The 55,983-nt window shown below is 48.1% G+C and carries 57 protein-coding genes, 1 pseudogene and 2 riboswitches; of the genes and pseudogenes, 18 read left to right on the top strand and 40 right to left on the bottom strand.

Features of this window, described 5'->3' with window-relative positions; translation table 11 throughout:
• Positions 1-15 precede the first annotated feature (15 nt).
• From ACQ5DJ_RS14425 to ACQ5DJ_RS14400, 6 genes and pseudogenes are all read right to left on the bottom strand, one after another.
• Positions 16-465 carry an NUDIX domain-containing protein gene (locus tag ACQ5DJ_RS14425; protein ID WP_429843070.1) on the bottom strand — a complete coding sequence of 150 codons (450 nt, stop codon included), beginning with the start codon at positions 463-465 and terminating at the stop codon, positions 16-18.
• Between the two features lie 96 nt (positions 466-561).
• Complete coding sequence (locus ACQ5DJ_RS14420) at positions 562-960, bottom strand: YugN-like family protein (protein ID WP_429843069.1); 399 nt, start codon at positions 958-960, stop codon at positions 562-564.
• Between the two features lie 151 nt (positions 961-1,111).
• Positions 1,112-1,927 (bottom strand): hypothetical protein, encoded by an 816-nt coding sequence (locus ACQ5DJ_RS14415; RefSeq protein ID WP_429843068.1) that lies wholly within the window; start codon positions 1,925-1,927, stop codon positions 1,112-1,114.
• 88 nt (positions 1,928-2,015) lie between these two features.
• Complete coding sequence (gene thiO, locus ACQ5DJ_RS14410; RefSeq protein WP_429843067.1) at positions 2,016-3,119, bottom strand: glycine oxidase ThiO; 1,104 nt, start codon at positions 3,117-3,119, stop codon at positions 2,016-2,018.
• A gap of 648 nt (positions 3,120-3,767) precedes the next feature.
• A riboswitch (TPP riboswitch) is annotated at positions 3,768-3,884 on the bottom strand.
• 64 nt (positions 3,885-3,948) lie between these two features.
• Positions 3,949-4,173 (bottom strand): excisionase family DNA-binding protein, encoded by a 225-nt coding sequence (locus tag ACQ5DJ_RS14405; RefSeq protein ID WP_429843170.1) that lies wholly within the window; start codon positions 4,171-4,173, stop codon positions 3,949-3,951.
• Between the two features lie 15 nt (positions 4,174-4,188).
• Positions 4,189-5,538 (bottom strand): annotated as a pseudogene (locus tag ACQ5DJ_RS14400) (glucose-6-phosphate isomerase); the annotation flags it as partial.
• A gap of 210 nt (positions 5,539-5,748) precedes the next feature.
• Between ACQ5DJ_RS14400 and ACQ5DJ_RS14395 the strand changes: the two are divergent.
• From ACQ5DJ_RS14395 to ACQ5DJ_RS14385, 3 genes are read left to right on the top strand one after another with little or no spacing between them, the layout of a single operon-like run.
• Complete coding sequence (locus ACQ5DJ_RS14395; protein ID WP_429843066.1) at positions 5,749-7,026, top strand: efflux RND transporter periplasmic adaptor subunit; 1,278 nt, start codon at positions 5,749-5,751, stop codon at positions 7,024-7,026.
• Positions 7,027-7,052: 26 nt separating this feature from the next.
• Complete coding sequence (locus tag ACQ5DJ_RS14390) at positions 7,053-7,772, top strand: ABC transporter ATP-binding protein (protein WP_007724719.1); 720 nt, start codon at positions 7,053-7,055, stop codon at positions 7,770-7,772.
• On the top strand, positions 7,769-8,956 hold the full coding sequence (locus tag ACQ5DJ_RS14385; protein WP_429843065.1) for an ABC transporter permease: 1,188 nt from the start codon (positions 7,769-7,771) through the stop codon (positions 8,954-8,956). Before ACQ5DJ_RS14390 ends, ACQ5DJ_RS14385 begins: the two co-directional genes overlap by 4 nt.
• A 59-nt stretch (positions 8,957-9,015) precedes the next feature.
• Here the strand turns inward: ACQ5DJ_RS14385 and ACQ5DJ_RS14380 are convergent, their stop codons facing one another.
• The 3 genes from ACQ5DJ_RS14380 to ACQ5DJ_RS14370 are packed head-to-tail and all read right to left on the bottom strand — an operon-like array spanning position 9,016 to position 9,659.
• Positions 9,016-9,192, bottom strand: a complete 177-nt coding sequence (locus ACQ5DJ_RS14380; protein ID WP_007724726.1) for a hypothetical protein — start codon at positions 9,190-9,192, stop codon at positions 9,016-9,018.
• A 48-nt stretch (positions 9,193-9,240) separates the two neighbouring features.
• Entirely contained in the window at positions 9,241-9,387 is a 147-nt protein-coding gene (locus ACQ5DJ_RS14375; protein ID WP_007724729.1) for a hypothetical protein, read from the bottom strand.
• Positions 9,387-9,659, bottom strand: a complete 273-nt coding sequence (locus ACQ5DJ_RS14370; RefSeq protein WP_429843064.1) for a DUF3886 domain-containing protein — start codon at positions 9,657-9,659, stop codon at positions 9,387-9,389. Before ACQ5DJ_RS14370 ends, ACQ5DJ_RS14375 begins: the two co-directional genes overlap by 1 nt.
• A 97-nt stretch (positions 9,660-9,756) precedes the next feature.
• Between ACQ5DJ_RS14370 and sspK the strand changes: the two genes are divergently transcribed.
• Positions 9,757-9,888 carry a small acid-soluble spore protein K gene (sspK, locus tag ACQ5DJ_RS14365; RefSeq protein WP_007724732.1) on the top strand — a complete coding sequence of 44 codons (132 nt, stop codon included), beginning with the start codon at positions 9,757-9,759 and terminating at the stop codon, positions 9,886-9,888.
• Positions 9,889-9,910: 22 nt separating this feature from the next.
• On the opposite strand, the gene ACQ5DJ_RS14360 is transcribed toward sspK, so the two are convergent.
• A complete protein-coding gene (locus tag ACQ5DJ_RS14360; protein ID WP_429843063.1) occupies positions 9,911-10,747 on the bottom strand; it encodes a glycosyltransferase family 2 protein in 837 nt (278 codons plus the stop codon).
• Positions 10,748-10,873: 126 nt separating this feature from the next.
• Between ACQ5DJ_RS14360 and ACQ5DJ_RS14355 the strand changes: the two genes are divergently transcribed.
• The 4 genes from ACQ5DJ_RS14355 (at position 10,874) to ACQ5DJ_RS14340 (ending at position 14,410) form a co-directional block, all read left to right on the top strand.
• Positions 10,874-11,230 (top strand): DUF3905 domain-containing protein, encoded by a 357-nt coding sequence (locus ACQ5DJ_RS14355; RefSeq protein WP_429843169.1) that lies wholly within the window; start codon positions 10,874-10,876, stop codon positions 11,228-11,230.
• A gap of 142 nt (positions 11,231-11,372) precedes the next feature.
• Positions 11,373-11,675, top strand: a complete 303-nt coding sequence (locus tag ACQ5DJ_RS14350) for an iron-sulfur cluster biosynthesis family protein (protein ID WP_429843062.1) — start codon at positions 11,373-11,375, stop codon at positions 11,673-11,675.
• Positions 11,676-11,743: 68 nt separating this feature from the next.
• Positions 11,744-12,856 (top strand): site-2 protease family protein, encoded by a 1,113-nt coding sequence (locus ACQ5DJ_RS14345; protein WP_429843061.1) that lies wholly within the window; start codon positions 11,744-11,746, stop codon positions 12,854-12,856.
• Positions 12,857-13,072: 216 nt separating this feature from the next.
• A complete protein-coding gene (locus tag ACQ5DJ_RS14340) occupies positions 13,073-14,410 on the top strand; it encodes a hemolysin family protein (protein ID WP_429843060.1) in 1,338 nt (445 codons plus the stop codon).
• Positions 14,411-14,508: 98 nt separating this feature from the next.
• Here the strand turns inward: ACQ5DJ_RS14340 and ACQ5DJ_RS14335 are convergent, their stop codons facing one another.
• From ACQ5DJ_RS14335 to ACQ5DJ_RS14325, 3 genes are all read right to left on the bottom strand, one after another.
• Positions 14,509-15,486, bottom strand: a complete 978-nt coding sequence (locus tag ACQ5DJ_RS14335) for a cation diffusion facilitator family transporter (RefSeq protein WP_429843059.1) — start codon at positions 15,484-15,486, stop codon at positions 14,509-14,511.
• A gap of 146 nt (positions 15,487-15,632) precedes the next feature.
• Complete coding sequence (locus ACQ5DJ_RS14330; RefSeq protein WP_144617646.1) at positions 15,633-15,947, bottom strand: DMT family transporter; 315 nt, start codon at positions 15,945-15,947, stop codon at positions 15,633-15,635.
• Positions 15,944-16,297 (bottom strand): DMT family transporter, encoded by a 354-nt coding sequence (locus ACQ5DJ_RS14325; RefSeq protein ID WP_144617647.1) that lies wholly within the window; start codon positions 16,295-16,297, stop codon positions 15,944-15,946. Before ACQ5DJ_RS14325 ends, ACQ5DJ_RS14330 begins: the two co-directional genes overlap by 4 nt.
• Positions 16,298-16,440: 143 nt before the next feature.
• A riboswitch (guanidine-I (ykkC/yxkD leader) is annotated at positions 16,441-16,544 on the bottom strand.
• A 147-nt stretch (positions 16,545-16,691) separates the two neighbouring features.
• On the opposite strand from ACQ5DJ_RS14325, the gene ACQ5DJ_RS14320 reads away from it, so the two are divergent.
• A complete protein-coding gene (locus tag ACQ5DJ_RS14320; RefSeq protein WP_429843058.1) occupies positions 16,692-17,162 on the top strand; it encodes a low molecular weight protein-tyrosine-phosphatase in 471 nt (156 codons plus the stop codon).
• 26 nt (positions 17,163-17,188) lie between these two features.
• Here the strand turns inward: ACQ5DJ_RS14320 and ACQ5DJ_RS14315 are convergent, their stop codons facing one another.
• Positions 17,189-18,007 carry an alpha/beta hydrolase family protein gene (locus ACQ5DJ_RS14315; RefSeq protein WP_429843057.1) on the bottom strand — a complete coding sequence of 273 codons (819 nt, stop codon included), beginning with the start codon at positions 18,005-18,007 and terminating at the stop codon, positions 17,189-17,191.
• Between the two features lie 203 nt (positions 18,008-18,210).
• Here ACQ5DJ_RS14315 and ACQ5DJ_RS14310 point away from each other — a divergent pair, with 203 nt between their 5' ends.
• On the top strand, positions 18,211-18,591 hold the full coding sequence (locus ACQ5DJ_RS14310) for a winged helix-turn-helix transcriptional regulator (RefSeq protein ID WP_429843056.1): 381 nt from the start codon (positions 18,211-18,213) through the stop codon (positions 18,589-18,591).
• 564 nt (positions 18,592-19,155) lie between these two features.
• Here the strand turns inward: ACQ5DJ_RS14310 and motB are convergent.
• The 9 genes from motB to ACQ5DJ_RS14265 all read right to left on the bottom strand — a co-directional run bounded on the left by motB (position 19,156) and on the right by ACQ5DJ_RS14265 (position 28,106).
• Positions 19,156-19,965: a flagellar motor protein MotB gene (gene motB / locus ACQ5DJ_RS14305; protein WP_017249990.1), complete on the bottom strand. Its 810-nt coding sequence runs from the start codon at positions 19,963-19,965 to the stop codon at positions 19,156-19,158.
• Complete coding sequence (gene motA, locus ACQ5DJ_RS14300; RefSeq protein WP_144617652.1) at positions 19,958-20,773, bottom strand: flagellar motor stator protein MotA; 816 nt, start codon at positions 20,771-20,773, stop codon at positions 19,958-19,960. Before motA ends, motB begins: the two co-directional genes overlap by 8 nt.
• 91 nt (positions 20,774-20,864) lie before the next feature.
• Positions 20,865-21,596: a ZIP family metal transporter gene (locus tag ACQ5DJ_RS14295; RefSeq protein ID WP_017249988.1), complete on the bottom strand. Its 732-nt coding sequence runs from the start codon at positions 21,594-21,596 to the stop codon at positions 20,865-20,867.
• Between the two features lie 124 nt (positions 21,597-21,720).
• A complete protein-coding gene (gene def / locus ACQ5DJ_RS14290) occupies positions 21,721-22,236 on the bottom strand; it encodes a peptide deformylase (RefSeq protein WP_392428467.1) in 516 nt (171 codons plus the stop codon).
• 4 nt (positions 22,237-22,240) lie between these two features.
• Positions 22,241-22,483, bottom strand: a complete 243-nt coding sequence (locus tag ACQ5DJ_RS14285; protein ID WP_007722000.1) for a helix-turn-helix domain-containing protein — start codon at positions 22,481-22,483, stop codon at positions 22,241-22,243.
• A 112-nt stretch (positions 22,484-22,595) separates the two neighbouring features.
• A complete protein-coding gene (locus ACQ5DJ_RS14280; RefSeq protein WP_429843055.1) occupies positions 22,596-23,198 on the bottom strand; it encodes a flavin reductase family protein in 603 nt (200 codons plus the stop codon).
• Between the two features lie 103 nt (positions 23,199-23,301).
• Entirely contained in the window at positions 23,302-24,093 is a 792-nt protein-coding gene (locus ACQ5DJ_RS14275) for an ankyrin repeat domain-containing protein (RefSeq protein WP_429843054.1), read from the bottom strand.
• 93 nt (positions 24,094-24,186) lie between these two features.
• Entirely contained in the window at positions 24,187-26,205 is a 2,019-nt protein-coding gene (locus ACQ5DJ_RS14270; protein WP_429843053.1) for a hypothetical protein, read from the bottom strand.
• Between the two features lie 173 nt (positions 26,206-26,378).
• Positions 26,379-28,106: a methyl-accepting chemotaxis protein gene (locus ACQ5DJ_RS14265; RefSeq protein WP_429843052.1), complete on the bottom strand. Its 1,728-nt coding sequence runs from the start codon at positions 28,104-28,106 to the stop codon at positions 26,379-26,381.
• 177 nt (positions 28,107-28,283) lie between these two features.
• Here ACQ5DJ_RS14265 and solA point away from each other — a divergent pair, with 177 nt between their 5' ends.
• A complete protein-coding gene (solA, locus tag ACQ5DJ_RS14260) occupies positions 28,284-29,417 on the top strand; it encodes an N-methyl-L-tryptophan oxidase (RefSeq protein ID WP_429843051.1) in 1,134 nt (377 codons plus the stop codon).
• 63 nt (positions 29,418-29,480) lie between these two features.
• On the opposite strand, the gene ACQ5DJ_RS14255 is transcribed toward solA, so the two are convergent.
• The 10 genes from ACQ5DJ_RS14255 to ACQ5DJ_RS14210 form a co-directional block, all read right to left on the bottom strand.
• Positions 29,481-30,311 (bottom strand): protein-glutamine gamma-glutamyltransferase, encoded by an 831-nt coding sequence (locus ACQ5DJ_RS14255; RefSeq protein WP_429843050.1) that lies wholly within the window; start codon positions 30,309-30,311, stop codon positions 29,481-29,483.
• Positions 30,312-30,703: 392 nt separating this feature from the next.
• Complete coding sequence (locus ACQ5DJ_RS14250) at positions 30,704-31,615, bottom strand: DMT family transporter (protein WP_429843049.1); 912 nt, start codon at positions 31,613-31,615, stop codon at positions 30,704-30,706.
• A 131-nt stretch (positions 31,616-31,746) separates the two neighbouring features.
• Positions 31,747-32,445, bottom strand: coding sequence for an LrgB family protein (locus ACQ5DJ_RS14245; protein WP_429843048.1), 699 nt, complete (start codon positions 32,443-32,445; stop codon positions 31,747-31,749).
• Positions 32,423-32,812, bottom strand: coding sequence for a CidA/LrgA family protein (locus ACQ5DJ_RS14240; protein WP_392428670.1), 390 nt, complete (start codon positions 32,810-32,812; stop codon positions 32,423-32,425). The genes ACQ5DJ_RS14245 and ACQ5DJ_RS14240 overlap by 23 nt, the downstream gene beginning before the upstream one ends.
• 114 nt (positions 32,813-32,926) lie before the next feature.
• Entirely contained in the window at positions 32,927-33,823 is an 897-nt protein-coding gene (locus ACQ5DJ_RS14235; protein ID WP_429843047.1) for a LysR family transcriptional regulator, read from the bottom strand.
• Between the two features lie 111 nt (positions 33,824-33,934).
• Positions 33,935-35,047 carry an Ig-like domain-containing protein gene (locus tag ACQ5DJ_RS14230; protein WP_429843046.1) on the bottom strand — a complete coding sequence of 371 codons (1,113 nt, stop codon included), beginning with the start codon at positions 35,045-35,047 and terminating at the stop codon, positions 33,935-33,937.
• A gap of 93 nt (positions 35,048-35,140) precedes the next feature.
• Positions 35,141-36,331 carry an ROK family protein gene (locus tag ACQ5DJ_RS14225; protein ID WP_429843045.1) on the bottom strand — a complete coding sequence of 397 codons (1,191 nt, stop codon included), beginning with the start codon at positions 36,329-36,331 and terminating at the stop codon, positions 35,141-35,143.
• A 132-nt stretch (positions 36,332-36,463) separates the two neighbouring features.
• Positions 36,464-37,384 (bottom strand): homoserine O-acetyltransferase MetA, encoded by a 921-nt coding sequence (gene metA / locus ACQ5DJ_RS14220; protein ID WP_429843044.1) that lies wholly within the window; start codon positions 37,382-37,384, stop codon positions 36,464-36,466.
• 201 nt (positions 37,385-37,585) lie between these two features.
• Positions 37,586-38,845 (bottom strand): Glu/Leu/Phe/Val family dehydrogenase, encoded by a 1,260-nt coding sequence (locus ACQ5DJ_RS14215; RefSeq protein ID WP_429843043.1) that lies wholly within the window; start codon positions 38,843-38,845, stop codon positions 37,586-37,588.
• 197 nt (positions 38,846-39,042) lie between these two features.
• The gene (locus ACQ5DJ_RS14210; protein ID WP_429843042.1) at positions 39,043-40,491 is read right to left on the bottom strand and encodes a nicotinate phosphoribosyltransferase; all 1,449 of its coding nucleotides are present in this window, start codon (positions 40,489-40,491) and stop codon (positions 39,043-39,045) included.
• Between the two features lie 145 nt (positions 40,492-40,636).
• On the opposite strand from ACQ5DJ_RS14210, the gene ACQ5DJ_RS14205 reads away from it, so the two are divergent.
• The 4 genes from ACQ5DJ_RS14205 (at position 40,637) to ACQ5DJ_RS14190 (ending at position 43,833) form a co-directional block, all read left to right on the top strand.
• On the top strand, positions 40,637-41,287 hold the full coding sequence (locus ACQ5DJ_RS14205; protein ID WP_429843168.1) for an MOSC domain-containing protein: 651 nt from the start codon (positions 40,637-40,639) through the stop codon (positions 41,285-41,287).
• Between the two features lie 15 nt (positions 41,288-41,302).
• Positions 41,303-41,989, top strand: coding sequence for a 23S rRNA pseudouridine(2604) synthase RluF (rluF, locus tag ACQ5DJ_RS14200; protein ID WP_429843041.1), 687 nt, complete (start codon positions 41,303-41,305; stop codon positions 41,987-41,989).
• Between the two features lie 187 nt (positions 41,990-42,176).
• Complete coding sequence (thrC, locus tag ACQ5DJ_RS14195; RefSeq protein ID WP_429843040.1) at positions 42,177-43,445, top strand: threonine synthase; 1,269 nt, start codon at positions 42,177-42,179, stop codon at positions 43,443-43,445.
• A 187-nt stretch (positions 43,446-43,632) separates the two neighbouring features.
• Positions 43,633-43,833, top strand: coding sequence for a cold-shock protein (locus ACQ5DJ_RS14190; protein WP_106840543.1), 201 nt, complete (start codon positions 43,633-43,635; stop codon positions 43,831-43,833).
• 180 nt (positions 43,834-44,013) lie between these two features.
• On the opposite strand, the gene ACQ5DJ_RS14185 is transcribed toward ACQ5DJ_RS14190, so the two are convergent.
• On the bottom strand, positions 44,014-44,673 hold the full coding sequence (locus ACQ5DJ_RS14185) for a Crp/Fnr family transcriptional regulator (RefSeq protein WP_429843039.1): 660 nt from the start codon (positions 44,671-44,673) through the stop codon (positions 44,014-44,016).
• A 178-nt stretch (positions 44,674-44,851) separates the two neighbouring features.
• Between ACQ5DJ_RS14185 and ACQ5DJ_RS14180 the strand changes: the two genes are divergently transcribed.
• Positions 44,852-45,565: an alpha/beta fold hydrolase gene (locus ACQ5DJ_RS14180; RefSeq protein ID WP_429843038.1), complete on the top strand. Its 714-nt coding sequence runs from the start codon at positions 44,852-44,854 to the stop codon at positions 45,563-45,565.
• A 45-nt stretch (positions 45,566-45,610) separates the two neighbouring features.
• Here ACQ5DJ_RS14180 and ACQ5DJ_RS14175 read toward each other — a convergent pair whose 3' ends face one another.
• Positions 45,611-47,038 carry a PLP-dependent aminotransferase family protein gene (locus ACQ5DJ_RS14175; RefSeq protein WP_429843037.1) on the bottom strand — a complete coding sequence of 476 codons (1,428 nt, stop codon included), beginning with the start codon at positions 47,036-47,038 and terminating at the stop codon, positions 45,611-45,613.
• Between the two features lie 111 nt (positions 47,039-47,149).
• On the opposite strand from ACQ5DJ_RS14175, the gene ACQ5DJ_RS14170 reads away from it, so the two are divergent.
• Entirely contained in the window at positions 47,150-48,076 is a 927-nt protein-coding gene (locus tag ACQ5DJ_RS14170) for a DMT family transporter (protein ID WP_429843036.1), read from the top strand.
• A gap of 61 nt (positions 48,077-48,137) precedes the next feature.
• Here the strand turns inward: ACQ5DJ_RS14170 and ACQ5DJ_RS14165 are convergent, their stop codons facing one another.
• The 5 genes from ACQ5DJ_RS14165 to ACQ5DJ_RS14145 form a co-directional block, all read right to left on the bottom strand.
• A complete protein-coding gene (locus ACQ5DJ_RS14165; protein WP_429843035.1) occupies positions 48,138-49,130 on the bottom strand; it encodes a hypothetical protein in 993 nt (330 codons plus the stop codon).
• Entirely contained in the window at positions 49,111-49,683 is a 573-nt protein-coding gene (locus ACQ5DJ_RS14160; protein ID WP_429843034.1) for an RNA polymerase sigma factor, read from the bottom strand. The genes ACQ5DJ_RS14165 and ACQ5DJ_RS14160 overlap by 20 nt, the downstream gene beginning before the upstream one ends.
• Before the next feature lie 249 nt (positions 49,684-49,932).
• On the bottom strand, positions 49,933-50,259 hold the full coding sequence (locus ACQ5DJ_RS14155) for a DUF1904 family protein (RefSeq protein ID WP_016740630.1): 327 nt from the start codon (positions 50,257-50,259) through the stop codon (positions 49,933-49,935).
• 73 nt (positions 50,260-50,332) lie between these two features.
• Entirely contained in the window at positions 50,333-52,390 is a 2,058-nt protein-coding gene (locus tag ACQ5DJ_RS14150; RefSeq protein ID WP_429843033.1) for an ABC transporter ATP-binding protein, read from the bottom strand.
• 4 nt (positions 52,391-52,394) lie between these two features.
• On the bottom strand, positions 52,395-54,146 hold the full coding sequence (locus ACQ5DJ_RS14145) for an ABC transporter ATP-binding protein (RefSeq protein ID WP_429843032.1): 1,752 nt from the start codon (positions 54,144-54,146) through the stop codon (positions 52,395-52,397).
• A 400-nt stretch (positions 54,147-54,546) separates the two neighbouring features.
• Between ACQ5DJ_RS14145 and ACQ5DJ_RS14140 the strand changes: the two genes are divergently transcribed.
• Positions 54,547-55,905, top strand: a complete 1,359-nt coding sequence (locus ACQ5DJ_RS14140) for a TrkH family potassium uptake protein (RefSeq protein ID WP_429843031.1) — start codon at positions 54,547-54,549, stop codon at positions 55,903-55,905.
• Positions 55,906-55,983: the final 78 nt, after the last annotated feature.

Raw genomic sequence — 55,983 nt, 5'->3', positions numbered from 1 at the left:
ATAAAATCCCACTTGTCACCAGCGGTCACTCTGAAAAGACTGCTTGCGAAATTGAGATAAACGCCTCTCTGTAGCTGGTGATATTTCCCGAGGAAGCTCATCCCAAGCGAAAAAGCGTATTTCCGCTACTTCTTTGTCATCTTTATGCAATTCTTGACCGGGTGTGAGGTCGACATGATACAAGGCAATGTGGTCTCGTTTCCCTTCCCGCTCACTGTAAAAAAGATGGCAGAGGGTAAGTCCGTCCGCTCGTATTCCGCATTCCTCCCACAACTCCCTGCGAGCAGCATCCCCAAATGACTCTCCTCGCTCTACTCCTCCTCCCGGCAAATACCAGCCATGGACATACGTATGCCGGATCAACAAGACTCCCTTTTCTTCATCCGTTACAATGACACGGACACCTAAGGTGAGAGGCTTGCGGATTTTCCAATACCATTTCGCCACTGCATGGTACCAGGCCATATTTCCACCTCGCTTTTTCCATGTGCTACCATTCTTTAGGCATCGATATTTTCCCTGCCATGGTCAAGAAAAAAACAGGCCTTTCGACGGCCTGTCTCACGCGAGGCGATTCTCCAGCTCTTTGACAATTGCCTCTGCTTTTCGAATCCATCTCGAATCAATCTGTGCGTCCTTATCTATCGGCTCCTGAAACTGATTCATCAAACCCGAAGCGAGCGGCTCCATGTAGCCGATATCTTCCTCTACCCCAGTCTGGTACACATGCCGGATCACAAACGGCCGTCCGAGTTCCAGCCATGCATCCGGGCTGTCGAGCTCGCCTTGCAATACTTTTACAGGCAAGCGCAAAAAGACCATGTTCTTGTCATCCAGCGCCCGGTCGAAGTACCCTTGCTCATAATCCCAGTTGGATAGTGTAAAGTGCGGCTGAAGAGCTTCACGAAAATAGCCAAATGTCGCCCGCGTGCCTGGCAAGCTACTGTTTATTTGTTTCATCGTCTATCCCTGCCTTTATTTATTCTGTGAGAAACGTCCACCGTTTTGTTCGTAGTGTGTGACAAAAGACGAGGTTGTACTCCCACATCTACAAAAAGCAGCAAGCCTCCTAAGCCGTGATGGCCTTGAGAGGCTTGTAAGTTCCCCACTATTAAATCAAGACAATTGTCAGGAGCGTAAAGAGTGCCAATGGAATGATTTTACGTCCGTTCCGGCATCTTTTCCGTCTTCTCCCTTGAACTTTTGGCAAAACATAGGGCGGTGGAGGTGGCGGCGGCGGACAAAAAAATGGCGGATACGGCGGGAATGGTGGAAATGGCGAAATATTTTGCTCCCAAGGACTCACCTGTGGCTTCTGTTGGCTATATGGACTGACTTGCGGTGGACGATTGCTGCTGCTATACGGGCTGACTCGGGGGGCCGGGCGATTGCTGCTGCTAAACGGGCTGACCCGTGAGTTGTTGGAGCTGCCGAAAGGACTGACCTGACCGTATGGATTGTACTCATCGCCGTAGGGACTTGCCTGCGAAAAGTATGGATTGCCTCCATAAGGACTGAGATCGCCATAGGGAGGATAACCTGCATAAGGGTTATAGCTCACATACTGAAAGTAATAATCAGGATATTGCTCCCATCCTCCATACGGCTGCCGATTGGCCACTTCCATTACTTGATAAGGATTGTAGTCCTCATAGTCCTCATAGTTCTCATAATTCTCATATTCATACTCGTCGAAAACTTCTTCTTCTTCTTCCCCCGCATCCTGGTCTACAACTTCTACGTATACGTTCTGATCATCATAATCGACAATGACGCCTTCAAACACTTGCCCGTCAATTGCTTCGATGCGCACTTTTTTCTCCACGTGCTCCTTGCAGATGTTGTGCACATTTTCTCGCATATCCTTTAACAGGCTGACAAACTGAATGTCAGCCTGATACAGGTTTTTATCAGAATCAGACTGCATCGAAACTCCTCCCCTTCTGGTGTTTCTTTATTACCATATACAAGTGCCTATGGGGAGGTTACCAGAATCTAGGCGAGACTAGCCCAATTTACAGAAAGCGGGCAGGTAAAAATGGCAAAAGGTGCTCTGTCTCCCCTTTTTCCACAAAGTCCGCCATCCATTTACCCGTGACGGGGGAAAGCAGGATACCATTGCGAAAATGTCCACCTGCGATCGACAAACCTTCCCAGCCAGGAACGGGGCCCAAGAGCGGCTTGCCATCTTGTGTCGCAGGTCGAAGTCCACCCCAAGCCTCCAAAAAGGTAGCGGAGTGTAGCGCGGGAACATATGGCATGGTCCCTTGTAGGATACTGGCTAATCCCGCCATTGTAACGTCCCGCTGGAAGCCACTCTCATCCTCAGTCGCACCAATGACAATTTTTCCATCCTTTTTCGGAGTGATGTAGCCTGTCGTTCCGAAAATCACCGTTCGTAATGGAATACCCACGGATGAGACGGCCGCAATCTGTCCGCGTACAGGGCGAATCGGCACGGAAATGCCCAGCATCGCAAGCATCATTCCAACCCACGCTCCCGAGGAAATCACCGTCTGTGCGGCACGTAGTGACCCTGTAGAGGTCTCTATCCCGATCACTTTTCCGCCTTTTACCGCAATGCCGCTCACCACGCAGCCAGATAACAGCTTTACTCCTTGCAATTGGCAAGCAGTAGCCAAGGCGCGAAGAAGCATTCGATTGTTGATATGTCCTTCGTACGGTGAATAGATTGCCGCTTGCACTTGATCGGTCAGAAGTGGCTCTACCTCTTTCACTTGCGCTGTATTCGATAGCCAATGCACAGCATGTCCCGCTTCTTTTTGCCAACGGTACTTGTCGGCGAGCTGTTGGACTTCCTCCTCATTTAACGCGACGGTCAGCAACCCCTCCAAGCTTAGCTGTACGTCACCACCAGTCAATTCCTCCAGCTCTGCTGCCCATTCCGGGTATAGCGCAAGTGATTCCATGCCCAAATCGAGCATCGGGCCGGGGGCCGTGAATTCCTTCAAAGGAGCAAGCATTCCGGCCGCAGCAGAAGACGCCTGACCTCCCCATTCGCCCTGCTCGACCAAGGTAACGCTCACCCCACGCCGTGACAGCTCATATGCCAAGCTCAAACCGATAATTCCTCCACCCACTACCAGACAATCACTCATCTTTTTCTCTCCTCACCATGATGTACTTATGTCTAATAAAAAGATTTAAAAACTTCTTGTACGTTGCTGTTGTGGTGTGGAGGAAACAGGAGAAAACGCTCAGCTTCTAGGGCCACCCCCTGCGGGATTGACTGCACGACTCCATGCAAAAAACGAAACCGCGTCCAAAGTGGTATCTTCAGGATGCCTTTTCAGAGGTGGACGCTTAAGAGCGTGTTTCGTTTTTTGCATTGCGTCTCGGTCGGTGTCCCTAAGATCTTCGCTTATTTCTCCTGTTTCCTCTACGGGCTTACGTTGTTTTCCGATAGTTTAAAGCTTTAAAAATTAGGAAGAATGCCCTCAGTTACGCTAGAGAAGAATATTTCCAGACATAGCGACTTGTGGAGTCCTACCGAGCGGAGAAGGGATTCGCGGGCAAAAGAAACGCAACCGTGCCCGGTCTACGAAGCGGCTACCACTTTTGCGTTTCCCCGCGAATCCCTTCGGAGCGGGCAGTCTTAGCTCTCAGCAGGACGGAGCCTGGAGCCTAGACTGGAAATATTCTTCTCTCCACTACAGCCACGAATAACCTCCATAACAAAAAAGCCCACCCGTTCCTGAGCAGGAAAAGGTGGGCTACATACGCATAGGTAAATCAAGAAAAAAAGCGCTGTCTGCCGGCAACCGTATCCCTGCGCCGGCATGATCCGGATCAGGTGCAATGGGTCGATGGTCGATTGCTTCCATCCTCTCAGCCCCGCATGAAGGACTCCCCAAGTTGCTTGTTTATTATGATATTCCTTTGTAAGTATAGTCCTGTTTGCAACCATCTGACAAGCACGTCCGCTGGTTAATCCTCATCCTTCACATCATAGCTCTCTGGAATCGGGTCATGACGTGCGGCATCCTCGAACTCCCGAAGCTTGCGAATTTCCTCCAGATGATGATTGAATTGCTCTTTGTTGATGATATACTCATTGCCGTCATGGACAGCACGGATGCGCCCCTGCTTAATTTTTTCCATAATAAATATCTCGGGAAGCTCCAAATAGGCGGCTGTCTCCTCGACGGTCAAATACGTCTTATTCTCGCGCAATCTAGCCTCCAGTTCCGCTTTCTGCCGCTCGTAGCCCGGCTTGCCCAGTAAGGCAAACATATTAGCTTTATACGCCTCCACCCCTGGCTGATCAAACGGATTTACGCCCAGCAAATAGCCGCTGATTCCGCATGCCTTTTCAAAAAAGTAAATCAGTCCACCGAGATAGTAAGCTGACGCCTCCGGTATTTCCACAAGCAGATTCGGTACGCCGCCGTCCACATGGGCCAGCACCGTTCCCTCGAAAGCTTTTTTATTGACATATCCCATTCGTTTGCCAGTCAAAAAATTCAACCCATCGACGTCAGCGGGGTCCTCCTGGACAGTCAAATCCACAGCGGGCTTCGTCACAGACACAACGGTCTCAAACAAATGCCTCATGCCGTCCTGTATGTATTGGCCCAACGAATGCAAGTCCGTTGAAAACTCGGCAGAAGCCGGAAAAATTCCTTTACCATCTTTGCCCTCCGATTCCCCGAAGAGCTGCTTCCACCACTCCGCAAAGTAGCGAAACTGCGGCTCATAGCTAACCAACAGCTCTACTGTCTTGCCTTTTCGGTAGAGTGCATTGCGGATCGCCGCATACTGATAGCATGGATTATCACGCAAATCCATGACCATGTAGCGTTCGCGTGCATCCTTCGCCCCTTGCATGAGTGCATCCATGTTCGCCCCGCTTACAGCGATCGGCAACAATCCAACCGCGGTCAGGACAGAATATCGCCCACCGATATCATCCGGAATGACAAAGCACTCATAGCCCTCGTCATCCGCCAGCTTTTTCAGGGCTCCCCGCTGTTTATCGGTCGTAATGTAAATTCGTTTTTTGGCCTCTTCACGTCCGTATTTCTTTTCCAGCCATTCCCGAAAAAGTCGAAACGCGATAGCTGGCTCTGTCGTCGTGCCCGATTTTGAGATGACGTTGATAGACACATTTTTTCCTTCTAATACGTCCATCAGATGAGAGATATAAATCGGACTAATATTGTTGCCCACAAAATAGATCTCTGGGGAACGTCGCTTGGACTTCGGCAGCAAATTGTAGAAGCTGTGGCCCAAAATGTCAAGCACCGCTTTTGCCCCTAGATACGAGCCTCCGATGCCAATCACCAGAAGCACATCCGAATCCGATTGAATCCGGGCTGACGCTTGGCGGATTCGTTCATACTCGTCCCGGTCGTATTGATCCGGCCAATCGACCCAACCAAGATAATCCTTGCCAGGTCCCGTCCTTGAATGAAGCATTTGATGCGCAATTTCGATCACTGGAGAAAGCTGCTCCCACTCATGCTGTTTGACAAAGGCTAGAGCGTTGACGTAATCAAAACGAATCGTTTTGTTCATAGCTCCCCTCCGAGGAACGTCATCTCATCTTTATCTATGATATCACGGCAATTGGCAGCAAAGAACCTTCCGACAAAACGTATCAAAATGCACTTAAATATGTCCAAATTGTGAACACTTGGCATTTCATGTTACCTTTTTCCAGTACTACCGTAAAAACCTTTCGAGCAATGAAATAATATGGTTCTTACCAAAGCAAGGAGAATGAACATGAAAAAACGATGGTGGATCATCGGTTCCGTCGTAGTCCTCCTGGGCATCGGGGGCGTTGCGTTTTCCATGATGGGATCGCAACAAGCTATGGGAATGCCTGTCAACATCGGCGCACCAACGAAATCAGCTTTGGAAAGCAAGGTTTTGACATCAGGGCTCGTCACCGTAGAAGACAAGCTCAAACAGTACGCCAACGTCACTGGAACCTTACGCGAGTTTGTCGTCAAAGAAGGCGACAAGGTGAAAAAGGGACAAGTGATCGCGAAAATCGACACGTCCGATGTCGATAGCCGAATCCTCGAGCTGGAAGCGCAAATGGACTTGGCCAAAGCCAACCTCGCTAAGGCACAAATCGGCAACGAGCCAGAAGAAGTCGCACAAGACCAAGAACGTGTCTCCCAAGCCCAGCGTGAATACGATGCGGCAAAGCGAGAATATGATCGGATGAATCAATTATTCACTTCTGGTGCTTCTACCCAGCAAGAGCTGGACAAGTTGAAATCACAAATGGATAGCGCTCTATCTACGCTGAATGTCGCCAAGCAACAGCTCGCTCTCAAACAAAAGGGGCCACGCAAGGAAGACGTTGCCGCTCAGCAAGCCCAAATCAACAAGCTGAATGTAGATAAAGCACAGCTGAATAAAGAACGAGTCCAAAGCGTCGTCGTAGCACCTATGGATGGAACCGTCATTGGCGTTGCAGCTGATAACGGTCAATACGTCAACAAGGGAACGGAAATCTTGACCCTTGCCAATCTAAACAATCTGTTGATTGAAGCAGACATCAACGAATCCGATGTCAACAAGCTCAAAATCGGTCAAACTGCCACGATTGAAGGCGTGACACTTGGCAAGAAAAAGCTGAATGCGGAAGTAGTTCGCATCTCTCCAACCGCGACCACTACTGCCACCAAGTCGGGGCAAGGTGAAAAAACACGCGTCAAAATCACCCTCAAACCATCTGGAGCTCTATCTGCTTTGAAGCCTGGCTTCCATGTGGACATCAACATCTCCGTCGAAAAAATCGATAATGCCATGCAAGTGCCAATCGAAGCTGTACAGCAAGATGCTGACGGCAGTACCTTTGTCTGGGTATCTGCTAACGGTGTTGCGAAAAAGCAGAAGGTAGAAACCGGCATGGAAAATGAGTTGTTCACTCACGTCAAGTCTGGACTTAACGGTGATGAGCAAGTGATTTTAGGCCCTGTCGAATCCCTGACTGAAGGAGCTCCTATCATGCCAATGAGTGGCGGCGGCGCACCAATGGGTATGTAAGACGTAAAGAAGGAGGTCAGCCGACGATGCTTCATGTAGAAGGCTTGACGAAAGCATACAAGACGGGTGATACCGTACTGCCCATCTTAAAAGGTGTCTCCCTGCTGGTGGAACAAGGCGAATTCGTTGCCATCATGGGGCCATCAGGATCAGGGAAATCGACGTTTATGAACATGCTGGGCTGCCTGGATCGTCCAGATTCGGGTTCGTACATGCTAGACGGCATTGAGGTTAGCAGCCTGAAGGATACGGAGCTCGCCGTTGTTCGCAACCAAAAGATCGGCTTTGTGTTCCAATCGTTTAATCTACTCGCCCGCTCTAGCTCCTTGCACAATGTAGAGTTGCCGATGATGTACGCGAATGTCAGCCGCTCAGAACGACGTAAACGGGCTACAGAAGCACTCAAACGAGTGGGGTTGGCTGAACGCATGGACCATAAACCAACCCAGCTATCCGGTGGTCAAAAACAGCGTGTAGCGATTGCCAGAGCACTGGTCAATAAACCAGCCATCCTGCTGGCAGACGAACCAACGGGAAATCTGGACAGCCGCTCCGGGGTCGAAATCATGGCCATGTTTCAGGAACTGCATGCGCAGGGCGTTACGATCATTCTCGTTACCCACGAATTGGATATCGCCCAGCACGCTGAGCGGATTGTGACTTTCAAGGATGGCGTGATCATTCGCGATGAAAAGGTTACGGAGCGGATATTCTCCAAGCCGTCTGACGAGGTGATTGTCACATGAATTTTATGGAAAGCTTTAACACCGCCGTGGAGGGTATCTGGGCGAATAAAATGCGCTCGATCTTGACCATGCTCGGGATCATCATCGGGATTACCTCCGTCATTGTCGTCACGGCACTCGGTGAAGGTGGACAGAGAGCCATCAACGAAGAGATGGAAAAGTTCGGGCAGAACACGTTTAACGTCTTCATCGATTGGGAGACAAAAGAAGAAATAGCCTCAGAAGACATGACCGTAGAAGATACCGAGGTGCTCGGCAGGATTAGTCCTGCCATCGAATACATCGTGCCTTCCAACTCCAGTACGATTGATTTGAAGGGTCCGAAAAAAGAAGAGCGAGTCTCCCTCACTGCCTCCACTGCTGATTATTTTTCGATGCAGTCAACATTGAAAGTGGCAAAAGGGCGACTTTTCAACGAGGTAGATGACAAAGAGCAACGTGCTGTCATCGTCCTTGAAGAAGCTCTTGCTCAAAAACTGTTCGGTCAAATGAACCCGATTGGTCAGCGTGTTCGCTGGGGGAATCAATCTCTCGTCGTAATCGGGACGTACACGGAAGAGAAGTTCAAGTTCGATATGGCAACGAGTTATGGAGCGATTATTCCCATTCGTTACGAAATGAGCCTGCAGGAAGAGCCTTCTGTCCAAATGATCATGGGAAAAGCGATCGACAAAGCCTCTGTCGAACCAGCCATGCAGCAGGTCAAACAGTACTTGAGCCGCAAGCATCAAAAGGAAGACCATTACAGAGTTCGCAGCATGCAAGAATCAATGGATCAGTTTAATCAAATGACGGGCACCTTGACGCTGATCTTCAGTATCATCGCAGGTATCTCCCTCGTGGTTGGCGGCGTCGGCGTTATGAACATCATGCTCGTATCCGTGACAGAGCGTACTCGCGAAATCGGGATTCGCAAAGCATTAGGAGCACGCCGACGAGATATTTTGATTCAGTTTTTGATTGAATCGGTTATCGTCTGCTTGATCGGTGGACTGATCGGGGTGTTGTTTGGCCTTGGTATTGCTTCAATCATCGCCTATTTTGCACAGTTGCCGCCGCTTATGTCCTGGAACAGCGTATTTATCGCATTCGGCTTCTCCAGTGCCATCGGTATTTTCTTCGGCCTCTATCCGGCCAATAAGGCAGCCAAGCTCGATCCAATCGAAGCACTGCGTTACGAATAAGGAAAAATGGTTTTTCCAAAAAACAAGCACCTGTAAGCTCTCTGGCTACAGGTGCTTGTTTATGTTGGCAACGTATCAGTTACCAGCTTCAAAAGAAAAAAAAGCGCAATCCCCACGCTCGCGACTGTCCACCAGAGCGGCTTGCTGTCAGCCTTTTCTGCCTTGTAGATCCCGATTAACTTCCAGGTACCCACCGCCACACACAAGAGGCTAAACAGGAGCAGGATTGTCCCCATGACTTCCCTCCCCTCACTCCTAGCTATATGGGGATGAGAGAGAAAAAATCACTTCTTCGGGTCCTTTTTGCCCAATCGACCGAGGACCATCCGGCCCCGTTCCTTGATGGATTCGTCCTTGATATCTTGTTGACGCTTTTTCATCAAACCATTTTTGGAAGTATCCGGTCGGTCCGTTTGCCGTCCATCTCGCATTAGCTGTACTTGCCTCCGCTTTTTTTCTCATAATCGTCCAAAAGCTCACCAAAGCTCTTGTTGCGCTCGCGTTCTTCCTGCTCCCGGCGCTTTTGTTCGGCTGCTTCCTTCGCTTGGCGCTCGCCTTCTGTCTTCATGTCTTTTTCAAGCTGCTTGAGTGCTCCGAGCGCATCTGCATTCAGCATATCCTTCAAACTGTTCAATCCGCTTTTCGCGTCTGTTGTAGTTGTTGTCACTTCTTGACGCTGTGGTTTTCGTTGTTTTTTCGCCATTGAAATTGCCACCCTTTCCCTATCCTCATTCTGTCCTCATTCTCTGGTCCCATCCGGGTCATACTATCTTCATCTTTCACAAAGAGGAGGACATCACATGGTTCGTAACAAAGAAAAAGATTTTGGAAAAACTGCTGAAATCCGAGGACCCAAAGCCCAATCCGAGGCTGTCCGCTCTGACGGCTCCATTAATAGTGAACCACAAGAAAGGCTAAAAGAAAACCGCTAACAAAAAAACCGCCGGGCAGCCATTATGCTCGGCGATTTTTACTGGGCGGCGGGTTTTGTTGGCTTACTTTTCGAATAGCGCGTTCCTGCTTCAGCAAGGTGAGCTTCTCGTCAAATTGGAAAGAACATCCGACTTTTAACAATCGTTTGGCAAAGTCCCGCTCCATTTCGATCCGTGGCAATACTCGAAAAGCTCCTGCCCTCCTGGCATCCTCACGCAGCAGGGAAACATGCTGTGTGGAAAACATCGTCCAGGGCGAACGATATCGCTCGAGCTTTGCCCCGTATTTTTCCCTGATGCTCATCCGCTTCAGGGAGACGGGACAGGGCAAGCCAATTGGCGCGAACTGTCCGTTTGCAATTTGATTTTCTTCCAGTAACGGTATCGTTTTGACCAACGTATGCGGTCGCTTAATATGTGGATTTTGTTCCAGCCATTTTTGACATTCGGCATGCTGACTGGCGCTAAACTGAGGTTCGTATACGGAGTAAATCCTCCTCGTACAAAGCCCCAGCAAAATCATATCCTGTACCCGCTCGTGAGCCTGCTGATGTACGCCGATAAACTCGCGGGGAACCATCATATTACACGCTACAAATACGAGCAGTTCACCTTTCGCCTGCTGGATTCCCGTGTTAAACAGGCGGGAGAGCGAAACACGTCTGCGAAAACGCACCACTTGCAAAGAATAATATGCGGTAAAGCCAGCCAGCTTCTCTGCCAGCCCATCTGTGGAGCCGTTATCCAGCACGATCACTTCATATTTTTCAAAATCGGCAAACTGCAAGTTCAGGCTAAATAAGGTATACAGAAGCTGATGGGCTGCATCTCTGACGGGAATGATCACACTCGTTAACATCAGATCTTCCCCCTTTTTTTAGCATATGCGGCTGGGTCTCATTTGGGCTGGGCGCGAGCTGCCCTCCGAAACCGAATAAGGGGTCAGTGACTGATGCATGCTATGGGATAAAAGGAGGTCCAGATGATGGATAACGATAAGCAAAAGAACGACAAGACGAAGGATATTTCCCTCGATGGGACGCTGCCGCATCAAATCAGTGCTCCTGACTTCAAAAACTCGTCCCGTACAATTCAAACGCCATTCGTCAATGAGTTCGGAGTCGTCATCGGTGACAGCTTGTACGAGTCCAAGGAATCTCCCTTACACAACTGGAGCACTGAAACCGATCCCTCCATCATGGCAGGGGACCAGTGGGTACATCCGACCAACGACATTGGCTGGAACTCGATAGAAAATCGTGAGCTCCTCGAGGATCAAGAAGAACAAGATGGAGCGCGTTTTATGCACCCGACCTTTGATGTGAGCAAAGGCAAGGACTAACGCTAGCTTTTTCATGCAGCCCGTTCGGCAGAGACACCTCTGACCGGACGGGTGTTTTTGGATTGCGCTTGCACCTTGAGCTTCGGGACACTACTCTGACTTGTGTTACAATGGAAGACAAGTAGCAGAAAGGAGCTAGTCCATGAGTATCACACTTGCGATAGAGCCTGCGTTTTCGCTTGCCTATCAACGTTATGCCGACTTTGTACCTGGAGATACGCTTCGATTGTATGTACGAACAAGCGGCCCTAGGACCGGTGGTATGTTTTATGCGATTGAAAAAGATGAGGCCCTCACCGACGATGCTGTGTTTGAAGTAGAGGGGTTGCGATTTGTCATTCGTCCAACTGATTTCTGGTATTTCGACGGTGGACATCTGAGCTACAATCCGCTCTATGGCGAGTACGGCTTTCACTTCACTAACCCTCGTCTGGATGAGAACTAGAATAGAAACTTCTCTTGGTGTGATTCGTAAGAAGGAATATCTGCCTATATCTTCTGGGAGGAAAAACGATGAAAAAAAGCCGTTCAGTCCTTTTGGCGATCGGTGCTTTCTTACTTGCCAATTTAAAATGGATACTTAGCATACTGAAGTTTTCGAAATTCGGGACCACCATTATATCCATGGGGATTACCTTGTGGGCGTATGCCATTTTTTACGGATGGAAATTCGCTGTGGCTCTCGTCTATCTGATCTTCGTCCACGAAATGGGCCATGTGATTGCCGCCAAGCGAAAAGGAATCGCGACCTCACCCGCTGTCTTTATTCCTTTTGCCGGAGCCTTCATTGCCATGAAAGACATGCCGCGAGATGCAAAAACAGAGGCGTACTTAGCCTACGGCGGACCCTTGGCGGGGATGATTGCATTCTTGCCTGCCCTTCCGCTGTATTGGTATACGCAGGACCCTTTCTGGGGGTTGGTTATCTACTTGGGTGCTATGCTTAATTTATTTAACCTACTGCCCATCTCCCCGCTGGATGGCGGACGCATCGTTTCGGTATTGTCGACGAAAATTTGGTTTATCGGGTTAGTCGGGCTGGGCGTTATGCTGTTTGCCAACCCAGGACCGATTACCGTGTTCATTTTCATCATCGGCTTGATTACGTGGTACAACCGCCTACGTGGTAGCTATCAACAAAAGCTCCTGCACTACGAGCGCGAAAGGATTGCAGACTTTCAGCAAAGCATAGCCAAATGGCCCACATTGGAATCGACATGGGATATCCGCATGCAAATGAATGCCGAGGTAAATGCGATCAATCAGGAAGATTTGAAGAAATTTTATGTTCCGTTTTTGCAGGACAAGCAACGCCTTCAGCGTGACTTCAAGCGACTCGATAAAGTGTATCTGAACAGAAAATGGGAACTGTTCAGACTGTGGGAACGAGAGCCTGTTTTGTATTACGATTCGGACCCGAACCGACCGATCCCATCGGATGCACTTCGTGATGGGGAACGTGCAGCGCAAGAGAGATTAGCCGAACTGGATGAGCAAATGCACCAGCTCACTACGTATTACGATGCGCCTGCCTCTACGAAGTGGAAAGTGTTAGTGGCCTATCTCGGTCTAGCTGCTGTGCTGTCAGCGTTTTTCGTATACGCCCAACAAATTCTGCACAGGTAACCGCTTGCACTTTGCATTGCTTGACAGAAACGGATGCCTATCTGCGGCCTTCTCCGAGCGCAAAAACGTGCGCTACGGTTATCTGAGGGTCGCTCTTCCCGACCAAAAGGGCAGAAACGCCCCCTACGGTGGTATATCGCTTTTGTGCGTTCCACCCAATCAGAGTAAAATAGAAAATAGTACTTTCATAAAATTCCAGAGAGGATGACTTTTTACTTGGACACCGTCCCGATAGTGCTCAACCTACTGCTTGTTATATTTCTTGTTTTTCTTAACGGCTTTTTCGTAGCCGCAGAGTTCTCACTCGTGAAGGTGCGGCAAACGCGCCTGACACAGATGGTGAATGAGGGTAACAGACGTGCAGTCTATGCCCAAAAAGTAACGCATAAGCTAGACGCCTACCTATCTGCCTGCCAGGTCGGGATTACTCTCGCCTCGTTGGGACTGGGTTGGGTCGGGGAACCGGCCATTGCCCATATGATTGTGGAGCCTTTGCTTGGATCTTCAGGATTGCCTGAATATGCGATCTCCGCGATTTCTTTTGGTGTAGCCTTTGCGATTATTACGTTCCTCCACATTGTCTTGGGTGAGTTGGCTCCGAAATCATTGGCCATTCAAAAAGCAGAAATGACCTCGTTGTGGGTTGCCGCGCCATTGATGTTTTTCTATAAATTGCTTTACCCGGCTATCTGGTTCCTGAACGGAACAGCCAACGCTCTCATGAGACGACTCGGACTCGAAGCCATCTCGGAACATGAAGCGGCACATACCGAAGAAGAAATTCGCCTGTTGGTCAACCAAAGTCACCAAAGTGGCCATATCGACCAAACCGAATTGGCTCTTGTGGAACAAGTTTTTGACTTCTCCGAAACCGTTGCTCGGGAAACGATGATCCCGCGCATTGATATGGTTTGCTTATATACGACGAATACCTTTGAAGAAAACCTAGAGATTATCCGCTCGCAGCGCCACACACGTTTTCCAGTTGCAGATGAGGACAAGGATAACATCATCGGTTTTGTCCATGCGACAGACTTCTACCTTTCTGCCTTGCAAGACGGAAGCGTGGAGCTGGATTCGTTGGTCCGCCCTGTCCTGACCGTACCGGAAACCATGGAAATCAGCACGGTATTGCGCTTGATGCAGAAAAACCGTTCGCAGCTCGCGATTGTCATCGACGAATACGGCGGAACAGCCGGTCTCGTGACGATGGAGGATATTCTGGAAGAAATCGTTGGGGATATCCAAGACGAGTTTGACGAGGAAAGACCAGAGATTGAGAAGCTGGACAATGGCCTCTCCGTATCCGGTATGCTCGTGTTGGCTGACCTGAATGACCATCTTCCGTTCGAACTCGAATCCGAAGATGTAGACACAATCGGTGGGTGGTTGTACAGCCAGCTGGAAGAAGACATCGCTGTTGGTGCGACAGTAGAATGGGAAAACTACCTGTTCACCGTCAAACAGATGGATCATCACCGTGTCACACGCGTCCTGATTACGCGTTTGGAAAATGATGAATCGGAGCAACAAGAACTGTTGACCGTCTCCTAATCATCACACGTTTCGCTCAAACCAAAGCCCCACACCTGCTTACTTGGCTGGTGCGGGGCTTTTCTAATTCGCAGGTGAGTTTCTTCGCCCCCGTTCGTCTAAGGGGTTCCCTGGCCCGTAAGTTGCTTCCAGTCGTTCACACCGTTGTCCTCCAAAATTCCCATCGTCACATCGCTAATATCCGGGTCGGTGAGCAAGCTGTCGCGAATGCGGTATTTAATATCATCTGCTACAGCAAGACTCAGTCCTGTCCGCAACTCTACATAGCACTCCACATGGTAAAAACGCCCTTCCTGTACAATCCGCATCCGGTTGATGTCCGTCACATCCGGGTCAGCAAAAATGACTTTGGCTACCCGATCCTCGATTTCTTTGGGAGCTGCAATACCAATCAAACCGACCATGTTGTCGTACCCTACCTTGAATGCCACACCCACCATGAGAATCCCGATCAGAATGGTGGCAATCCCGTCCAGCAAGGCAAAGGAAGTAAACGTAGTGACGATAACGGCAATCAGCGCCAATAACGCACCGAGGGTTGCCACGATGTCTTCGTAAAAGACAAGTCGTGTCGGTGGAGCCGCACGTCCTACATTCCGAAAGGCTGCAGGGATGACAGCAAAGCCCTTCGCTTCCACCCGAGCTTCATGAACGATTTCGAACATTACTTTCACAAGCACGTATCCATCCACGATGACCGCCAGAGACAAAATAATGAAATTCAACCAAAAATGGCTGGATTCTACTGGCTCGGAAATGAGATGGAAACCTTTGATAATAGTTTCGTAGGCCATGACGGTTACGACGATCACCGCGACCATACAGAAAATATTGATGACACGACCAAAACCTGTAGGGAACCTCGGTGTCGGTTTTTTCTCTGCAAGTACGCTGCCAAAGAAAACGAAGAACTGGTTGACCGCATCGGCTACCGAATGCATCGCCGACGCAAACATGGCTCCACTCCCACTATAGACTGCCGCAAAGCCTTTTGCGATAGCAAGCCCAGTGTTCCCCAAAGCCGCTGTCGCCGAGGACATATTTCCCTTTTTTAGCGTTGCCCAGAAAGAGCCCATGGTGCTGCCATTCCCTCCTTGAACGAGACGATTTTCTTTACTATTCCCTATTCGAAAGGAGTGTTCCTATTGAGAAATGGAATATATGCACAAAGAAAAGGCAGACATCCGAAGTGGAATATCTGCCTTTCCTTATTACCGCTACCTTATGCGACTAATTTCAATCCTGCTACTGCTATAATCACCACGGCGATGCACAAGATCCGCAGCTTGTCTTTTGCTTCTCCATAAAATATCATCCCGACAAGAGCACTACCTACCGTACCAATCCCTGTCCAAACCGCATAGGCCGTTCCCATAGGGATTTCTCTCATCGCAAGAGACAGAAGAAGAAAGCTGATCGAAAAACCGCCGATTAGTACCGCGAAGGAACGGAAAGAAGGCTTCGTGTTGACCTGTGTAATCCCCATCACGCCTACGACCTCAAACAACCCTGCAAAAATTAAGGATAACCATGTCATGCCACTTCACCCTCCCTCTTCGGCTTCTCTTCATGATCCGGTGTGACCAGCTTCAACCCAAGGATTCCCCCCAGAAGAAGCGCGATCAAGCCTACTTTTGTCCAGCTGAATGGTTCTCCAAACAGGACCATTTCGCTAATAACGGTACCGGCTGTACCTAAACCGACGAAGATCGCATAAACCGTACTCGTCGGTAGCTTTTTCCCTGAATAGACCAAAACACCAAAGCTGATAATAATCGCTACGATGGTCAACGCCCATGACCAAAAGCTGTCGGCGTGCTTCAAGCCCGCTACCCACATGACTTCAAATACTGCTGCCACGACAACCATCAACCAATATTTCCCCATGTTCTGACTCCCTCCTCTTTCTTTTACGTTCATGGCAACGGACGTATCCGTTTTTATCGTTCCCCAAAATACATACTCATCCAAGATGGCTCATGCTTTTTCCGAATGCAAAAAAAGCCTCGGGTGAATACCATCACAGATATTCCTCCCGGGCTTTTATCCCTCCGTGTACACGACCGTGGTCGTGGGTTTTCTCTCGGTCCTGACCGGCCAGATGACTGACCGCGGAACCCTAGAAAACTCAGTACATATGCAGTTCTTTTCTTGGGGTAACTGTCCTTATCATATCAAAAAACGCTGCATTTGGCAATGAACGTGCGACACTTCGGCAAAGGACCACCTTATGGTATTCTACAAAGAGAAGCATGATATAAAGGAAGAGAGGAACGTACGTATGACGAAAGTGTTGTTCGTTTGTCTGGGCAATATTTGTCGCTCGCCTATGGCCGAAGCCGTATTTCGACAGCTCGTAGAGGCTGAGGGATTGGCTGGGGAAATCTCCATCGATTCAGCAGGGATCGGTGGTTGGCACGCTGGGGAACCTCCTCACAAAGGTACACAAAAGGTGTTGACCGAGAATGGGATTGCGCATGATACACTGCGTGCTCGCCAAATCATCACACAGGACTTCTCGGAGTACGACTACATCGTCTGCATGGATGAGGAAAATTTGTCTGCACTCAAGCAGATGGCGCCTTCAGGGAAAAAGGTGAACCGCCTGCTCGACTTTGCCGATTCTGCCCAGGAACAAAATGTGGAGGACCCTTATTATACGGGGCGTTTCACCTATGTGTACGACCTGGTGAATGCGGGTTGCCGCGGGCTGCTGAACGAAATCAAAGCCAATATCGCAAAAAAGGGATAGCCCGTCACCAGGGCCATCCCTTTTCCTTATACGGCAACTGTCTCCTTCTCCTGCAATCTTGCCAGCCAGCTCTTCGTACTCGCAATCAAGCGTTTGTAGCTGTCTGTCGAAGAAAAGGTATGGTCTCCTCCGACTACTACTTCTGTTTCGCAGCTCCCCCGTCTCCGCAGATGCAGCTCTCGCTCGTAGTGGAACATGGCATCCACCGCAATGACGTCATCCCGATTGCCATGCAGGATTAACACATCTCCCTCAAACTGCTTGGCTTGACGCAGCGGAAGAGCGGTACCCAGCGACTGGAAAAATCTCTTCTCCAAACCGTAGCCCATATGATCGGCTTTGCCGTATGAAAGTGCTTCCTTGTATTCCTTCTCCCCCACGATCCGAACGATATCATCGAAGGGTCGTGCTACCGGTGCCCATAGGATGAGCGAGTGTATTCGTTTATCCTGGCTCGCTGTCAGTACACTGACCGCACCACCCAAACTATGCCCTAACAGGCACACGCGCTCCTGATCTACCTGTTCCAACGTGAAAACATGGTCAAGGACGTCACGTGTTTGCGTAAGTAGAACATCCAAACCACCTGCACCATAATTGCCATCACTTTCCCCGCAGCCTCCGTAATCGAAGCGCAATACGCCAAAACCGTGTGAAGCCAGTTCTCTGGCAGCTTTTACAAACAAGCGGTTCACTCCAATCCGACTGCCAATAAAGCCGTGGCAAATGACAACCAACGGGTACTTCATTCTGGTCTTGCCTGTTGTGCATGTAGGTTCATGCAGGGTAGCCGTCAACGAAATCGTGTCGCTAGGTATTTGCAAAATCCGTTCCAAAGAACTCACCTCTTTTATTGTAAGTATTCCGAGCTGTTTACTTAGTTATTATGTTTATTATCTTCATTTTCATGAACGCTGTCAAGATGAACCAGAAAACTCAATGAAAAATCATCTCGCACCGTTTATGATGGAAGGGAACGAGGCGCAACATAAGAATGCTTGCTTTGCTGGAGCTGTTGCACCGAAGATAGGATTGTGAGGAGAAAACTATGTCCGACTTGCGGAAAGAAACCTTGGAAAAAATAAAAAACGGTGATTTCACTTGTTCCAAGGAGCTGACCTTGTCTATGTTCAGCGGAAAATGGAAAGTCGTGATCCTGTGGCATTTAGGGGTAGAAGGCCCGCATCGCTTTAGCGAGCTGCAACGGCTGTTTCCGAAAATCACACATAAAATGCTGACGAATCAGTTAAAAGAGCTAATCGAAGACGGGATTGTTCACCGGGAAGTATTCCCTGAGGTTCCCCCGCGTGTGGAGTATTCCATGACGGAGTTGGGGATGACTTTGTTGCCTATTGTGGAAATGATGTATGAGTGGGGCGAAATGAGGATGGGGCAATTGAAGCTGGATTTGGGGGAGAACTCAGTATAGCTGTTGTGGTGGGGAGGAAACAGGAGAAAACGCTCAGCTTCTTGGAACACCTGCCGGGAAGCTGGGGGTGCCCGGCTCCGTGAAAAAAAGTGAAACCGCGTCCAAAGTTGACTGTTCAGGAGGCTTCTCAGAGGTGGACGCTAAAGGCAGTTTCTCTTTTTTTCACGGAGCCTTGGTAGGTGTGTCCAAAGATCTTCGCTTATTTCTCCTGTTTCCTCTGCGAACTGTTGTGATTCCACCTGCAATTTTTAAGAAAAAACCTACTAAATGCTACTTTCAAGATGAAGAAAAAAGCCACTTGGGAAGAAGCACATTTCCAGTCCTAGCGCCTCTGGAGCCCCTACTTAGCGGAGAAATGAATGGCGGGGGTTTTCAGCTTCAACCTCTGCGAATACATCCTCGAAGCTCTACTTTTGAAGCGCTCCCGCCATTCATTTCAGAGCGGACAGTCCTTCCCCTTAGTAGGGCGTAGGTCGAAGCGTAGACTGGAAATGGGCTTCTTCCCCTCCACTACAGCTACTAAAAAAACAAAGGATAGCACTCAAGGCGCTATCCTTTTTGTTGTTACGGATTCACACTATTTTTCGGAGGAGATGCCAGATCACGCAGGATCGCTACCTCTACTCGTCTGTTTTTCGCTCTGCCTTCTGCCGTCGTATTCGGCGCTACCGGATGGTATTCTCCCAAGCCTGTCGCGCTGAACTTCGTCGGGTCTAGGTTCTTGTTTTCAAGAAGCACCTTCAAGAAGTTAACCGAACGTTTGGCACTGAGATCCCAGTTGGATGGGAACTCTGCTCGGCGAATTGGCACATTGTCCGTATGACCAGTTACAGTCACTTTTTTCGGGTGAGGCACCAGCATCGCTGCCATTTCAGACGCAAGCTTTCTCGCTTCCGGTTTCAGATCAGCTTTACCGGAGTCAAACAACGCATTGTCCAAAATGGTGATCAGCAGTCCTTCTTCGGTCAGCTTGGTCTGGAGCTTGTCCTGGAGCTTGTTTTGCTGAATGTATCCGTCCAGCTTTGTCTGTAGCTTTTTCAAGTCCTCTGTTTCTTTGCGGACTGCTTCTTCCAGACGCTTTTCTTCTTCCGTCTTCTGTTTTTCTGCTTCCTGTGCGCCTTTGTGCAAGGTTTGCTGCTGAAGTTCCGGGTCTAGCGGTACCGGGCTTGGGTAGTTCATGACTCCCACACCGCCGTTGATTGCAACGTTGAAGGACCGAACCATTTGGTCAAACTTCTTCGCATCCATCTCGCTAGAGGCGAACAACACGATAAACAAAGCAAGCAGAAGGGTAAGCAAGTCCGCGTATGGAATTAGCCAAGACTCGTCCATATGCTCTTCATGATGAGCATGTCTCTTTGGTCGCTTAGCCATTTACCGCAGCTCCTTCCTCCCTCTTCTCTTCCTTCATTTCTTCTTTCATTTCTACACGCTCTTGGTATGGGATGTAAACCAGCAGCTTTTGTTCAATCGCAGTCGGGGATACACCTGCTTGAATGGAAAGCAATCCTTCGACCATGATTTTTTTGATTTCGATTTCTGCCTTTGATTTCCGTTTGAGCTTGGTTGCGAACGGGTGCCATAATACGTAACCCGTGAAAATACCGAGCAAGGTAGCTACGAACGCCGCCGCAATCGATATACCCAATGCATCGATGTCACTCAAGTTACCCAAGGCGGCAATCAGACCGACAACCGCACCCAATACCCCGAGAGTCGGAGCGTAGCTTCCCGCTTGGCTAAAGACGAGTGCCCCTGCCTGATGGCGCTCTTCAATGGCGTGAATTTCTTCATTCAGAACATCGCGAACAAAATCCGGTTCCCCACCATCAATGATCATCTTCATGCCGTTACGCAGAAATGGATCTTCAATCTCATCAGAAGTGTTTTCCAGTGCAAGCAATCCTTCGCGACGAGCGATGGAAGCCCAGTTCATAAACTGACCGATCAATTCTTTTTTTTCAGGGAGCTTTTCTTCTTTAAAAATTATCTTGAAAAGAGCAGGAATACGTTTGATTTCCGACATTGGAAATGCGTTACAGATAGCAGCAACAGTACCTACGATGATGATCATAAACGCTGCTGGATTCAGTAATGCCATCGGACTCGCATGCTTCAAGATCATCCCGACTACTACTGCGATAATACCTAAAACTATACCTATCAAGGTAGACTTTTCCATCGTGACACTCCCTACTTCCATAATCGAAATCTATCTATATATGGTTTCGGAATTTTTGCTCTCACTTGTGAGGCTTTTTGAAAAAAACCGCTCATCCGAACGACTGAACTAGTCCAATCATGACCAAAAGTCCTAGAATGAACGAAAAAGTCGCCGAACGAGCATGACCATCTCCATGGCTTTCGGGGATGAGCTCCTTGTAAACGATAAACAACATCGCGCCTGCAGCAAAGGAAAGCCCGTATGGCACCAGCCCTTGAACCACAGAGGTCAGGTAATAGCCACAGATCCCAGAGACGATTTCGACTGCTCCGGTCATCGTAGCCAAAATAAATGCCTTGAGACGACTGACCCTTTGATTGATCAGGAAGAGAGCGACCAAGAAGCCTTCTGGTGCATTTTGCAGACCGATTGCAAAAGAAATCAGGCCACCCAAGCCGGACTGTTCACTCGAATAGCTCACGCCAACAGACAAGCCCTCTGGAATATTGTGCAAGGTAATTGCGGACAAAATCAGCAACGATTGCGAATCCATCGAAATGTTGATTCTCGTATGCTCCAGATCGATATGCGGAACGATGCTTTCCAACACCGTAAGCAACAATGTTCCGGTAAGCACTCCCAAACAGACGATAATAAATGGCGCGCTATGAAGTGCCTGTGGGATCAGACTGAATGTCGAGGCAGCCACCATAATTCCAGCCGTAAACGCCAGCAATATATCCCGCCATCGATGTGATACCGACTTAAAAAAAAGGATAGGCAAGGCGCCCACTCCAGTAGCCATAGCAGAAAGAAAGCTACCTATCAGTAGTTGTTCCATGTGTGTTCCTCCACGTAATAATGCCGCTCTTCAGATGATACCATTTAGGTTCACGTAAAAAGATATCCGGAACAAACGGCCTTCTACTATCATATTTCCCGAAAGGAGTCGGTACGCCTTTTTGTTAGGCCTTTTTTGTTAAGCGGATCACATCCAGTAAATCAATTTTTTGTCTTGTTTTTTCATGATACAGCCATTTTTCCTGAACATGATCCACAAATAAAATTCCGTCTAAATGGTCGATTTCATGCTGCATACAAACAGCAAGGAATCCGTCTGCTGCAAGGATCATTTCCTCACCTTGTCTGTTCAACGTCTTTACCTTTACATGCTCGGCTCTCTTTACATTGCCATAGTAACCCGGAAAAGATAAGCAAGCTTCCATTCCGATTTGTTCGCCACTCTTTTCTATGATTTCCGGATTAATGAGCTCCATTAATCCATCTCCGCAATCCATGACAATCACTCTGCGAAGAATACCAACCTGTGGTGCGGCAAGGCCAGCACGGCCGTCCGTAGCATATAAGGTTTCAGCCATCTCATCCAGTAACTTGAACGTTTTTGCATTCAGTTCATCCACTGGCTTGGCTACTTTGCGCAAGATCGGGTCTCCAAAAGGCAAAATCTGTTTCACTGCCATCTTTTTATGCTCCCTTCACTCTATTAGGTGGTGTATATGCCCACAAGTCATTTGGTGTACACTCCAGAGCTGTACAGAGTGCATCAAGTGTCTCGGCTTTCATTTGCTTGGGTTGACTGGTTAGTAAAGCACTGATAGAGGCTGGAGACAGACTGTAGTTTGCTTTCTCTTTCAACAGCCTTGCTAAAGCGGCTCCCGTCCAAACTCCTCGTTCTGCCATTACTTTTCGCAACATCCAGACAAGCATCTTTTCACCCCGCTATTTTTAGGTATTAACTAATTATATTCGGCAACACCTAATATACCATATTTTTCATACAGAAATAAAAAAACGCCAAATACCTGGCGTTTTTGACGTTCTACGTTTCCGATCGATATGTTTTTCCCAACTGATCACTCAGACCAAAATAATGGCGGAAGTTGTAGATCAGCGGATTCCATGCTTGAGGGTTCACGTGATGAGCACTTTGGACAATCTGTTTATCTGCATGGACGTGACGCACTTCTGTCTCCACAATCGCAAACATGTCGGCATATTCCGGAAAACGGATTGTGCGGACGACTGCTTCGAGTTGAAGCGGGCATTCTCCCACTCTCTTTGGACGAACGATCGTAGAGTCAACAGGAGTCAAATTGGCTGCCTGAAACTTATCCGCTTCATAGCGGAAGCCCAGTTCTTTTTTATAGGCGGGTACGGGATTGCGGCCTGTGAGCGGAGCCAATGCTTCTACTAGCTGCCACATGGAGGCATCTGGCAAATTGATAACACACTCGGGCCGCTGACGCAAATTTTCCAATCCATGCGAGCCAAACCCGAGTCCTAGAATGACATAATTCCCCAACGCCCATGACGATGAAATGGGACTGATATTCGTTGTTCCATCTTCATTTTCAGTCGTTAACAGGACGACAGGAGTTCCGTAATACAAAATCTTCGGTTGGATGGTCGTATGGCTAGTCATGAACCTAGCCTCCTTTGACTAGAATCGCTGTTGCTACGACTTATTCTAGTCGAGGATTATTTCCATCGCGCTCGAAGTATGCATGTATGCTTACCTCCGCAAATTAGCGTGCTCCAGCTTTTTGCAGGATTTGTACCATCTCGTCATAGCCACGTTCTTTTGCACGATATAGTGGCGTTTTTCCTTCGCTATCCGGGATGTTCACATCAGCACCGTGGTCGATTAACAGTTGGACCATCTCTTGTTGTTTTTTTCCGCCATCATTCAATACGATTGCTTCCATCAATGCTGTCCAGCCCGGATTGTTCACATGGTTGACGTCTACATCCGTCCGGGTAAGAAGTTCCTTTGCTACTTCCACATACCCATGTTCTGCCGCTGGAATCAAAGGAGTTCCTCCGAAGCGGTTGTAAATCTTCGTATCTGGACCTGCATCGATGACCAGCTTCAAGATTTCTAGGTATCCTTCTGCTCCCGCATACAAGAACGGATTATCTTGCCGGTCGTCCTGAATGTTGATGTCAGCTCCTGCTTCAATGAGAACTTTCACGGTTTCCACATGGTTGCCGTGTGTAGCAGCCATCGCCGCTGTTCTTCCACGCTCATCCTGTGCATTTATCTCAGCCCCTGCTGCCAAGCTAGCCTTGACTTTATCGGTTTTGCCCTCGACTGCGGCTTCGAGCAATTTATTGTTCCATGCTTTTATTTCCTCTTTAGACAGAGCTGGCTTTTTACTTGTTTGGGACTGTTGCTGCGGCGGTGGTGTAGGTGGTTGTGTTGGTTGCTGCTGTTGTTGCTGTGCTGTCGTGACTGTCGGGGCTGTTGTTGTCGGTTCATCCATGCAGCCAGTCAACAGCATGCCGAATGGGATCGCAGTGAGAATGAGTCGATACATATCGTACATTCCTCCTCGGTTCGTCATTGTGATAAAGGTCTAAGCCCGGTTAAACACCGAGCTTAGATTGCCTCTTAGCGGTTTTGTTCGTGATTACTTTGTCGTGAAGGTAAGACCTGCCCATTGCCCTACAGGCGTAACGGAATACATCGTATTTGGTTCTAGCTTGCCACCGTTCATCATTTCGAAGATTCCAGTAGAGCCTTTGCGTGTTGTTACTTTGTATTGAGCAACCAGCTCAGTTCCATCCGGTGCTGTTAATTTGATTTGTCGGGAAGCAAACAGTTCATCACGCGGATCACTGCTCAATCTTACTTCCAGCGTAGTTGCGTTTACTTCATTTACGGAGCGAATCGTCAGTGGATTGATCGCTTTCGCTGTAAACTTGGAATCTTTGATAGCAGCCCAATCCGATGTAACGGTGTACTCTACGCCTGGAATCAGTGTCTCACCTGCTGGCAAACGGAATTTTGGTTCCTGACGGCCATCTGTCGCTTGTGTAAATGGAACATACGTCGCAACGATTGGCTCGCCACCTTCTGGCGTGATGTACACTTGTGCCGTTCTCAGCGATGGAATGATTTCGTAGTTCTTTCCCCGATATTGATTGTTTTGATCTAACACAAAGTCTAGACCATTGCGCTTGCCGGCATAAGACGCAATCACATTTTCATAGTCTGTTACGCCAGCGCGCAGGCTTGATTCAATCTCAATCGTATCGTACGCTACCTGACGAGCTTCAACCATATCAATCAAGTCACTGTTCGTTTCAAAAGTACCAGCCACTTCGTCCTTGTATGTCAACGCGTACGTCATGTTAGAACTCTGAGGCGTCGTTGGTACATAGTAGGTAGCTATTGTGCCTGTCTTTAACTGCGGGATATTACGAATGGTCAAACCGTTATCAAATTGGAAATTCTCCTGAGCTTTTGCCAGTGCCAGATCTTCCGCTACGAGTGGAGCGGAGAAGGTAACCTCCATTGTGATCGGATTGAGCGACTTCATGCTCTGTACTTCTGCATTTTCATCAGGTTGGGCATCCGTTGTAACAGACACGTTTCGCGCCGTAGCCCATTCGCCTACTGGTTCTACCTGATAGGTGACATTCGACTCCAGTTCCTCGCCGTCCATGATTTCAAACGTTCCCGTTGCCCCATTGCGTGTCGTAAATTTGTATTGGGCAACCAGCTCTGTTCCATCTGGAGCTGTCAATGTGATGCGGCGGAGTGGAAAAATCTCTTCGCGCGGATCGCGTCGCAGAGTTACGTCGAGTGTAGTTTCATTCGTTGCTTTTATAGATTGGATGGTAAGTGGATCAACATCTTTCGCTGTAAAGGTAACATCACGGAAATCAGCCCAATCAGCAGAAACCGTGTAGGTCACACCTGGCTCCAATTCTTCTCCCGCTGGCAGGCGGAATTTCGGTTCTTGAACACCATCTGTATTTTGGGTAAACGGAACGTATGTGGCAATGATCGGTTCACCGTTTCGTGGTGTCAAGGTTACTTCTGTACCGCGCAAGGACGAGATGATTTGGTATTCTCTCCCTCTGTAACGGTTGTCCTCATCCAATTCAAAATCAAGGCCGCCTCGTTTGCCTGCATATGCTTCGATCACATTTCCGTAATCAGTTACGCGGTCACTTAGACGAGACTCTAGCTTAATCGTATCATTGGACACTTGACGTGCTTCTCGCATGTTAATTTTTTCATCGCTTGCCTCAAAAGTACCCATTTCCTCGCCTTTGTAAGTGAAGGTATACGTTGTACCTTCCTCTTGCGGAGTAGTTGGTACGATGTAGGTAGATTCGAATCCTGTTTTTCGTTGTGGAACATTTCGAATGGTCAGGTCGTTATCGAATTCGAAGTTTTTTAGCGCGTTGTTTAGTTCGACTTCTGTTGAGCTAAGTGGCTCTGCAAAGGTGATTTCGAGTGTAATCGAATTCAGAGACTTGATCCTCGTTACCTCGATAGCTTCTCTGTCATCCTGCTTATCATAGGAGGCTGCTCTCGCTACTGTATCCATGTTCAGAACGTTGAAAGGAACCGCTACCCCTGTTCCAAGCATCAACGCGAGTAAAAGTAGTGAGAGGTGCTTTTTCGTTTTCTTCATACGATCATCTCCTTGTCTACGATGGGGGATCAACCCTCTGAATCTATCGTAGTCGGAAGAGATAAACTCCTACTAAACCTGTTCTTAATGAACTATTTCCTAAAGATTAACTTTTTCTAAAAAAAAAAACGCCAATCACTTTGGCGTTTTTGCGTTCGTTTATTCCGCTATGCCTACACCTTGAATCGGCGAATCATGTGCTGTAGCTCTTCTGCCATATTGGAAAGAGCTGTCGCTGAGGAAGCGATTTCCTCCATGGAAGCGAGTTGCTGTTGTGTAGCCGCGGAAACGTTTTGCGTGCCATCAGCAGTCAAGTCAGAAACTTCGCTGACGAGCTCCATCGCTTGTACGACCTGTTCGGAATGAGCAGACACTTCCTGGGCAGATGCAGACACATCGTGAATCTGGTCGGCTACTGTGCCAATCGAGTTCTGAATTTGACCGAACGTTTCTCCTGCACGATGAACGACGCGAATTCCTTCTTGTACTTCTCGGGTGCCTGTTTCCATCGATTCGACGGCGACTTTTGTATCTGTCTGAATCGTACTGATTAACTGCGCGATTTTTTGAGCAGACTGTGCCGATTGCTCTGCCAACTTCCGCACTTCATCTGCTACAACCGCGAATCCACGTCCATGCTCTCCTGCGCGTGCTGCTTCAATCGCTGCATTGAGGGCGAGCAGATTAGTCTGATCCGCAATGCCTGTAATGACCTCGATGATTTCTCCGATTGCTTGAGAATGATTGCCCAGACCATCTACCACGGATGAGAGCTCACGCATGGAAGCGTGGATCGCATTCATTTGTTGAACCGCTGCCTGAATCGACTGGTTCCCTTCTCCCGCCATGTTGGCGACTTCGCTCACCATATTGGAGGTTTGCTGTGCGTTATTTGCGATTTGACGAATTCCTCGTGACATATCATCAATGGATTTCGCCCCATTCTCTACACTCGCTACCTGGCGATCAACGCCTGTTGCCACCTCTTGAACAGTAACAGCAATCTGTTCGGTGGCCCTGCTCGTCTGATCTGCACTTGCCGTCAATTGCTCAGCCGATGCGGCTACCTGCTCGGAAGTTCCGCCTACCTGACGAATAACAGTAGTTAAACTGCTGGTCATCTCATTGAACGAATTCGTCAGATCCAAAATCTCATCCCGACTTTTGACAACCAATGGCTCCACACGCAAATCGCCATCAGCAACTTTCTTCATCTCTTCCATCAAACGCAAGATCGGTCGACGGATGCTCGCAGTCAGTACGACAGCCAGCGCTACACACGCAATAACAGAGATAACCATGATAATAATCATGTCCCGTTTGACTGACTCATACAGTTCCGCACTTTCCGTACCAGCGCGTTGTGCTCCCTCACTGTTATACGTCATCATTGCATCCAAATATTTCTTACGCTCTAAAAACAATTCACTGCCTTTTTTCTTGATGCGATCCAGCTCGGCCATGTCTGCATCGGTAGCTGGCCTTCTGATATCAACCTTTTTGGCGATTGCCACGTACTGCGGACTGAATTCCTCATATTTTTTCAGCGCCTGCTTCAATCCTTCAAAATTGTTACGGTCCTCTTCACCGAAAATCGTTTTTTCATAGCTGGTCAATAAGCCGTCAATATAGGCAAATTGCTCATCGACTTGCTGTCCATACTTGTTCTTGTCATCCATGTTCTCTGTCGTAAGCATGGTTTGTGTAAGTCCATAAGCGAATTCCAGTGTCATGTTGATCTTCAAAATATCTTCCAGACCTGGGCGCCAATTCGTATTCATTTCCACCATCTTCTGATTCATCTGTTGCATCTTGGTAATGGTCGTGATCCCCATAAACAGCATGATGATCAGGATCAGTGCGTACGCACTACCCAATTTTTTTCCGATCGTCCATTTCATTTCGTAAACACCACTTTTCTCGACATATGAATGATAGCGTAATCTCCTTTTCCCTCCCAACAGATGGAATAAACCTTATTGCGCACAAAAAAATTGATCTTAACACAAAAATGATAATCCACAATTCAGAAAACTCCTGTAAGATAGATGAAAATAAAGCGGAATGGAGGACGATTGATGCAAAACTACGACGTCATTATTGTTGGAGCAGGATCGATGGGAATGGCAGCTGGCTACTATCTGGCAAAGCAGGGCGTGCGTACACTCATGATCGATGCCTTTGATCCCCCACATACGATGGGCAGTCATCATGGGGATACCCGTATCATTCGCCATGCGTATGGAGAAGGAAAACAATACGTCCCACTTGCGTTGCGAGCGCAACAATTGTGGTCAGAATTGGAACAAGCATCCGGCATGCAGATCTTCGCCAAAACAGGTGTTTTGAGCGCTGGACCCTTGAATTGTACTTTCCTGAATGAAATTCGGGAGAGCGCCGACCAGTACTCCCTTCCCTTGGAAGTACTTCCTGCCAATGAGATCATGCAACGCTGGCCAGGAATCCATCTGCCTGCTGATTACTACGGCTGCCTGGAGCCTACTTCGGGTGTGCTTTATTCCGAAAACGGCATTCGCGCCTATCGAGAGCTCGCCCTTGCCGCAGGAGCTACACTGTTGACGAACACACCAGTCACGCAGTTGGAGCCAGTAGATAATGGGTTCATCGTGCATACGGAATCTGCCAGCTACCACGGCGATAAAGTCCTTCTATCCGCCGGCGCTTGGAATGGTTCTCTCCTTGACTCATTGGGCTTGTCTATCCCGCTTATGCCTACACGCAAAACGGTTGCCTGGTTTGGTGCAGATGAGAGCCAGTACAATGCAGATGGCTTTCCCGCTTTCATCTTTCGCCTTCATGATTCCATGTTCTACGGATTTCCCAGCTTTGATAGCAGTGGTGTAAAAATCGGACGCCATGACGGAGGACAAGCCATCAATCCCGATAAACTGGAACGCACCTTTGGCACCTATTTGTCAGACGAAGGCGATGTTCGCTCTTTTTTGGAAGCGTATATGCCTGGGGCCGCCGGACCATTGCGACAAGGCAGGGTATGCATCTACACCATGACACCGGATGAGCATTTCGTCATTGACCGTCATCCTGAACATCCACAGCTTGTATTTGCAGCAGGCTTTTCCGGGCACGGTTTTAAATTCGCCAGTGCGATCGGGGAAGCGACCAGTCAACTGCTAGTAGAAGGAGCATCTTCCCTGGACCTGTCTATGTTTTCTTGGAAGCGATTCTCCTGAATACACACTTAATGAGTGAAAAAAGCCTCTCGCCGCATTTATGGCAGGAGGCTTTTGTTCGTTTTACCACTCCCAAGACAAAGAACCGATCTGTGCTGTAATTCGACTGCTCGCTTGTATGGGAAGTCCGGAAGCTCGCATGGTGGAACGACCATTGTCGTAGGGAAACAGGTAGGAGAAGCCAGGCCGAGTCGCCTGATTGACCAGATAGGCAGACCTCATTGCTCCCGCTCTTCGTTGTTCATTCAAAAATGCTACCATCTCACTCGCTCGTTTGATCCCCGCACCATGCCCGTAATACAAGCCATTGCCGAGCACGACTGCATTTTCTCCTTGCCACTGAGGTGTCGCGCGATCGTAATCAGGATTGGCAAAATAAATCACATCGCCAGGCAAGAAGGTATTTGTCCTCAAGGTTTGCAAGTCCAGATCCTGATCGTACCGCCAGTCATATAGCAAGATGTCCGAAAACATTCTCTCAAAATCGGGTAAACGAATGGACTGTAGGACTGCATGATAAATAATAACGACCATCGCTGTAGCGCACTCGGTGGCGTATTTATGGCCCTCACGAAAAATATTGATAATCCCGCTGGATGGCAGCACTCCCGGTCGCAAGCGGAATCCGCCCTGGTCTGTTCGAATCCAGTATGCTGGATTGGCACGAGATTCTTCAAAAGTAGAAAAGGCCAGGCCGCTTTCGTTCAGTGCCAAGGCAGACCTCACCAGATGATCGCGCATTTTCAGTTCAAATTGCAGGAGCTCAGGAGTCGGATATTCAAATACTTCATCACTTCGTGCCATAATCGCTACTGTTTCACGCTGTACCGGATTTAATCCCCATTCCGCTGCCAACGAGGCGGGATTAGCTGGTCTCCCCGCTATGACGATCATATACAACCTCCCCTTCACACACTGTCCTTCTTATTTGTATGCGAATGCCCATGTCCAAGTGATCGACTAAGAAAAACCATCAGATAAGCACGGAACATAGTGGAGGAAAAGAAAAAGCACAGGTCTCTTCGACTCTGACACGCCAGCAGGAGGGATTCACTGGACGTCTCCACTACAAAAAGGGGACCGTCGAGCCAAAGCCACCCTACGGGCGGAAGATTCTCAAGGGAGAAGTGTTCGACAAGCGTGGTCCCCCTTTTGTAGTTCCGACTGGGTAGGCGTTGTCATGGTCTACGAGCCCTGTGCTTTTTCTTCTCACTAGCCTTGTGCGCTAATCGGTACCTTCTAATAAAAAAATCCCCCGCCTGTTTGACCAGACGAGGGATCCCTTTTTAGCCTTGTGCTTGTTTGACTGCATGTGCTTTCGGAGTCGTGACATGTTTTAAACGCGAGAACATATAGCAGCCGACAATGACGATCACACTGCCGAGCAATTGGATGATAGTCATACGCTCCCCGAGCAAAAGAAATGCGAGAATGGCCGTAAAAATGGGATTGAAATTGAGGAACATACCGGCTGAGGTTGCGCCCACCTTTTGTACACCGATATTCCACAACACCATGCTGACGACAGTCGCCATTACACCAACGTAGAACAGCGACAGCCAGAACGTCCAGTCTGTGTTGCTAATCGTAAATGTGGTGACATTAAAGGGCAGCATCAACGCGACACCGAAAATCCCCGAGTACAGTGTGGACATCATCGGCGAGACTGTATTCATCGCCCAACGTCCGCATACGGAGTAAATCCCCCACATGGCGACAGCGGCGAGCATCCACAAATCACCCGTGTTAAAGTGCAATTGAGACAAGTGTGCGAAGTCTCCTTTTGTCATCACCACGAGCACGCCTGCAAACGAGACAAGCATCGCGACAATCTGCAGCGGTCGAATCTTTTCACCTACCAGCAAAAAGGAAAAAATCGCGATCGAAACCGGATTCAGCGTGGACAATAGCCCGACATTAGTCGCGTCTGTCCGCTCAAGTGCCCAGAACATGAATAAATTAAAAAGTGCTACGCCGGTCACTCCCATCACTATCAAAGGAAGAAGTGCCTCTCGCGTTGGAAAAATCCGCTTTTCGCGTATCCAAACAACTGGCAACAAGCAAACAACAGCAATGAGCCAGCGCAAATTAGTCAGCGTCAAGGAAGACGCGTGCCCGACAAGAAATTTACCGACAACAAAATTTCCTCCCCAAAGGAAGCTGGTACAGAGTAATAGGACGATATATAGCGGTCTCATGTTGCCTCCTGCCAAGTTGAAAGAGTTATGGAGCTTTTATTTGTCCTCTATCATACACCTTTCGCCAGCATTTGGGCGGTCATGTTGCACTTTCGTGAAATAAAAAAAGGGCCATCTAGCAGCCCCTTCCTTCACACAGCCAGCCACGACATGATCACCGGCAGCAAGGTAAATGCCCATACCACCGTAATCATCGCTCCGGCGATCACAGCCAAAGTCGCACTGCTTCCTTCTGTTTCCCCACGCTCAAAAGCCTTTACCATCCCCAACGCATGTGCGCCCATTCCGTACATCAAGCCGATGGAAACAGGATGACGGAGCCTCATTCTCTTGATGATTTTAGGAGCCAAAAAAACGCCTGCAAAGCTGGTCAGCATGCCGAAAACTGCCGTCATCGTAGGCATTCCGCCAATCGCCTCCGTTACGCTCACCGCAATAGGCAGGGTAATCGAGCGAGGAATGACGCTAATCGCCGCTTCTTTTCCCAATCCGACTAGCATCGTCGTAGAGACACCTGCAATGATAGCAATGAGGGAACCCGTAGCAAGACTCGTCAAAATCATCCGGCGATGCGCCATTAACACTGACCAATTTCGATACAGCGGAATCGCAAACGCCACTGTGACTACGCTCATCATCTCACTAATGAGCGAGGTCGCTTCACTGTACACCTGATAAGGAATGCCTGCGAAAAGCAAAAACAGAATCAAACCAAGCGGCGCCAATATGGCCGGAGAAAACAGCAGAGACGGTCTTTTCTTGTTGAACCGTTTTGCTGCATAGAAGAAAACAAGTGTCAGGAGCACGCTAGACGTTTTCCACAGGATCATGCTGTTTCACCTCTCCACGATTGAACATGCGCTCAGCAATAACGCCTGTCGAAATCATCACAAGCGCACAACCGCTTACGACAACCACAAGCACCAGCAATCCTTGTACTCCTAATAACCATGGATATTGCATCATCCCGACCAGCGATGGTACGAAAAACAGGATCATCTGCGAGAATAACAGAGTCGCCCCTGCTTCCACCCACTGTAGACGAATCAAGCCGGTATATAGACAAATGAACAAAAGCGCGAGTCCGATCAGACTGCCGGGAACAGGAAGGTGAAAAAACGAGCTCACCCATTTCCCGAGCCAGGTGAAGCCGAACAATAGCAAAACTTGTGCAATGATGGAGAACCATCTTTTCATCGAGACCACCCCGGCTCTTCTACAAAGGTTGTTCAAAAAGTCACCTTTTGAACGAGTTACCTTCATTCTAAGCCGTCTCGATTCCATTCGTACAATACATAAAAATCATCATTTCTATTCCTTTTGGTTATGGCTGTACATTTCCTCTACAAACGATATGAAAGCCTTCGTCGCATGCGATAAATACCCTTCTTTTCGATAAATCAAGGCATACTGCCAGTCAATCACCGGGTAGGAAATGTTGACGGTGTGCAAATTTCCGTTATTCAAGCGTCTCACGATAGAGCGTGGAATGAGTGATATCCCCAGTTGGGTAGCCACCATCTCTCCGACAAAATCCCATAAAGAACTCATGTAAGCGACTTTCGGTTCAAAACCGGACAGCTTGCACGCTTGGCGAACTACATCATGCATCGCGTACTCTTCGGTAAACAAAATGAAAGCCTCGTCCTTAAGCTGTTCCAAGCTCACCTCTTCGGCTCCCGCGAGCCAATGCTCCCGATGAACGATCGCGACGAGGTCCTCTGCGAGCAAGGGAACCTCTTCAAATTTCTCCTGATCCGTTGGAAGAACGGTTAATGCCACATCGATGCTTCCTTGCTCTATTTGAATTTCAAGCAGCTTGGCGCTGTATTCCTTCATCTCGATATCGATGCCTGGATACTGCTTTTTAAACAAGGCAATCACATTCGGCAAGAGAAAAGAACCCACGGTCGGCATCATACCCAGTTTGACCCGACCACGCTCGACATTTCGCAATTCTGCAATCGATGACGACATGCCTTCCATCAGCTGCAACACTTTGGTCGCATAGCTGTAGACCATTTCCCCTGCGTCTGTCAGATCCATTTTCCGCTCCGTCCGATCCAGCAGAACTACCTCTAGCTCTTCTTCCAGTGCCTTGATCATTTTGCTGATAGAAGGCTGAGAGACGTGGAGGGATTGCGCGGCCTTCGTAAAGTTTTTATGTTTGACTACTTCCACAAAGTAATGCAGCTGTCGAATATCCATGATGCCCTCCGTCTTCGTCCAATCAAAAGCGTTAGCTACAGATTACCACAGGCGAGAGTATACAAAAAAGCCAGGTACGCAGTCGCGCCCTGGCTTTTCCTCCAGCGTGAGTTACTTCACGGTTACCTGTATTTTTACTGCTTTTCCATTATACGTAGCCGCAATCGTTGCACGCCCTGCTTTCACAGCCGTGATCTTGCCATCCGCTACAGACACAACGGAGCTGTTCGTGGAGATCCAGTCTGCATCGACTGTGACATCGACCTTGGTTTTGTCGGTATAGATAGCAGATACCTTCAAGTCTGTTGATTCGCCGACTTTGAGAGCGACCTTTTTCGTGTCAAATTCCAGCTTGGAGATGACAGCAGACTCTACAGGGATCGTGATCGTCTTTCCACCGTAAGTTGCTTTGATTCTCGCTTTGCCAGACCCTACAGTTTTCACGACGCCGTTTTCAACTGTGGCGACTTTTTCATCGTCGGATGTCCACTTGGCTTTGCTTGTTACATCGACTTTTTCTTTGGAAGACAACGTAGCCAACAGCGTTATCGACTGGGTAGTGTCTGGACGCAGATACAGCTTTTTCTTATCACTGTCCAGCTTGGAGACGACATCCACCTCTACTGGAATGGATACGCTTTTTCCACCGTACTTCACTTTGAGCTTCGCTGTGCCCGAGCCTACTGCTGTAACCAAACCATTCGCTACCGTTACGATTTCCTTATCATCGCTTTCCCACTCTGCCTGAGCCGTTACATCAGTAGTAGACTTATCAGAGAAAGTTGCTGTTGCGTTTACCTGTTTCGTGCCTCCCACGCTGAGAGTCAATTTCTTCTGGTCAGCAGTGAGCTTGGAAATCACATCGATCTCAACAGGGACATTCACACTTTTGCCCCCGAAGCTTGCTTTCACTCTTGTTTTACCGGAACTAACAGCGGTTACCAAGCCTTTTTCAACACTGACGATGTCACTGTCAGAGGAAGTCCACTCTGCTTGCTGTGTGACGTCTTCCGTTGTTTTATCGGTGTATTGCACGCGGACGTTCAACTGCTGCGTCCCCGCTTTTTTCAATTTTACTGTCTTTGTATCAACCACAAGCTTGGAAATCTTCTTCTGTGTACTTGTCGTCGCAGAATTTGCCAATGCCGGTACTTGGGCGACACTGGAAAAGATCAGCCCAACGGTAACAGCCGTAGCGAGCATACCTTTTTGCCAGTTTCTCATGCTCACATCCCTCTCCTTTTCCTCTCTACTTTTCCACCATTTTCTATATCGGCTAAACTGCCTTTTTTGTTGAATACAAAATGGCAAAGAAAGTCATGATTCTTCTGCCCATGTCCCTGCCAATGGAGCAAAGTGCTGCATCGCCAAAGCTCCTGCTCCCATCACGATTGCCTCCCCCCTCAATTCGGAAGGAATAACGCGAAATTTCCCCTTGAATGGCTCCCAGATCACTTGATCGCTATGCTCCTCGACCAAGTCAATGATTTCACGATAATTCTCCACCAAATCACCACTTACAATCACGGTATCTGGATTGTACATGCATACAATATTGTTAATCGTGATTCCGAGGTACAACGCAGTACGGGAGACGATTTCCTTCGCCCAGCGCTCTTCGTTTCTCGCTGCCGCGAACACCTGACGGACATCACTGACATCCTTCACCCGACGCGCTTCCATGATTAAAGAATTTTCGTCTATGTATGTTTGCAGGCATCCGCGCTTTCCACATTCGCACAGATTCCCATTCGGATCGAGCGTCGTATGCCCCAGCTCTCCTGCGCTATTGGAGCCTCCGCGAAACACCTCGCCATTGATAATCAACGCAGATCCGATACCCGTGCCAATGCCGATCAAGGCTGTCTTGTTCGACCCTTTGGCAGATCCGTACAAGTACTCCGAGAGGATTTTCACCTTCAAATCATTATCGATAACGGTTTTGATTTTCAGCCTTTTTTCAATCAGGCTGGCAAACGCTACGTCCTTCCAGCCCAGTGTAGTGGATAGCTGAACAATCCCTCGCTCATAATTGATCACCCCTGGCATCCCAATGCCGATCCCGACCACTTTTTCTAACGGAATGCCTGTCTGGTTGAGTATCCCTTCGATCTCGTTACAAATCAGTTCTGCCGTCTCTTCCGGTGTAGAGTCCTGTGTTTTATGATCCATCCGGTGCTGTGCAATAATCGCTTCACTAAAGTCCATGATCCCAAAGCTGATGCGCTTTTTTGCCATGTCCACGCCGATTGTATAAATGGCCCCCGGCTCGATGTCGAGCATGATTGCCTTCCTGCCCACACCTGATGAGGTTAGCTCTGTCTCTCGAATCAGTCCTTCTTCGCACAGCTCACTGACGAATCTGCCAATCGAGGTGGCACTCATCCGTGTTATTTTGGCGATTTCTGCACGCGATATCGGTCTCTGCTTTTTGATAATGTCGAGAATCATTTGCTTGTTATGCTGCTTGGTCACGTCCTGATCTTGCTTCATGATTTTTTTCATCATACAAAACTCCCATCTTGCTTGAATTCCCGGTAGCATTCCTGCGCGATTATTCTCACACTACCTGTCGCCATTTATTACGTCAACTGGGCCAAACAAAAACCATCCGAATCGCCTCGGATGGTTTCTACGTTGCTATCGCTTGTTGTTGTTCAAATCATACGGTGTCTCTTGGTAAACGTAATAGTTTAACCAGTTGGAAAACATCAAATTCGCATGTGCGCGCCAAGTGACAATGGGCTCGCGATTTGGATCGTCCTTTGGATAGTAATGACGCGGAACAGCAATGTCCAAGCCTTTGTTCACATCCCGCTGGTACTCATCTTGCAAGGTGGTCGGATCATACTCGGAATGTCCTGTCACGAAAATTTGTCTGCCATCCCTCGTCGCTGCGATGTAAACCCCTGCTTCATCTGACTCGGACAATATCTCCAATTCAGGTACTTGCTCGATGTCTTCCCTGCGATTTTCGGTATGCCTGGAATGCGGAATGTGGAAGTAGTTATCAAATCCGCGGAACAGCTTCACATTTTTCTTATTGAGTGTATGAGGGAAGATTCCGAACATTTTTTCTGGCAAAGGATGCTTCGGAACGCCAAAGTGGTGGTAAAGACCCGCTTGTGCCCCCCAACAAATATGCAGGGTCGAAGTGACGTTCTCCATTTTCCAATCGAGGATTTTTGTCAGCTCCTGCCAATACGTGACGTCTGTGAACTCGAGCTGTTCGACTGGCGCTCCGGTGATGATCATGCCATCAAATCGCTGGTCAAAGATCTCCTCAAACGTTTTATAAAACATCGACAAATGTTCTTCCGACGTATTTTTGGACGTATGACTGGACATGTGCAAAAGCACGATTTCCACCTGTAGCGGCGTATTCCCTAGGAGGCGGAGCAACTGTGTTTCCGTTGTTTCCTTCACGGGCATGAGGTTGAGAATGACGATCCTGAGCGGTCGTATGTCCTGTGTGAAGGCACGGCTATCCTTCATCACAAAAATATTTTCTTGGGCGAGTATTTCCGTTGCAGGCAATTCGTCGGGCAATTTGATTGGCATAAAGATCCCCCTTTCCATCCTTTGAACACAGGTAGAAATACAATAATCCGACAAATTCGACAAAAATACTAGACTTCCTGCCAATCCCACAGGGGAAAGATTAGAAAACTTGGTTACGCCAAGCTTTGGGCATGGCCTTAGTTGCACTTTTCGATAGTAGAAAAAAAACCCTTGCAAGCAAGTTGCAAGAGGTCTCTTCCCTTAAATCCAGCCGCGCGCTTCCATCGCCTCCGTAATTCGCAATAGCGAGATCATATAGGCTCCCGTGCGCAAGTCCACCTTGTATTGATCAGAGAGTTCTTTCACGGCGCGATAGGCGTTAATCATTGTCGTTTGCAGTTTTTCGTTTACCTCATGCTCCGACCAGTAGTAATTCATCAGGTTTTGCACCCATTCAAAATAAGAAACCGTTACGCCACCTGCGTTGGCGAGAATATCTGGGATCACGGTAATCCCTTTTTCACGCAAAATAGCGTCAGCATCCGGTGTAGTAGGTCCGTTTGCTGCTTCTGCAATCCACTTGGCCTGAATGCTGTGGGCATTCGCTGCTGTGATGACATTTTCCAACGCAGCCGGGATCAGAATGTCCACTTCCAGTTCTAATAGCTGTTCATTGGAGATGACCGTACCACCTGCATACTCCAAAATGGTGGCGTTGTCTTTTAACTGTCCTACCTTTTCGATGTCTAAGCCAGCAGCATCATAAATACCTCCGCGTGAGTCACTGACCGCCACGATTTTGAAGCCCAACTCCGTCAAAAGTCTGGCAGCAATTCTTCCCGCGTTGCCGAAGCCTTGAATGGCTACGGTAGTTTGCTCTGGCTTGCGTCCAGAATCTTTAAGCGCCTCTAGTATGGTAAAGACACATCCACGGGCAGTCGCTTCGTTTCTTCCTTTGGAGCCGCCGACACTCAGCGGTTTTCCCGTAATGACTCCCGGAGAATACGCTCCTTTTAATCGGCTGTACGTATCCATCATCCAACCCATGATTTGTGGGGTCGTATACACATCGGGTGCAGGTATGTCTGTCTCCGGTCCGACAATATCAGCGATGGCTTCCATGAAGCCACGGCTGACTCGTTCCAGCTCATTTTTACTGAATTCGTGGGGATCACATATGACGCCACCTTTTCCGCCGCCATAAGGGAGACCAACCACGCCACATTTGAATGACATCCACATGGAGAGCGCCTTGACTTCATCCATCGTCACATCTGGATGAAACCGAATCCCTCCCTTGGTCGGCCCTACCGCATCATTATGCTGAGATCGGTAGCCTTCAAAGACACGCACGCTGCCATCGTCCATCTTGACAGGAAAACTGACAGCCAATACTCGTTTGGGTCGCTTTAAAATTTCTACAGCATCGCTCCGCAATCCCAACAATGCCGCTGCAGCATCAATCTGTTTTTGCACAATCTCGTATGGATTTAGGTTTTCTTTCTCTACAGTATTTAGCATCTCTCTTCCTCCCCAATACTTTTCACAAGCATTTTCTACATCACCTTGGCACAGAGCTAAAGGATGAATGGAGTAATTATATACGATGCAAGTAAATTCAGACAATTTCTTTTCTTTGTTTTCACATTATTGTGTTATTTTTAGGAAACAAATAAAAACGCCCAATGCATCCTCTCGACACATCAGACGTTTTTCTCTTATTTTTTCAAATACGCCTTCATCAGCTTTGTTTTCGTTTCCCACATCTCTTCGCTGATGTGCAGACGGTAATGCTCCGGATTCAACATGCGCAAGTATTCAGGCCAGAACAGCTTGAGTTGCTCACGATGGTAGTTGCGAATCTCTTGGAGGGTCGGCAGTTCATAGACCAGTTCCCCATTCACAAATACCGGAATTAGCAACGATTCTGCCTGGTAGTTCTCCAAATGCTTGCTCAAATACGTATGGCTCGGATGGAACAAATGGAGAGGTGCTCCATCTTCGACTGTTGTTTCATGTGGGAAGCACATGTAGTCAGCAATCGCTTTGCCTGTTTCCAGATCAATCAATCGGTACATATCCTTGATACCTGGCGTCGTGACTTTTTCTGGATTCCCGGAGATTTTGATGGTCGGCTGATATTCTCCGTCCGCTCCTTCACGCGCCACCAGCTTGTATACGCCTCCGAGTGTCGGCTGATCCGCTGCCGTGATGAGCTGCGTTCCTACTCCCCAGCTATTTACGCGTGCTCCTTGTACCTTCAGGTTCATAATCGTGTGCTCATCGAGATCGTTAGAAGCGACAATTTGCACATCAGTCATGCCTGCCTTATCAAGCATTTCGCGAGTCTTGCAGGACAAATACGTCAAGTCGCCACTGTCCAAGCGCACCGCCATCAGCTTTTTGCCTTGTTTCTCCAGGCGCTTTCCGACCTTAATTGCATTAGGCACGCCGCTTTTTAGCGTATCGTACGTATCGACCAGCAAGGTTACCTGTCCTGGTAGAGCTGCTGCAAAGCGCTCAAATGCTTCTTCCTCACTCTCAAAGCTCTGTACCCATGAGTGAGCGTGCGTCCCTTTTGTCGGAATGCCAAACATTTTCCCTGCCAGCATGTTCGAGGTCGCGTCGAAGCCCGCCAAATATGCTGCCCGCGTCCCCCACAGCGCAGCATCTGCCTCCTGCGCCCTTCTTGTTCCGAACTCCATAAGAACATCATTGCCCGCCACGTTTTTAATCCGCGAAGCTTTGGTCGCAATCAGTGTCTGGTAGTTCATGTAGTTCAACAGGGCTGTCTCAACCAGCTGTGCCTCCATGACACGCCCCTCTACGCGAATCAGCGGCTCGTTCGGGAAAACCACGGTTCCTTCCTTCACCGAATAGAGCGAGCCCTTAAAACGAAGCTGGCGCAGCTCTTCCAAAAACTTCGGATCGTAGTTCTCCTCCTGCTCACTCAAATACTTGAGATCGCTTTCTTCAAAGCGCAAATTTTTTATATAGGAAACAATGCGTTCCAATCCGGCAGATACGGCGTATCCGTTTCCAAAAGGTAGCTTGCGGAAAAATGCTTCGAAAACAACCTTCTGATTGTGCGTTCCATTCACCCAATGGGCGTACATCATGTTTATTTGATATTTATCTGTGTGTAGTGCCACACCAAATGATTGCATGTCACTGAGGCCTCCTGTGTATTCCTTTCTATCATCATACCAGAAGCGTCCGCTGGTGCCCATCCGCTGTGGAGGATATGAGGGAATGTGGTATAGTATGGGGATAAAAAGAGAAGCAATCGTGCAGGCTGGGAGTGAGCATAAGTTGAACAGAAAAATCGTTACGATTAGTAAAGGTTTGCCTAAAAGTAATATGTACAACGATAAGGAATATCTCTCCGGCATTTGGAAGGAAGAAGCAGACGAGCTCGTTGTCCGTTCCGAGAAAATTGATGACGACGATATCGCGAATCCAGAGTACCACGGCGGCCCAGACCGCGTCGTCTGTGCGTATCCTTTTGAACATTATGCCCATTGGGAGAAGTTATTCGGCCAAGCTCTGACCAATGCGGCATTCGGAGAAAATCTCACGCTGGCTGGCATGACCGAAGAGCAGGTCTGTATCGGGGATGTGTATCAATTCGGTGATACCATCCTGCAAGTGACCCAAGGCAGATTTCCTTGCGCGACCATCAACAAGCGCAACAACAATAACCAACTGCTCAAAGCAGTGGTTGAAATGGGCTATACGGGCTATTTCTTCCGTGTCTTGCAGGAGGGAACGATCAAGCCAGACTCCAAGATTACCCTCATCACTGCACATCCAAAACAAGTAACGGTAGCGTCGATTCACCACTTATACTTCCACGACAAGTCACCATCCCAAGAGACGATTCAGCGTATGCTGGAGGTGGAGGAATTGGCCCTGCCTTGGCGGAATAAACTACTTGAAAAACTGGAAAAACAGCAGCAATAGCGAAAGGAACGTCTCATGCGAATTAATAAGTTCATCAGTGAAACCGGCATTTGCTCACGAAGAGAAGCCGATAAATTAATCGAGGCCAAGCGTGTGACGATCAATGGCCAAGTCGCGGAACTGGGAAGTACGGTTGCGTCAGGAGATGATGTGCGCATCGATGGACAGCCGCTCGGTTCCAAAAAGAAAGATGTCTACATCGCCTTGAACAAGCCTGTCGGAATTACGTGTACCACTGAACTGCAAATCAAAGGCAACATCATCGATTTCGTCAATCACCCGGAACGGATTTTTCCTATCGGGCGTCTGGATAAGGATTCGCAAGGCCTCATCCTGTTAACCAATGACGGGGATATCGTAAACAAGATTTTGCGTGCCGAGAACAATCATGACAAAGAGTACATCGTCACCGTAGACAAACCCATCACGGCGAATTTCTTGCACGGAATGGCAAACGGCGTACGTATTCTCGGAACGACTACAAAGCCTTGCAAAGTAACCAAAGTCAGCGACCGCGTCTTCAATATCGTGCTGACGCAAGGGCTAAATCGACAAATCAGACGGATGTGCCAAGCTTTTGGTTATCAGGTGCGAAAGCTAGAGCGGGTACGCATCATGAACATTGGGCTTGGGAATTTGAAATTGGGGCAATGGCGCAATCTGACGGCCAAGGAATTGACTGATCTGAATAAAAGCTTGTGAAATAGGGACGGGTTGGAGTCTGTATAGTGGCTCCTTCCCGTCTTTCGTATATGTATGCGAATCTTTAGTTTTTACTGAAAACTCTCATTTACACGCTCCCCGTCTCCGTTTACCATATAAAAAAACCATACGAGAGAAAAGAGGTGGAGAGATTCTCCCTGCACACTTTTTGGGGTGAATCTTGAGGATGAAACTAGTTTGTGTCGATTGCAGCAAGGAAGTGCCCGCCCATTTATTTGACTATCAATGCACGTGCGGTGGCTTGTTTGACATCATTCACGATACGTCAGCCATCGATGCCGAACAGCTGAAGCGCGTCTTTCATGAGCGGCTTTCCGAGCGCATTACCCCATATGCGAGCGGAGTATGGCGCTACAAAGAGCTAATTTTCCCCGAGCTTCCTGAAGAGTACATCACAACCAAGTACGAAGGAAATACAGGGCTGTACGCATCTGCACTCATCCAATCGTATGTAGGAAGCGACAGTAAGGTATGGCTGAAGGCACAAAGCGAGAATCCGAGTGGTTCATTCAAGGACAACGGGATGACTGTCGCCGTATCACACGGGCGTTCACTGGGCTATCAACGCTTTACCTGCACATCAACTGGCAATACCTCATCCTCTCTCGCTATGTATGCTGCACTCGCCCATGGCGAATCGTACGTGTTTGTCCCGAACAAAAACATTTCCTTGAATAAAGTCATGCAAACACTTGCCTACGGAGCAAAGGTCATCAGCTTTGATGGTACTTACGATGATGGCATCCGCTTTTACGAGCAGTACAGCAAAGAACTCGGCCTCTACATCTGCAATTCGATCAATCCCTTCCGCATTGAAGGGCAGAAGAGTATCGTGTACGAAATTGCCCAGTACCTCAATTGGAACCTTCCCGATTGGGTGGTCATCCCTGGAGGAGCACTTAGCAACGTGACGGCTCTCGGAAAAGGCTTGCAGGATTTAAAAAACCTCGGCTTTATCGAAAAAGTTCCTCGGGTGGCGCTCGTACAGGCGGAAGGTGCTAGTCCATTCCATCGCATGGTCGCTGGTGGACACACCGAGCTTACACCTGAACCCAATCCATATACACGTGCCTCTGCGCTCAACATCGGCAATCCGCCTAGTTGGAAAAAGGCACTACGTACTTTAGAAGAAACAAATGGTGTTACCTGCTCCGTGACTGATCAAGAGATTCTCGACGCCAAAGCATGGGTGGACAAGAGCGGGATCGGCTACGAGCCTGCCTCTGCTGCTACGGTCGCCGGATTGCGCAAGCTCATCGCAGGACAAGTGATCGACAAGGACGAAACAGCCGTGTGCATTTTGACAGGAAACATGCTGAAGGACACTGATGCTCTGCAAGAATATCATCTGGGGGAATCGGGACAAGCCAGCTATCCGAATAAAATTATCTCGGCACAGCTTACGTTGAAAGAGATTGGCGCCATGCTTTCGTAACAACTCATCTGTATTTTCTTTCGTGAACTTACGCGAATAATTTGCTATCCTTTCAATATCCTGTTATGCTAGTAGAGAATTATTTTTGTTCGAAGCAACGGATAGCGTAGATAACAAATTTTCGTCTTGATGATCCTGCGAGCAAGGATAGTAATATTTGTGTGTTACACACTAGGAGGCAATAACAATGGAACAAGGTACAGTAAAATGGTTTAACGCAGAAAAAGGTTTTGGTTTTATTGAGCGCGAAGGTAAAGAAGACGTATTTGTTCACTTCTCTGCTATCCAAAGCGAAGGTTTCAAATCCCTTGATGAAGGTCAAAAAGTTACTTTTGACGTAGAACAAGGCCAACGCGGACCACAAGCTACTAACGTTCAAAAAGTTTAGTATAGCCATAAACCAAAAACAGACTCCTTTAAGGGGTCTGTTTTTTTGTTGACTGAAACACAAATAAAAAACCCTACTCACGTAAATCGAGTAGGGAATGCTACACAGAACAGTAAATGGTAGACTCAGTATAACACAGTACCTGTCGCTTCCTAATATTTTTATATTTTCAAATATGGATTATTCAACCGTAGGTAGTTTAGAACGTTGGATATCCGTAATTTGCCCCCTTGCTACACGCAGCAATCCTTCTTTTTCCATTTTCTTTAGTGTCCGGCTAATCACCTCACGAGCAGTCCCCAGCTCAATTGCCAACTGATCATGTGTAATGGCAAGTGAATCATTCTCCGCACTTGTATGCTCGATCAAATATTCGGAAATCCGAACCCGAATGGATTTAAAGTTAATGTCGTCAATCAAGTTCGACATAATAATCAATCGTCGGGCAAATGATTGAAAAATATACTGGCGAAAGCCTTGATGCTTCTCGATCCATTTCTTATAAATCTTCGTCGGGACGTTCAAGACCATACTCGGCTTCTCCACGCAGGCCGAAGCTTCATACACCGTTTCTCCCAATATACTAGACGCGATGAGTGGGCAGCACTCGCCAGCTGATAGCCTGTACAACGTAACCTCTCTCCCATCGCTGCTCAGTTTGAAAATGCGAACCAGCCCATTCAAGATTAATGGCGCATTCTCCAAAAACTCGCCTTCATCAATGGTAAAGTTGGCTGGAACCGTAGTGATGGAGATTCCCTCCTCTTGCCACTCTTCTGGAGTAAGTGCCGCCAGACTTGGAAAACATGCAAGGACTTCCGCAATCTGATCCTTTTGCATATGGACGAAGAACCTCCTTGTGAAAAAAATAACTTGGTGACAAAGTCACAGATTACCGATATAGATTTTTATTATTATTGCACTCAAGAGGCACGAACACAAGAACACGCTGTTTAATCAGAAATCGCTTCGTTAACACTAACGAACGATCATCATGAAACGAAGGAGATGTATGTAAATGAGTACGTATGTATTGGTTCATGGAGCATGCCAAGGTGAATGGGTATGGGAAAGAGTAAAACCTGCGCTGGAAGCATTGGGACACAAGGTCGCGACGTTGGACTTGCCTGGAAGTGGACAAGACATGACACCTCCTCAGCAGGTGACACTGGATCTCTACGTAGAGAAAGTATCAGACCTGATCAAGCAACAAAACGAAAAAGTAATCCTTGTCGGACACAGCATGGGTGGCGTGGTCATTACGCAAACAGCTGAAAAGGTACATGACAAGATTGATAAGCTCGTCTACCTTTGCGCATTCTTGCCGAAAAACGGGGAAAGTCTCATAAGCAAGTCTGAAGGAGAAAAAGGCCCGGAATTCGAATTGAATGAAGCGGACATGACGCTGGCTCCAAAGCTTGAGACTGTGGAAGGAACATTTTTCAACGCGGTTGAGGATGAAGCACTGAGGCTCGCGTCTATGAAGCGTTGCCGTCCGCAAGCGCTGGCGCCTTTTACACAGCCAGTGCAAATTACTGAAGAGAAATTCGGAAGTGTCGATCGCGTCTATATTGAGACCACATTAGACAATGCGATCCCAATCGATTTCCAACGCAGAATGAACACAGAAACACCTTGCAGCAAAGTGATTACACTGGAAGCCGATCATGCGCCTTTCTTGTCGAAACCAGAAGAGCTGGTGAATCATCTCGATCAAGTAAGCAAATCATAAGGGAAAAAAAACAAGGCTGTCGACCATCATGTCGGCAGCCTTTCTTCAATCCTTTCTATCCAACAGGCGAACCGTACGGACGAGCCTTTGCACCCCATCCCGCAGCTGTTGTTCATTCAAATAAGAATAACTGATGCGTATCCAAGAGCTTAACTCTCGCAGCGGATCACAGATCGCACCGGGTACAAACGTAATGGATTGCTCTATGCATTTGCCCAAAAGACTTTCTATCGGAACGTAATCAGGCAGCTTCACCCATAAATTAAAGCCCCCTGGTGGGCTGGACCACTCCCAGTCGGTCATAGACAGTTCTTCCTCCATGATTTCCCGGCGAATGGCCAGTGCAATCCGCAGCTTCGCCAAATGCTGCTGCATCCGTTCGGAGAAGAAATAATGCAAAAAAATCTTTTGATTCAACAGAGGCGCTCCACTGTCGGACAGTGATTTCGCTTGAATCAAATACTTCATAATAGATGGCCTGCATGCCACAGTCGCAATACTTAGCCCAGGCCCGATGTACTTGCTAAAGCTGCGCAGATAGATGACATAGCCCGCCGTATCGTAAGAAAAAAACGGTAGTGGAGGCTCATCACCGAAGTAAATATCGCGGCACGGATCATCCTCTACGATCAGACACTGATACTTCGCAGCCAGCTCCACCAGTCTCTTTCGTTGTTCAGCGGGAACCGTATACCCCGTTGGATTGTGAAAGGTCGGATTGAGATAAAACAGGCGCGGTTTTTCTTTTTGCATCAACAGTTCAACCTGCTCCAAATCGTATCCATGCGGCGAAATCTCGATAGGAATCATATTGGCGCCCTGTCTTCTGAATACATCAATGGCTGGACTGTAAGTAGGTCTCTCAATCAACACGACATCACGCGGCTTTACAAGGACTCTGGCAACCAAATCAATCGCTTCCTGCGAACCAGATGTAATCATCAGCTCATCAGGTGACAGGTGAAAATGATAACGGCTGATATAATAGCTGCACAGTGCTTCCCGCAGCTCCTGATCTCCCTGTGTGGTTGAATAGGTGCCCAGCACCTTTGGATACAGGTCAAACACTTTCTTCACGTACTCGGAAAAGTAATGATTTGGCAATAAATTCGGTTCAATCAAAGCTTTGGAAAATTGATAGGTCGCCTGCACCTGATGAATTTCAGAAAGGTGACTCTTGTGTACATAGGCAGAAACGATTGGATCATCCATCGACTCTACTGGCAGCAGGCTGCTCGGTTGTACATAATACCCCGACTTATCCTTCACATACACGTGGCGGTTTTGTTTTAATAATTGAAATGCTTTAAAAACCGTCAGGCGATGCACATTCAATTCCAACGCCAACGTTCGAACAGAAGGAAGCTTCTCATGTGTCCCCCACTCTTCGCGTCTGATCCGGTCCAAAAGATATTCATACACTTGCTCGAACAGCTTATCAGAATGGCTGTTTGAAAGAGCCTCCCTTTTCATGCAAACTCCCCCCTTTCCCCCATGATACTGGATTGATCCTCGTATCTGTTCTATTCCATTTCAACTGTTCTGTTCCCTTCCCTTTATGATGAGGAAAAGGGAGGAATCATAATGGTACTGCTCAACTATGTGGTCATGTGCTTGATATTCGGAACGACTTTTCTGGCAATCAAAGTCGGGATCGATGCGGGAGCGCCGCCGTTTTTCTCAGCTGGACTTCGGTTCTTTCTGGCAGGTGTGATTTTGTTTTCATTCATGCTATGGAAAAAACAGGCGCGTCTATCTCTGCTGCTCCATAAAGAGATGTTTCTTACCGGAATTGGTTTAACGTTCGGGACATTTGCTCCCTTGTATTGGGCGGAGCAGCATGTAAGCTCAGGAATCGCTGCGATTCTATCGGCAACAGCACCACTCATGGTCATGCTGCTTCAGACAGGCATCTCTCGGCAAAAGCTCTCTGCCATATCGTGGGCTGGTTGTCTCGTTGGATTTGTCGGTGTCGTCTTATTGATTTTACCTGGTGCAACCCTCTCATTCAGCTTCCTTTGGCTCACTGGATGTGTAGCAGTCTTAATCGGTCAAATTTTTTATTCTGGTGGTGCTGTTTACTCCCGTCGCGTCATCCAACAGTTTCAAGACACTTCACCCATTGCTTTGAATGCAGCACAGATGATGTATGGAGGAGCCATGCTGCTTGTATTATCTCTGTTCACCGAGCAAGTGCATATCGAATCGATGCTCACAGCTAATGCGATCCTCTCGCTCCTGTACTTGATCGTCGTTGGTTCCATGCTGGGGCACACCATTTTCTATTGGCTCGTCGCCAAGACCAACCCTGTGTTTCCCTCCACGTGGCTCTATATCTCTCCGTTGATTGCCTTAAGCTTGGGCGTCATCCTGTACAATGAGCCGCTTTATCTCCTGTCGCTAGCAGGGGGGATTACGATTATTGTCGGGATTATCCTGATTAATATGGATGGGTTGAAGCAGTTGGTGGGTAAAAAGGCAAACAAACTACGTGACGTAAGCCATTCATGACAGAAAAGGAGTACCACAAGAAAGCCTAGCGCTTTGTGGTACTCCTCTGTTTGATACACCGTTACTTTATTTCATTGATTTTCTCAGCAATTTTGATCAGTTCGTCTTTAGATGCAACTTCCTCGTCAGCACGAACAGAGTATTCCAGTTTTGTTCCATTTTTTACCCATTCGATCCAATGCAAATTTTCACCTTTTTCCGATGTATACGTCATGAGAGCCGCTTCATTATTGCCAACCTTAATCTTTTCCAAGCCGTCAGCGTTAGTACCCGAACTGCCCCCGTCCGCTATGCGTACCTCTACCCTTACTTGACCTTTCTCTGACTTATAGGCGACACTGGTAAAATCGTACTTGTTGCTTGACGGAATTTCTGTGAAGGCGTATTCTTTGTTTTCTTTGATGGCTTTTGCCTTAAGTGCTTCGAGGTCCACCATGTACTCGTAGTTTTCTTCATAGTGTACGTCACCTTCATCGAAACGGAAGCCTCCAGCAAGCTCGGCTGGAAGCGTGAACATCTTCCCAACAACCGGCTCCATTTCCTTCCATGTTTTATAAGTCATCGGCTTAGATACCATTGTGATATACGGTTGTTTATATACTGACCAGGTTATGTTCTTTTGGATTTCTTCCTCTTCTTTTGTCGGCTTCCAGTATATAGCGACTGAGGTTCCAGGCTTCAAGCCATTAATAATTTCATTATCGACCTCATCCCGAAGCTCATACATTTCCCTCCTCGCCTCCATTTTCGCCTGTTCCTCTGGAGGCATTTGCTGAATCAATCGCTGTTGTTCTTGATCGGTATGCTGCGTTATCTCGTAAACTACTTCGCCCTTCTCATTTTTCAACTGTATCATTTCTACTCCCGCCCATACGGAAGACGCTCCTACCAACATACCTACGGTGACCAGCAAACCTACTTTCTTCTTCACGACTTTCTCCTCCTTGTTTTCCTTGGCACGAATTGCTGCCATGACTTTATGTTTGACATCGACTTTCGGGACTGGCTTCGCTCTCAGCATGTCATGCAAGCCTTTAAACGGAATTTTGTCCATTAGCGGCCACCCCTCCCATCGTTGGCAAATAACGTTTGCACTTTTTCAAAACGCGTTCGAATTGTTTGCGCAGGGCAGCTGGCTTTTTGTCCATCAGCTCTGCGATTTCCTCGTACTCTCTTCCCTCTAGCACACGTAGGAAAATGAGTGTGCGTTCTTCTGCGGACAGTCGTTTCCAGATGCGTTCGATCGGCTCCCCAAAATAATTGCTGTCAATGCTCTCCTCGACATAGTTACGTCCATCCTGATCCCGGTTGTACAAAAAGGGCAACACGCGGCTTAATTTCCTGCGCTTTAGCACATTCGCACAATGGTTGTAAGCGATCCGGTACAACCATGCGGAAAATGACAGCGAGTACGTATACTGTTCAAGATGCTCGTAGGCACGAAACAGAACTTCCTGGACAGCGTCTTCTGCATCTTGGCGATGACCGAGCATGTGATAGCAGTATGTAAAGATCGGTTGTTGATAGTGATCGATAATGATTTCGTATTGCTCAAGAGAACCTGCTTTTATTTCTGTCAGCAGGCGCTCTATCTCTGTTTTCTCCACGGTTTGCCCTCCTCTCACTATGAATAACAATTGAGAACTTTCATTTGTGACACCTATTTTAGAAATTTTTGGTTACACGAGTAAAAATTCGCTCCAAATAAAAAGGGTGCTCCACCCGTCGCGTACGAAAAATCTCGTGCTTACGGAAGGAACACCCTTATTCCATGCTTGTATTCATTTATTTGTCCGTACTCTTGTCGAATGTCTTGATACTTTCCCGGGAAATCGACAGCACCTGTCGGCTTCTCTTTAGAAATGCTCTCCATTGGCATAGTAGCTTTCTTTTTGATAAGCGACAAATGCCATTTCCACTTCTGGGATGCCAAGAGCTAAGACATGCTTCGTTACAATCTGGGCAAACTGGTCACGAACTTCTTGCCCCCGCTCGAACCATGCTACTTCGATAAAAGGAAACGATTCCACGATCTTCCCGCCAAAAACGCCTGTTGTATGCAAGCATTCGATCGTGAAATTGTCCGTGCCGCATTGGCATAGTGCAGCAAGCTCCACTGCAAGCGGTTCGCTAATCGTGGCCATTTGTTCAGCTTGAATGCCTCGAACGATAAGATGTGGCATGATGATCCCTCCTGAAAAGTCCATACTTCTATGCTCTATCTTACCGTTCAAGAGGCAAAAAGAGTAGAAAAAACTAGGTCAGAGCCGCGGCGCTTCCGTGCTTTCCTACTGCCTCTTGCACCCGTGCTTCTTTGTTCCCTTGCTGCATTTGATACACCTGATAGTACCTGCCTTGCTTCTCCATCAAGTCTTCATGCTTCCCTCGCTCTACAATTCTGCCTCGATCCAGTACGAGAATTTGATCTGCATTTTTGATCGTAGACAAGCGATGGGCAATGATGAAGGTCGTTCTCCCTTTTTTCAACACCTCAAGTGCATTTTGAATAATGCCCTCTGTTTCCGTGTCGATGCTGGCAGTCGCTTCATCCAAAATGAGGATAGCCGGGTCAAACGCGAGAGCACGCGCAAACGAAATCAACTGACGCTGCCCGAGTGAAAGCGTGCTGCCCTTCTCGATAACAGGTTCATCGAATCCTTGCGGAAGACTGCGGAACAGTTGGTCTGCCCCTACATCACACAGAGCTTTCTCTACTTTTTCAGGCGAAATCGACGGATCATCCAGACTCACATTGGAACGAATCGTTCCTGTAAATAAAAACGGGTCCTGTAAAACAATCGCCATATGCTGACGAAGCTGCTGTTTGGAAAACGACTGCACATTGCGCCCATCAATCATAATCGCTCCACTGTTTACATCATAGAAGCGGAGTAACAGATTAATAATCGAGCTTTTTCCCGACCCCGTGTGACCAACCAGCGCCACTGTCTCTCCGGGCCATGCTTCGAATGAAATGTTTTTCAGCACGTATTGATCGTCTTTGTAGGCAAAGGAAACATCGTCAAAGCGGACATTCCCCTGATAGCAAGGAACTTTTGCAGGATCAACGTCAATACCCTCTTCATCCAGCAGTTCAAACACGCGTGACGCCGCGACGAGAGATTGCTCCAGGTTCGCCAATTGGTTGACGATCTGTGTCATCGGCTGGAACAAGCGATTCAGATAATCGACGAAAGCGTAGAGGACGCCAAGTGAGAGCAGTGTACCTACCCCGAGGGAGGCACCGCCGAAATACCAGATGAATAAAACAAACGCGATATTGCGGATGAACTGAACCAGGTTAAACGAAGCGGTCGCATTGAGCCGTAGCATTTTATTTTGATAGGTGAATAGCTCTTCGTTCAGTTCGCCGAATTCCCGCATCGTTTCCTTTTCCCTGCGAAATGCCTGAATGATCGGCACCCCTTGGATCGACTCGTTAATCATCCCGTTGATGTCGCTGATGCGTGCCCGAATGACATGGTTAAATGCAGACGCGTACTTGCGGTACAAGTAAATCCACACGACCATGATTGGCAGAATGACCAGACAAACGAGCGCAAGTCGTACATCAAGCAAGAACAGCGCTGCGAAAATACCGATTAAATAAATCCCGCTCGTAATGAAGTTGCCGAGTACATTCGTAAACAGTTCACGGACTGCTTCCGTATCGTTTGTGACACGAGCAACCACCTTCCCGGCAGGGAGATGATCGAAATAATGAATGGGCAATCGTTGAATATGCGCGAAGACATCCATTCGCAGTCTCTCGATGACTTGATTCGCTGATTTTTGCCATAAGAACTTTTGTCCATAGTGGAAAAGCGAAGCAACTACCAATAATCCGAAATAGAGAGCAGCCAGTGTGAGCAAGCCTCTTGTCTCTGGCCTGAAAAACTCGAATATCTCCTGATTGCTTAAGAGAGTGGCCTGATATTCTGCTCGGTCCGCGCCTTTGACAATGACGAGCTTCCCATCCGCAATGGATCGCTGCCCATCATACGCAATCGCCTGGTTCAGGAAATAATAGTCGCGTCCTACCTGCAAAACACGAACTTCCCCACCAGCGCTCTCACCTGCTGCCAAGTGATCCTGTCTCGTGTAATACTTCCCGTTGTATAGCACGGAATCCTCATGCTGTGCCGTCTCATACCAAGGGAATTCAATGCCCAGTATGTGCGTATCGATCATCTTTTTCGCCAAAAATGGTCCTGTCAGTTCTGCCCCAACGGATATAGAGAGCATCAGAATCGCTAAAAGGATTGTCTTTTTAAAAATCGTTGCATAGTGGACTAGCCTTTTCCCCGTCGTCATTCATTCACCCGCTTTCTGTCAGCGTCGCTTCAATCTGCTGTTTCTCGAATTGTTCTTTATACCAACCGCCTAGCTCCACTAGCTGTGCATGTGTACCTTCCTCGACGATTCGTCCTTCGTCTATGACGAGAATCCAATCTGCATGCTGGACGGCCGTTAAGCGATGTGTGGTGATCAGTGTTGTTTTACCTGCACGCTCCCGACGAATATTCGTGATCATCTCCGCTTCGGTTTTACCATCCACCGCCGACATGGCATCATCGAGAATCAAGATTTCCGGATTGACCAAAAGAGCCCGCGCAATCGAAACCCGCTGTTTTTGTCCACCTGAAAGGGCTACGCCTTTTTCACCAACGAGCGTTTGCAAGCCTTCGGGCAGTAGCTGCACGTCCCGAGCAAATGCGGCCTGCTTCAACACTTCCTGTAACTGTTCTTCTGTTGCCTCTTTGTTCCCGAACAGGATGTTTTCGCGAACTGTTTTCGAGAACAGAATCTGCTCCTGCGGTACATAGCCGATCCAGCTCTTGATGTTATCGAGACTGATCTGTTCGAGCGCCTCTCCCGAAACACTGATGACTCCCTGTCCTACCGGATATTCGCGAAGCAGCTGTCGCACTAGTGTGGATTTCCCGCTTCCCGTACGCCCGACGATTCCTAACGTCTGCCCCCGACCAAGAGTAAAGGAGACATCGCTTAATTGGTCAACATGTGCAGATGGATAGCGGAATGTCACTGAATCGAACCGAACGACTTCTGGAACTGCCACATGAACCGGTCTGTCGTGATCCGTCACATCGGCTTCGTACGCCAAGGTTTCATTGACCCGATCCAGCGAGGCACTTCCTCTTTGCATCACATTGATCAATTCACCAATCGCAAACATCGGCCAAATCAGCATCCCGAGATAGACGTTGAACGAGACTAGCTCTCCCAGCGTCAGTTCTCTTTGAAACACGAGGTAGCCGCCGTAGATCAAGCCAATCATATAACTGATTCCAACCAATATTTTGACAGTTGGCTCAATCAGCGAATCGATTCTCGCCACATCGATATTTTTTTGATACACTTCATGAGTTTTTTGGCGAAAGCGCTCCTGATCCGCCATCTCCTGTACGTAAGCTCGAATCACGCGAACTCCAGAGACGGATTCCAAGACGCGGTCGTTCAGTTCGCCGAACGATGTTTGTGCGGTAGAAAAACGCTCGTGAATTTTTTTCCCATATTGCTTGATGATATAGGCCATGAACGGCAATGGAATGATCGCCGCTAAGGTCAGCTTCCAACTGATCAAAAATCCCATCGTCAGCACAATCGCCCCTGTAAAGGATAACGAGTCCACCATCGTCAAAATTCCGAAGCCTGTTGTCATCGAGACAGCCTTGAGGTCATTTGTCGCTCGCGCCATCAAATCTCCCGTCCGATTCCGCTGATAAAACGTTGGTGTCATCCGCAATAAATGCGTCATGAGCTTTGACCGTAACGTCCGCTCCGCCAGAAACGCTCCCCCAAACAGTTGGCGAATCCAGATAAAATTGACCCAATAAATCGCGACAGACAATACACCGAAAAACAGCAAAATGGATACCAGCCGCTCGCCAGTCAGCGTTCCCAGGTGAATCTCATCAATAGCCACCCCGATGATTTTTGGAGGGATAATCTCCAGTAAGCCGCCCAGAATCAATAGCAGAATAGCGACCGTATAACGTTTCCAATGCTCCTTGAAAAACCAATCAAGCTTTGCCAAAACCGAGAACATCCGTGTTTCTCCCCTCTCTTTAGCTGGCTGGGTGACCCTTTTTAGAGGACAAAAAAGACACATCGCCCGTGAGCAACATGCCTTTTCATCAACAAAAATAGAAAAGGCGCAAGTTACGAAAAAGGTAACCTACGCCATGTTAACGAGATCAAAAAAACGATACTACGCTCGTATCAATGGTGGGGTTACGTCATGTATGTCGTTGTATGGATGACCCATGCGTACAATTCTTTTCATGACTAGCCCACCTTTCCATTAATATTTTGAATTTCCAATAAATACATTCTGAACTTTACCATTCTTGCGGATACATTGTCAACTGATCTTTTCCGCGCTTTTGCTTCCTTTCATTTATTTGGTATGATTATCCTCATGAAGCTTATTCAGGAGGCCATTTATTTTGTTATCATCCAATCAAAAGCGACGATTGACATCTGTTCAAATCATCGTGTTCGCCTACGTTGGGCTCATCCTGATCTCAGCGTTTCTTCTGTCATTGCCGTTTTTTCACTTGCCGGGAGTCTCTCTTTCTTTTATTGACGCTTTGTTTACCGCGGCGAGTGCCATCAGCGTTACCGGGCTTACTGTCATTACGATTCATGAGGTTTTCAACCAGTGGGGGATTCTCTTTCTTACGTTGCTCTTCCAGGTTGGTGGGGTCGGAATCATGACACTCGGAACATTCATCTGGATCCTCATGGGTCAAAAAATCGGTCTGGAACAGCGCATTTGGATCGCGACGGACCACAACCGCTCCACGTTGTCCGGTCTGGTCGACCTGATGCGCAATATTCTCGTAATTGCACTCTTAATCGAGCTGGTGGGAACCATCCTGTTAGGCAGTCATTTTATTGTCGCCGGCTACTACGACGATTGGTACACCGCGTTCTACCACGGTTACTTCGCATCTGTCAGTGCTTTTACGAATGCCGGGTTTGACCTGCACGGAAATTCCATGCTCGACTTTACCCACGATTACGTGTTTCAGACCATCGTGATGATCTTGATTATTTGTGGAGCGATCGGGTTTCCCGTACTCGTAGAGCTGAGAACGTACTTTTCCTATCGCCGTGCAAAAGTGCGTTTCACCTTTTCGCTCTTCACTAAGATTACGACACTGACGTTCTTTTCCTTGATCGCCATTGGCGCCCTGCTCATTTTCGTTTTTGAGCGAAATCAGTTTTTGACCGATAAGTCCTGGCATGAAATGCTGTTCTATTCGTTGTTCCACTCCGTCTCTTCGCGTAGCGGCGGCTTGGCTACGATGGATATCAGTCTCTTGTCGACCGCGACACTCATCATGCTCTCCGGGATGATGTTCATTGGCGCTTCTCCGAGTAGTGTGGGCGGGGGGATACGGACCACAACATTTTTCGTCTTGATTGCGTCTGTTTTTGCCAACATGCGTGGCTACAAGGACGTAAAGGTGTTCGGAAGAGAGCTGGTTGATGAGGACATTCAACGCTCCTTCAGCGTCTTTTTCATCGCAATCATTCTGGTGTTCACAGCGGTCATGCTGCTCGTCTGGTTGGAGGATTTACCCTTCCAGCACGTCTTGTTCGAGGTCTGCTCTGCTTTCGGTACGACCGGATTGTCTACCGGGATTACGGCTCAGATGGGGATAGGCGGCAAGCTTATCCTCATTATTACGATGATGATCGGACGTATTGGGATTATCAATTTGCTTCTCTTCTTGAAGCGCAATGACCGAATCGTACGCTACCATTATCCGAAAGAACGCATCATCATTGGTCAATAGAGGAAAGGAAATCCCCCAAAGCTATGGACTGACCCTAATTAATGAGACGTTGAAAAAGCACCTAGGCTACCTGTTTCC

The organism is Brevibacillus sp. FIR094, from assembly GCF_050477165.1.
In the GTDB taxonomy this organism is placed as follows: domain Bacteria; phylum Bacillota; class Bacilli; order Brevibacillales; family Brevibacillaceae; genus Brevibacillus.
This window is presented reverse-complemented; position numbering and strand designations above follow the sequence as displayed.

What these genes read in the sequence shown, in the direction of transcription:
- ACQ5DJ_RS14295 (WP_017249988.1), bottom strand. Translation starts at nt 21,596, where the DNA reads ATGGAACAACTACTGATAGGTAGCTTTCTTTCTGCTATGGCTACTGGA.
- ACQ5DJ_RS14395 (WP_429843066.1), top strand. Translation starts at nt 5,749, where the DNA reads ATGAAAAAACGATGGTGGATCATCGGTTCCGTCGTAGTCCTCCTGGGC.
- ACQ5DJ_RS14245 (WP_429843048.1), bottom strand. Translation starts at nt 32,445, where the DNA reads ATGATCCTGTGGAAAACGTCTAGCGTGCTCCTGACACTTGTTTTCTTC.
- metA (WP_429843044.1), bottom strand. Translation starts at nt 37,384, where the DNA reads ATGCCAATCAAATTGCCCGACGAATTGCCTGCAACGGAAATACTCGCC.
- ACQ5DJ_RS14185 (WP_429843039.1), bottom strand. Translation starts at nt 44,673, where the DNA reads ATGCAAAAGGATCAGATTGCGGAAGTCCTTGCATGTTTTCCAAGTCTG.
- ACQ5DJ_RS14335 (WP_429843059.1), bottom strand. Translation starts at nt 15,486, where the DNA reads ATGGGCTCTTTCTGGGCAACGCTAAAAAAGGGAAATATGTCCTCGGCG.
- thrC (WP_429843040.1), top strand. Translation starts at nt 42,177, where the DNA reads ATGAAACTAGTTTGTGTCGATTGCAGCAAGGAAGTGCCCGCCCATTTA.
- solA (WP_429843051.1), top strand. Translation starts at nt 28,284, where the DNA reads ATGCAAAACTACGACGTCATTATTGTTGGAGCAGGATCGATGGGAATG.
- ACQ5DJ_RS14170 (WP_429843036.1), top strand. Translation starts at nt 47,150, where the DNA reads ATGGTACTGCTCAACTATGTGGTCATGTGCTTGATATTCGGAACGACT.
- ACQ5DJ_RS14270 (WP_429843053.1), bottom strand. Translation starts at nt 26,205, where the DNA reads ATGAAGAAAACGAAAAAGCACCTCTCACTACTTTTACTCGCGTTGATG.
- ACQ5DJ_RS14190 (WP_106840543.1), top strand. Translation starts at nt 43,633, where the DNA reads ATGGAACAAGGTACAGTAAAATGGTTTAACGCAGAAAAAGGTTTTGGT.
- ACQ5DJ_RS14230 (WP_429843046.1), bottom strand. Translation starts at nt 35,047, where the DNA reads ATGAGAAACTGGCAAAAAGGTATGCTCGCTACGGCTGTTACCGTTGGG.
- ACQ5DJ_RS14155 (WP_016740630.1), bottom strand. Translation starts at nt 50,259, where the DNA reads ATGCCACATCTTATCGTTCGAGGCATTCAAGCTGAACAAATGGCCACG.
- def (WP_392428467.1), bottom strand. Translation starts at nt 22,236, where the DNA reads ATGGCAGTGAAACAGATTTTGCCTTTTGGAGACCCGATCTTGCGCAAA.
- ACQ5DJ_RS14225 (WP_429843045.1), bottom strand. Translation starts at nt 36,331, where the DNA reads ATGATGAAAAAAATCATGAAGCAAGATCAGGACGTGACCAAGCAGCAT.
- ACQ5DJ_RS14265 (WP_429843052.1), bottom strand. Translation starts at nt 28,106, where the DNA reads ATGAAATGGACGATCGGAAAAAAATTGGGTAGTGCGTACGCACTGATC.
- ACQ5DJ_RS14375 (WP_007724729.1), bottom strand. Translation starts at nt 9,387, where the DNA reads ATGCGAGATGGACGGCAAACGGACCGACCGGATACTTCCAAAAATGGT.
- sspK (WP_007724732.1), top strand. Translation starts at nt 9,757, where the DNA reads ATGGTTCGTAACAAAGAAAAAGATTTTGGAAAAACTGCTGAAATCCGA.
- ACQ5DJ_RS14310 (WP_429843056.1), top strand. Translation starts at nt 18,211, where the DNA reads ATGTCCGACTTGCGGAAAGAAACCTTGGAAAAAATAAAAAACGGTGAT.
- ACQ5DJ_RS14320 (WP_429843058.1), top strand. Translation starts at nt 16,692, where the DNA reads ATGACGAAAGTGTTGTTCGTTTGTCTGGGCAATATTTGTCGCTCGCCT.
- ACQ5DJ_RS14165 (WP_429843035.1), bottom strand. Translation starts at nt 49,130, where the DNA reads ATGGACAAAATTCCGTTTAAAGGCTTGCATGACATGCTGAGAGCGAAG.
- ACQ5DJ_RS14150 (WP_429843033.1), bottom strand. Translation starts at nt 52,390, where the DNA reads ATGACGACGGGGAAAAGGCTAGTCCACTATGCAACGATTTTTAAAAAG.
- ACQ5DJ_RS14180 (WP_429843038.1), top strand. Translation starts at nt 44,852, where the DNA reads ATGAGTACGTATGTATTGGTTCATGGAGCATGCCAAGGTGAATGGGTA.
- ACQ5DJ_RS14145 (WP_429843032.1), bottom strand. Translation starts at nt 54,146, where the DNA reads ATGTTCTCGGTTTTGGCAAAGCTTGATTGGTTTTTCAAGGAGCATTGG.
- ACQ5DJ_RS14345 (WP_429843061.1), top strand. Translation starts at nt 11,744, where the DNA reads ATGAAAAAAAGCCGTTCAGTCCTTTTGGCGATCGGTGCTTTCTTACTT.
- ACQ5DJ_RS14240 (WP_392428670.1), bottom strand. Translation starts at nt 32,812, where the DNA reads ATGAAAAGATGGTTCTCCATCATTGCACAAGTTTTGCTATTGTTCGGC.
- ACQ5DJ_RS14175 (WP_429843037.1), bottom strand. Translation starts at nt 47,038, where the DNA reads ATGAAAAGGGAGGCTCTTTCAAACAGCCATTCTGATAAGCTGTTCGAG.
- ACQ5DJ_RS14390 (WP_007724719.1), top strand. Translation starts at nt 7,053, where the DNA reads ATGCTTCATGTAGAAGGCTTGACGAAAGCATACAAGACGGGTGATACC.
- ACQ5DJ_RS14210 (WP_429843042.1), bottom strand. Translation starts at nt 40,491, where the DNA reads ATGCAATCATTTGGTGTGGCACTACACACAGATAAATATCAAATAAAC.
- ACQ5DJ_RS14275 (WP_429843054.1), bottom strand. Translation starts at nt 24,093, where the DNA reads ATGTATCGACTCATTCTCACTGCGATCCCATTCGGCATGCTGTTGACT.
- ACQ5DJ_RS14215 (WP_429843043.1), bottom strand. Translation starts at nt 38,845, where the DNA reads ATGCTAAATACTGTAGAGAAAGAAAACCTAAATCCATACGAGATTGTG.
- ACQ5DJ_RS14380 (WP_007724726.1), bottom strand. Translation starts at nt 9,192, where the DNA reads ATGGGGACAATCCTGCTCCTGTTTAGCCTCTTGTGTGTGGCGGTGGGT.
- ACQ5DJ_RS14330 (WP_144617646.1), bottom strand. Translation starts at nt 15,947, where the DNA reads ATGACATGGTTATCCTTAATTTTTGCAGGGTTGTTTGAGGTCGTAGGC.
- ACQ5DJ_RS14285 (WP_007722000.1), bottom strand. Translation starts at nt 22,483, where the DNA reads ATGCTTGTCTGGATGTTGCGAAAAGTAATGGCAGAACGAGGAGTTTGG.
- ACQ5DJ_RS14280 (WP_429843055.1), bottom strand. Translation starts at nt 23,198, where the DNA reads ATGACTAGCCATACGACCATCCAACCGAAGATTTTGTATTACGGAACT.
- ACQ5DJ_RS14420 (WP_429843069.1), bottom strand. Translation starts at nt 960, where the DNA reads ATGAAACAAATAAACAGTAGCTTGCCAGGCACGCGGGCGACATTTGGC.
- ACQ5DJ_RS14385 (WP_429843065.1), top strand. Translation starts at nt 7,769, where the DNA reads ATGAATTTTATGGAAAGCTTTAACACCGCCGTGGAGGGTATCTGGGCG.
- ACQ5DJ_RS14255 (WP_429843050.1), bottom strand. Translation starts at nt 30,311, where the DNA reads ATGATCGTCATAGCGGGGAGACCAGCTAATCCCGCCTCGTTGGCAGCG.
- rluF (WP_429843041.1), top strand. Translation starts at nt 41,303, where the DNA reads ATGCGAATTAATAAGTTCATCAGTGAAACCGGCATTTGCTCACGAAGA.
- motB (WP_017249990.1), bottom strand. Translation starts at nt 19,965, where the DNA reads ATGGCTAAGCGACCAAAGAGACATGCTCATCATGAAGAGCATATGGAC.
- ACQ5DJ_RS14350 (WP_429843062.1), top strand. Translation starts at nt 11,373, where the DNA reads ATGAGTATCACACTTGCGATAGAGCCTGCGTTTTCGCTTGCCTATCAA.
- ACQ5DJ_RS14235 (WP_429843047.1), bottom strand. Translation starts at nt 33,823, where the DNA reads ATGGATATTCGACAGCTGCATTACTTTGTGGAAGTAGTCAAACATAAA.
- ACQ5DJ_RS14360 (WP_429843063.1), bottom strand. Translation starts at nt 10,747, where the DNA reads ATGTTAACGAGTGTGATCATTCCCGTCAGAGATGCAGCCCATCAGCTT.
- thiO (WP_429843067.1), bottom strand. Translation starts at nt 3,119, where the DNA reads ATGAGTGATTGTCTGGTAGTGGGTGGAGGAATTATCGGTTTGAGCTTG.
- ACQ5DJ_RS14325 (WP_144617647.1), bottom strand. Translation starts at nt 16,297, where the DNA reads ATGGGGAAATATTGGTTGATGGTTGTCGTGGCAGCAGTATTTGAAGTC.
- ACQ5DJ_RS14370 (WP_429843064.1), bottom strand. Translation starts at nt 9,659, where the DNA reads ATGGCGAAAAAACAACGAAAACCACAGCGTCAAGAAGTGACAACAACT.
- motA (WP_144617652.1), bottom strand. Translation starts at nt 20,773, where the DNA reads ATGGAAAAGTCTACCTTGATAGGTATAGTTTTAGGTATTATCGCAGTA.
- ACQ5DJ_RS14415 (WP_429843068.1), bottom strand. Translation starts at nt 1,927, where the DNA reads ATGCAGTCTGATTCTGATAAAAACCTGTATCAGGCTGACATTCAGTTT.
- ACQ5DJ_RS14250 (WP_429843049.1), bottom strand. Translation starts at nt 31,615, where the DNA reads ATGAGACCGCTATATATCGTCCTATTACTCTGTACCAGCTTCCTTTGG.
- ACQ5DJ_RS14355 (WP_429843169.1), top strand. Translation starts at nt 10,874, where the DNA reads ATGGATAACGATAAGCAAAAGAACGACAAGACGAAGGATATTTCCCTC.
- ACQ5DJ_RS14425 (WP_429843070.1), bottom strand. Translation starts at nt 465, where the DNA reads ATGGCCTGGTACCATGCAGTGGCGAAATGGTATTGGAAAATCCGCAAG.